This window comes from Nocardioides sp. (assembly GCF_029937575.1).
Taxonomy (GTDB): Bacteria; Actinomycetota; Actinomycetes; order Propionibacteriales; family Nocardioidaceae; genus Nocardioides.
On record NZ_JAPYPS010000026.1, the window covers coordinates 1 to 52,657 of the forward strand.

Here is a 52,657-nt window from a genome sequence, read left to right on the forward strand (position 1 = left end):
AGCCTCGACACCACCTACACCGGCCGCTACCGCCTGGCCGGTGGGCCCTGGACCGTGATCCCCGAGACCCTCACCGTCGGGGGAGCCCCGGAGCAGCTCGAGGCTGTCGAGGCAAGCCCCACCCTGGTTGACTACTGATCGTGCAGCTCGAACTCAGCGGTCCGGTCTTCGAGTGGCGCGGCCCGGCGCCTTTCTACTTCGTGGCGGTGCCCGACGACGGCTGTGCGGCCATCGACGACGCCAGGTCGGTGGTCACCTACGGCTGGGGGATGGTCCCGGTGACCGTGACCCTGGGTGCCACGACGTGGACCACGTCGCTGTGGCCCAAGGACGATGCGTACGTCGTGCCGCTGAAGGCGGCGGTCCGGCGGGCCGAGCAGATCGAGGAGGGAGACGTCGTCACCGTCACCCTCGCCGTCACGCTCTGAACTCAGGAGTAGCGGTGACTCTTCGCCGCGTGACCCTGCTCGCGGGTGCACGTGCGCCCGCTCATGTTGCGGTGCCCGCACAGCGCCTCGCCGCTCGGTGCAGCGTCAGGTGCCGCAGCCGGGGCCGCCTTCGCCGGGGCGGCCTTGGTGGCCGGTTTGACGGCCGGTTTCGCGGCACCGCCCTTGGCCAGTTTCTGCGCCGCCTCGTAGCGCGCCTCGCGCATCGCGCGCAGGTTGTCCATCTTGCTCATCGTCGACTCACCTGCGCAGCCTAGGGCGTGGCACCGACAGCGGTGAGCACCGCGCGGTAGGTGGCGTCGAGGTCGCCGTCCACGCTGGTCACCTCGACGGCGTCCGGGCGCACCGCGAGCACCTCGCGCAGACGCCGGTGGTAGTGCCTCAGGACTCCGTCACCGCCCGCCCCCGCGAAGTCGTCCTCCCAGCCACCGATGAGCGTGCGCAGCACGTCGATGTCGCAGTTGAGGACGCCAGGATGTTCGGCGGCGTAGCGACGCGCCAGCGTCGACTTCCCGATGCCGGGCGGTCCGTTGAGGTGGAGCAGGCGCGCCACCAGCGCTACCCGACGACGCCGCGCGCCACCGCGCGACCGGCCTTCATCCCCGAGAGGATGCACCCGCCGAGGAACGTCCCCTCGAGCGCGTTGTAGCCGTGCATCCCACCCCCACCGAACCCGGCGACCTCGCCGGCGGCGTACAACCCGGGGACCGGTTCACCGGTGGGCGACAGCGCACGTGAGTCGAGGTCCGTGGCGATGCCGCCGAGCGTCTTGCGCGTCAGGATGTTGAGCCGTACGGCGACCAGGGGGCCGTGCTCGGGATCGAGCAGCTTGTGGGGCTTGGCGACGCGGACCAGCTTGTCGGTGCGCGAGCGGCGGGCGTTGTGGACCAGCATCAGCTGGGCGTCCTTGGAGAAGTCGTTGTCGACCTCGCGGTCGCGCGCGGCGATCATCGCCTCCATCTCCTCCAGATCGAGCTGTGGTCCGCGCCCGAGCTTGTTCATGCCGGCGACCAGGTCGGCCAGGTTGTCGGCCACGACGAAGTCCTCGCCGTGCTCCTTGAACGCCTCGACCGGGCTCGGCGCGCCCTTGGAGAGCCGCTCGCGCAGCAGGACCCGGAAGTCCTTCCCCGTGATGTCCGGGTTCTGCTCCGAGCCCGAGAGGGCGAACTCCTTCTCGATGATCGACTGGGTCAGCACGAACCAGGAGTAGTCGTGGCCGGTCGCGAGGATCGCGCGCATCGTGCCGAGGTTGTCGCACCCCGGGAAGTTCGGCGCCGGGAAGCGGCGCCCGTGGGCGTCGAGCCACAGCGACGACGGGCCCGGGATGATCCGGATCGCGTGCGCCGGCCAGATCGGGTCCCAGTTGTGGATGCCCTCGGGGTAGTGCCACATCCGGTCCCGGTTGGCGAGTCGCGCACCGGCAGCCTCGGAGATCGCCAGCATCCGCCCGTCGACGTGCGCCGGGACTCCCGAGATCAGGTGCTCGGGCACCGCGCCCATCCGCTCGGTCGGCCACGTCTCGCGGACCAGGTCGTGATTGCCGCCGATCCCGCCCGAGGTGACGATCACCGCGGGGGCGCGGAGCTCGAAGGTGTCGATCACCTCGCGCGACGAGGCGACACCTCGCTCGGCGGTGCTCATCTCCAGGACCGACCCGCGCACGCCCACGACCGAGCCCTCCTCGACGACCAGCTCGTCGACCCGGTGCCGGAACGAGAAGCTCACCAGCCCGGCCGACTCCCCGGCCAGCACCGGCTCCTCGAAGATCCGCACCACCTCGGGGCCGGTGCCCCACGTCAGGTGGAAGCGCGGCACCGAGTTGCCGTGGCCCTGAGGATCGGCGGCCCCACGCTCGGCCCAGCCGACCATCGGCACCGACTTCAGCCCGAGCTCGTGCAGGTAGTCCCGCTTCTCGCCGGCGGCGAAGTCGACGTACGCCTCGGCCCACCGCCTCGCCCACACGTCCTCGCCCGGCACCCCGTCGGGGCCGTCCTCGAGCCGGTCGAAGCCGGCCGAGCCCTGCCAGTCCTGCCACGCGAGCTCGCGGGAGTCCTTGATGCCCATGCGGCGCTGCTCGGGCGAGTCCACGAGGAAGAGCCCACCCAGGGACCAGAACGCCTGGCCGCCCAGGTTGGCGCGGTTCTCCTGGTCGAGCACCAGCACCCGCTTGCCGGCCTTGACCAGCTCGTGGGTGGCGACGAGGCCCGCCAGACCGGCGCCGACGACGATGGCATCAGGTGATCCGTCTCTCATGCCCACGACCCTAGGCCCCGGCGCCCGTACTTTCCGGCACACTCCTCGCGTGAGGCTCACGATCAACGGCCGGTTCCTGACCCAGCCGGTCACCGGGGTGCAGCGCTACGCGCGCGAGCTCTGCGCGACCCTCGACGAGGCGCTCACCGAGGGGGAGGGCGTGCCCGACGTCGAGGTCGAGATGCTCACTCCTCCGCTGGCCGCCCGGCTGGCGGTGAGCCTTCCGTCGTACGACGCCATCTCGCTGCGCGAGGTGGGCCGCGGCGGCGGGCACCGGTGGGAGCAGACGGTCCTGCCGCGCCACCTGTCCGGCACCGACGTGCTCTTCTGCCCCGGCAACACGGCGCCGTTGCTGTCCTTGGTCCGCAAGCGCCCGGCCGTCGTGGTCACGGTCCACGACCTTGCCTTCCGCGACTTCCCGGAGACGGTCAGCGGCTCGTTCCGCCGCGCCTACGAGGTGATCGTCCCGTCGGTGATGCGGCGCGCCGATCGTGTCATCACGGTCTCCGAGGCCGAGCGTTCCCGGATGCTGGCGCACTTCCCGGCGGCCGCAGAGCGGCTCACGGCCGTTGCGAACGGCGGCATCCCGCGCGTGCGGCCGGTGCCGGCCGAGGATGATCCCGTCCCGCCGGACGGCCCGTTCGTGCTGTACGTCGGGGCGCTCAACCCGCGCAAGAACGTCGCCGGCGTCATCGCCGCCTGCCGCTCGCTCCTCGCGGATCGGCCCGACCTGCGGGCGGTCTTCGTCGGGGACCCGGTCGGGATCTACCAGGCCGTCGACCTCGGCCCGGCCGACGAGCGGATGATCTTCGCCGGCAAGCTCGGTGACGCAGCGCTCGAGGCGCACTACGCGGCAGCGTCCCTGCTGCTCTTCCCGTCCTTCCACGAGGCCTCCGGCCTCCCGCCGGTCGAGGCGATGGCGCAGGGCTGTCCGGTTGTCGTCTCCGACATCGCGGCACTGCGCGAGCGCTGCGGCGAGGCGGCTCTCTACTGCGACCCCCACGACGTCGAGTCCATCGCCGCCCAGGCCGGTCGGGTCCTGGACGACGCCGCACTGGCCGCGGACCTGGCCGCTCGCGGTCGTGCCCGGGCGGCCACCTACACCTGGGAGAACTGCCTCGAGCGGACCCTCGAGGTCGTCCGGGATGCAGGGGCCCACGTAGCATCCGCACGATGAGCACGCCACCGACGGGACGCACCTGGATCACCGCCGAGTGGCTCTCCGAGACGGGCGGATCGGAGCGGGTCGTCGAGCGGCTGGCCGCCGCGATGCCACGGGCCGAGGTCTTCACCCCGGTCGCCTTCGCCCAGGGTGCGCCCTCCATCGCGCGCGAGCGGATCCACGCAGCCTTCCGACGCCCGGAGGCGCTGATGAGGCGCCGCGAGGCAGCGGCGGCGATGAACGCGGCAAGCTGGTCCACCTGGGGACGCACCCTCGACCGCAAGGCCGACCTGGTCGTGGCGAGCCACCACATGTCGAGCCACTGGACCGCGGCGTACTCCGACGTACCTCATGTCTCCTACGTGCACACGCCGGCGCGCTACGCCTGGTTTCCCGAGCTCGACGGACGCGCCTCGAGCCTGCCGGCGCGGGCGCTGTGCGCCCACATCCGGCGGATGGACCGCAAGGCGGCGCCGCGAGTCCGGGCCTATGCCGCCAACTCCGAGGCCACCCGGCAGCGCATCCAGCAGGTGTGGGACCGCGACGCCACCGTGATCCACCCCCCGATCGACCTCGGTCGGTTCGCCGGGCTGGAGCCCGCCGGTGGAGAGCCCTTCGTGCTCGGGTTGAGCCGCTTCATCACCTACAAGCGGCTCGACTTCGTCATCGAGGTGGCGCAGGCCGCCGGCGTCCCCGCCAAGATCGTCGGCGGGGGAGCGCTGGAGGAGGAGCTGCGGGCCAAGGCTGCCAGCGCCAGAGTGCCGGTCGAGATCGTCACCGGCACCACCGACGCCGAGGTCGCCCAGCTGATGGCCGATGCGGCGGTGCTGGTCTACCCGGCCGTGGAGGACTTCGGGCTGGTGCCGGTGGAGGCGATGGCCGCCGGTACGCCGGTGCTGGCGCTCGACGAGGCGGGGACCCGCGAGACTGTGGTGGACGGCGTCACCGGCTACTTGCTCGGCGGTCTCGACGCGTCCGCGTGGGCCGACAAGGTCGGAGCCGCCATGGCACTCGACGCGGCTGCCTGCCGAACGCGCGCCGACGAGTTCTCGGAGGAGTCGTTCGAGGAGTCGATCCTGGAGTGGATCAGCGCTGCGGTGGACTCGTAGTCCTCAGCAGTCCGGCCTCGAGCACCGCCAGGTAGAGACCACCGGCGAGGAGTGCCCAGAAGGCGGCTCCGACGCCGGCGATGCTCAGTCCCGAGGCCGCGACGACGAAGGTGATCGCGGCGGCCTCACGACGTCGTTCGTCGCCCAGCGCCGAGGCGGCCGCCGCCCCGAAGGTGCCGAGGAGGGCCACGCCCGCCACCGCCGCGATGACGCCGGCGGGGGCTGCGACGGCGACGGTCGAGACCAGCGCCGCGAGCGGGCCGAGGACGACGTACGTCACGCCCGTGGAGACTCCCGCGACCCAACGGCGTGCCGGGTCGGGGTGCGCGGCAGGCCCCGCGGCCAGCGCCGCCGAGATCGCGGCCAGGTTGATCGCGAAGCCTCCCAGGCCGGCGGTCGCGACGGTGGCGCCACCGGTGTAGACGAGGGCGGGCCGCAGCGGTGCGCGGTAGCCGAAGGACGCGAGCACGGCGGTGCCGGGGATGTTCTGGCTGGTCATCGTGACGAGGTAGAGCGGCACCCCGATCGCGACGATCGTCAGGAGGTCCACGTGCGGGGCGGTCCAGGTGAGGACGGGCGCGAGGTCGGCGCCGTCGACGTCGCTGAGCGAGCCGGAGGCGATGATCACCACGACCGCAGCCCCGAAGGCTCCCGGCACCGCCCAACGACGCGCGACGCGCAGCAGCACCAGCCAGGTGGCCAGGACGGGCGCGATCGCTCCGGGCGAGTCGGTCAGGGCGAGGAAGGGCTGCACGCACAGTCCGAGCAGCACGCCGGCGAGCATCGCGTTGGCGAGGGAGGTCGGGATGCGTGCCACCCAGTCGCCCAGTGGACGGACGACGCCGGTGAGCGCCAGCAGGAGCCCGGCGACCGCGAAGGCGCCGACCGCGTCGGCGTACCCGCCATCGGGGATGGTGGCGCCGGCCAACAGCGCAGCGCCGGGTGTCGACCAGGCCATCGTCACGGGCAGGCGGGTGCGCCACGAGAACGCGATCGTGCCGAGGCCCATGGTCAGGGACAGCACGAGCAGACCCGAGGCGGCCTCGCCCGCCGAGGCCCCGACCGAGGTGAGCCCGGTGAGGACGACCGCGAAGGAGGAGGTGAAGCCGACGACCGCGGTGATGATGCCGGCGAGGACGAGCCCGGTCAGGTCGGCCCGATCAGTCGACTCCCGCACAGACGAATCCTAGGGAAGCGGGAAGGGGTTCCCTAGTCGGCGCCGGGTGCGGGGTGGTGGCGACCCCGTGTTGCCGGCCCGTGCCACGATGGCTCCCTCCGAATCGGTCGAGGCAAGGAGCGTTCACCGGTGCCGTCACCACCGCCTGCTGCGTCCTCACGTTCGCGGTCCCCCCGGCAGCGGGTGCGGCTCCTGGGCTTCGCCTTGGCCCTGAGCCTGGTGCTGGTCGCGGTCGCGGTGGTGGTCGCGGTGGTGCTCGAGCGCTCCTTGAGTCCCGACCCTGACGCCGGGGCCCAGGGCGACGACTCGGTCAGCAGTGAGCTGCAGGACCTGCCGAAGCCGCCGCCGCAGGTGGACGATCCGCGCGAGGCGCTGCCGGTTGCCCTGCGCCGGCGGGCGATCGACTACGTCGCTCTCGGCGACTCCTACAGTGCCGGGCCCGGGCTGGAGCCACAACGTCCCGATCCCGTCGCCTGCCAGCGCACCGGCTACAACTGGCCGGCCTACCTCGCCGACTGGCTCGACGTCGCCACCTACCGAGACGTGACGTGCACGGGTGCGACCACGGGGGCGCTGCTGGGTGGACAACGGCGTCCGGACGGGACAGTGGTGCCGCCACAGATCGAAGCACTCACCGAGGAGACCGATCTGGTCACGGTGAGCCTCGGGGGGAACGACAACGCCCTGTTCGCGACCCTGGTGGGTGTCTGCTCCGACCTGGCGGATCAAGACCCGGGCGGTGACCCGTGCCGCGCCGAGTTCGGGGGCGCCGGGGGAGCCGACCGGGCGCTGGCGGAGCTCCCGGTCCAGCTCGCGCTCGTCATCCGGCGGATCCGGCTGGCTGTCCCCAGTGCCCAGGTGGTCGTCGTGGGTTACCCCCAGATTTTCCCGCGCACCGGGACGTGCACGGAGATCTCCCTGGCCACCGGCGACGTCGCCTGGGCGGCAGGCCTCGTCGACAGGGTCGACGAGGCGATGTTGGAGGCGGCTGACACGGAGGGTGTGCGGTTCGTCGACGTGGCAGTCTCGGGTGAGGACCACGACGTCTGCGCGGCGGAGCCGTGGGTCACCGGGGCGCAGAGCGAGCCGGAGGCCAGCACCCCGTGGCACCCGTATCCCCTGGGGATGCGAGAGGTGGCCCGCCTGGTCACCACCCAGCTGACGGGTGAGGTGGTGACGCCGAGCGGCGGTCCGCCGCAGCTCGCCTCGGGCGTGGCCGAGGCCAACGCCGTCCGGTAGGTCGCGGTGGGGACCGCATGGTCTAGACCGCGCATCCCCCTGGGAGTAACCAATGCCGGGTCGCCTCGTTTGCGTGACTAACCGGCAAAATGAGTGTGACTCCACTCACCCCCACAGATGAACGCAAGACAGACTCCCCCCGAGTGCCCCCAACACTGCCGGTCGCGAAGGATGAGGATGAGGATCTCGCCCGGCCCCCCAGACCACCGGGTCCACGCCTCGACGGCTGAGACCCCGAGTCACGCGAGTGACGCGGCGTTGCTGGCAGGGGTCCGCGACGGCGACGACGCCTGCGCTGCAGAGCTCAGGCAGCGGCACGGAGCGGCAGTGAGCCTGCTCGCCGACGACATCGGGGTGGGCTCGATCGCCGCCGCGTGGGACCGCCTTCTCGACGATGTCCGCGACGGCAGGAGCGTCCTCGCCCCGGTCCGCGTGCGCTGGCTCGCGGACAGCCTGGCGACGCCTGCAGCGGCGCTCGTCGAGGGTCGGGACGGCGACGCCGTCTGGACCGCCTTCGTGCACCAGTCGCCCGCCTGGCAGACCGCCCTGTGGCATGCCCTGGTGGAGCACGACGACGCCTCGACCGTGGCCACCCTCCTGGGGACCGACTCCGACGATGCTCGTCGCAGCGTCACCTCGGCCGTCGTGGGTCTGCGCCGAGGAGTGGCGCTTCGTCACGAGGCCGGCGCGACAGCCGAGTGCGCGTGGCTCTCCGACGAGCTCCGTGGCGCCGACGAGGCAGCGCTGGGGTGGAAGGTGGTGCGCCACGCACGGGAGCACGGTCGCCACTGCGACGCCTGTCTGCCCATGATCCGAGCGGTCTTCCGCGTCGAGCACAGCTTGCGCGACATCCTGGCGGCCCGGGTCCTGGGCGCCCACGCCGCCGAGTACCTCCGCACCAGACCTGCGGCTCGGGCGCTCACCCTGGCTCCCCGTCATAGTGCAGGAGCGGCTCTGCTGGTACGCCGCGCCGGCCGCCCGGCGCTCGGGGCGCTGGCCAGCGGAGTGGCTGCTGCTGCGGTGATCAGTGCCTTCGTCGTCTCCACCCCGGACCTTGGCTCCGGCTCGACTCCCGACACCGCGGCACCCTCGCAGACCCAGGACTTGGCCGAGGAGCCGGGTGTGGTCGTCCCCGGAGGGGTCAAGCGGACCTTCGGCGCGCGCGAGGACGAGCGGATCTCCCTGGTGGCCGGCACCGACGACCCGGAGGCTGGCTCGGAAGTGGAGGCCAAGGGATCGCGCGACAACGCAGCGACCGACGGGGTCGCCACGCCCGTTGCGGCCCCAGCCCCCGAGACGGTCCCGGAAGCGGACCCCGGGCCTGTCGAGCCGCCGGCGCCGGTCACGCCGCCGGTGGCGCAGCCGGACCCGGAGCCGACCGTGCCGTTGCCCGACCCCGGCACGTCCAACAACGCCCAGCCCGAACGAAACCCGGTTCTGGGCGTCGACGTCGAGGCGGACGAGGACACCGGCAGCATCGGCGTGACCGTCGACCTGCCGATGGCCGGCCTCCCCCCGATCGTCGTCGTGACGCCCCCGATCCTGCCCGGAAGTGCCGGGGGTCTGCTGCCGTGAGCTTCACGACGCCCGCCAGCCACCTCGTCGTACGACGCCCGCTGCTCGGTGCTCTGCTCGTGATCCTCGAGCGTTCAGCGGCCCTGGTGGCGTTGGTCCTCCTGATCCCGGTGCTGGTCCTGCTCGTGATCACGGTGCGCCTGACGAGCCCGGGGCCGGCGATCTTCAGGCAGGTGCGGGTGGGCCAGTACGGGCGCCACTTCACGATCTACAAGTTCCGGACGATGACGGTGGGCGCCGACGCGGAGCTCGAGGACCTCGTGCGTGCCCAGCAACGTGAGATCGGGGCCTACGTCAAGCTGGACCGCGATCCTCGGATCACCCGTGTCGGTGCCTTCCTGAGGGCGTGCTCCCTCGACGAGCTGCCGCAGTTCTTCAACGTGCTGCGTGGTGACATGAGTCTGGTCGGGCCGCGTCCCCAGACCCCGGCCGAGTGCGACACCTACGACGTCGCCACCTGGCGACGGCTCCTGGTCCGGCCCGGCATCACGGGCTTGTGGCAGGTCAGTGGCCGCAGCGACCTCGAGCCCGAGGATGCGCTCCAGCTCGACGTGACCTATGTCCAGCAGTGGTCTCCGTTGCTCGACGTGCGGGTGCTCCTGCGGACGGTCCTCGTCGTCGCTCGTCGCGAGGGTGCCCGCTGAGCGACTGACCGGTCCCCGGTCGGTCAGCCTCGTCCGTTGATGGACGTACGCACGTGCTGCCAGCTGGCCGCCGCCGGGTCGGAGGTCGACGTGTGCAGCAACGCGCGGCTCCGCGAGCGACGTTCGGCCCCGGACGTGGGGTGCTCGAGTGCGAGTGCGAGCTCTGCCAGGAGCTCGGCGCGGCTTCTGGTCACCGGGCCGGGGAACCACTCCTCGTGGGGCTCCAGCGCGAGGCCGCGATCGTCTCGGTAGCGATCGAGGTCGGGGCAGAAGGCCACGAGGGGTCGGTCGCACAGCACGAAGTCGACCCAGAGCGAGGAGTAGTCGGTGATGAAGCAGTCCGCCTCGGCGAGCAGCTCGTAGAAGGTGATGCCGAGGTCCTCCAGGTCGGTGTTCGCGGCGCTGCGCGCGAGCGGTGCGACCAGGCGCCCGGTCTTCTGGGACGCCGTGGGGTGGGCTCGGTACCACAGAGTGGCCCCGTGCCGGTCGAGGAGGTCGAGCAGCTCGGGGTCGTCGAGGGGCAACGTGTGCTCCAGGGCGTCCGGGTCGCCGTCGCTGCGGATCATCCCCGAGACCGACGTGCGGTACGTGGGTGCCCACACCACGATGCGTCGCGGCTGCTCCCCACGAACGAGGGCCCGCTGTCGACCGCCTGCGATCAGGAGCCGCTGGCGAGGGCTGCCCACGACGTGGATCCGCTGCGGGTCCAGCGCGAACTCGGCACTGCGCACGCTGCGGGAGAGCGGGCTCGAGACCGGTACCCAGTCGAAGTAGCGAGGTGCCTCCCCCGCGAAGGTGCCGATCAGCTTGCCGAACTCACCGTGCCACAGACCCACCACCTCCTTGCTCCCTCCACGTGGTCGACAGCCGAACATGCCGTGGGTCGAGACCAGCACCTGGGAGCGGAGGTAGGCCCACGTGCCGCGCGGCGAGCGTCGGGGCACCAGCCGGACGCCGTCCAGGCCCAGAGCGGCCATCCGGACAGCCGCCGAAGCGGGGTCCTCGGCGAGCACGACGACGTCGAGATCGTCGGGACGCGAGGCCAGGAGGGCAACGATCGAGTCGTCGAGGTCGGGGGAGGAGTGGATCGCGGCGTAGCTCCCAGCCGGGACCAGGGCGTCGAGGAACCCCACCGCGCGGTCGAGGATCCGCCGAGCGAGCGGTCGGGTGGTGGCCATGAGCCTCCGTTCTTCTGGTCTGACAGGCGATGTGCGGCCCTGCGAGGCCGCCGAACGTTACCATCGGGCCCGTGACGTCGCCCCCCACTCCGACGCGTTCGGGCTCGCGCATCGGTCGCGGCCTCGGTGTCGTGCTCGTCCAAGCGCTCAACTCGGCCACCACCGTGGCGCAGATGGCGATGTTCGCCGTCGTGCTGCCGCGCGGGGACTTCGACGACTACGCGGTCTGGATCACCAGCAACATGTTCCTCGTCGGCCTGGGCCAGGCGATCGGCACCGACCGGGTCATCATCGGACGGCGGACCGAGGCGGACGGCGTCCGCTCGGCCCAGGTCATCGCCCTGGCCGTGATGCTGGCGCAGCTCGGGGTCGCCGTGGCCCTCGACAACCCAGCGTTGATGGTCTGCTCGGTCGCCGTGTTCTGCTACACCACCTACGACTTCCAACGCTTCGTGCGGTGCTTCGACGAGGCGTCGCGCTTCCTGCGCTACGACCTGGCGGTTCTGGGGGCGCAGGTCGTGGTCACGGTCGGGGTCTGGGTCCTCGTCGGCGACTCCGCCTGGCTCGTGCTCGGCTGGTGGGTGGTGGGCGCCCCGGCGTGGCTCGTGCTCAGTGGTCGCGAGAGCGGCGGGGTCCGCGCCGGCCTGCAGGTCCTGCGGGCCGATCTGCGCGAGTGCCTCCCGCTGCTGGGCGACGCAGCCCTGGCGGGCGTGCCACTCGTTGTCGCGCTGGCGCTGGTTCGTGCTCAGGGCGCCGAGGGTGACGCGTCGGCGGCTCGGATGGCGTTCACGATCCTGGGACCGATCACGGTCCTCGGCATCTCGGCGCGCCGGATGGTCTACCAGCGCACGGCCTCGGGACCGTTGAGCGCCGGCTTCGCGCTGAAGTGGGCCGTCGTGGTCGTCGTGACCTTCATCGGCTGTGCGGCCCTCCTCAGCCTCACCCGGACCCCTCTCTACCCATGGGCCTTTCCCGGGTTTCTCGGCCTGACGTGGTGGGCGATCCTGGGTTTCTCGACCAACCACGCCGCCATGTTCTCGACCCTGCTGCCCGCGGCGAGCCTACGAGCCGAGCAGCGCTCGCTGCAGGTGGGGATCGCCCGCGTGCTGGCGACGTTGAGCGCTGCCGGGGTGGGCGTGTTCCTGCTGCCCTTCGACGCCGCCTCCGACGTCGCCTGGTGCGTGGCCGCCGGCTCGATCGCCTACGCCGGCTCGCTCTACGTCGCGCGCAGCCTCACCCCGCGCGTCGCCGTCGAGCCGGCCCCCGGACCCTAGGGTCAGGCGCTCGAGGCCTCGTCCTCGGCGGCAGCGTCTGCTTCGACCGTTCCCCACCGCAGCGTGGGCTGGTGGTAGCCCTCGGGCCAGGCGAGGACGGCAGGCTCCTGCGCGGTGATCAGATGGCCGAGGAGCGCGTCCGGCGCCGCGAAGTCAGTCGGCTCGATCGGGTCGCTGAGCTCCAGCCACAGGGTGCCGTCGCTCTCGCACCGAGCGAAGAGCATCACGATCGGGCTGTTGGCACCCATCGCCAGCCGCGCCGCACCCGAGGACCCGAGTCGCTCCCGGCCGAGGAAGGGCAGACGCGTCGTACCCGGCACGTCGGTGGCGATGCCGAGCACGTCGCCGCGCTGCAGCATGCCCACCATGGCCTTGGCGCCGACTCCGGCGTCCACCGGGTTCGCCCCGGTTGCACTGCCCGTGATGACGTGCTGGCGCAGGAAGGACGGCGCATCGGGCGCCAGCATGTCGGGTGACACGACGATCGAGAAGGGCGGAGCGACCTTGCAGACCGAAGCCGTCGCACCCTCGTAGTGACCGTGGTGCAGAAAGCTCAGCACGACACCGCGGCCCAGCGACCGGGCACGCTCCAGAGCAGCGACGTTCTCCACGGGCATGCTGGTGATCAGCTTCGGGTGGTAGCGCAGCTCCGAGCGCCAGACGTCGCGCTCGAGGTAGGCCTGGGTCGCGCGCTCGACGTCCTCGGGGCGTGCTGCCCCCAGGAGGAACTCCATCTCTCGGCGCGCGCGCGCAGCGGCGGTGGCCTTGCGCTGCTTGGCGCGGATCCTGGCCTTGACGACCAGTGGGACGAGCGCATCGGGGACAGCGCTGCGCATCCGCATGCTGGGCGTGGCGGTCTGAAGAGGCATCGTGGGCTCCTGGGGGTGAGTCCGGCGGGGGGGGAGGGGGTGAGTCCAGTCGGGGAGAGTGCGCACCGGGGTGGTGACGCCGGTGCCGCAGCGTAGCGTCCGCCCGTGCTGCGAGTGCTGATTCAGGCCAGCTCACCGACGCGTCGTTCGACCGAGCCCCGCACCTCTGCGGTGATCCGTCGTACGGCGTCCTCCTCGACCGGCTCCAGGACACGGTGCCAGTAGGCATTGGCCTGGGTGACGTTGCGGGCTCGGTCGTGGGTCTTGCTCGACGGCTCCGCGCTGCCCTCGTCGCGGTAGTCCCGGGCGATGGCGTCTCGGACCTGGGGCGAGAGCTCCAGGTCCAGGGCGTCGAAGAAGCCCGCGTAGGTCTCGAGAGGCTCGGCCAGCAGGCGCCGCGAGTTGGACCAGAGCACGGGAGCGGCGCCGGCCACGGGCGGGCCGTCGGAGCGGGGCAGGACGGTGTCGAGGTAGCCGTAGACCATCCGCCACAGCAGCGCCCCGATCATCGGCGGGTCCTTGACCCACGCCGCCCACTCGGGCTCCTGCACCAGGTAGGCGGCGCCCGGGGTCAGTCGCGAGAGGTGTGCGTGCACCCGGTCGAGGTCGAAGGTCCACCCCAGCCGCTTGAAGCTGGCCGCGGCGGCCTCGGGCGGTCGGACCGTCACCACCGAGCTGATCCCGCGGTAGGTGCTCAGGTAGGGCACCAGGAAGGAGGCGAAGGGGTCCTTCCAGATCACCGTGTCCACCCGAGGATCGAGGCGGATCTTCACCGCCGAGACCCGCGTCGTGTTGCCGGTGACCTGTTTGACGGCCTTCTTCCAGGCGGGGTCCTCGGGCCAGATACCGCGCCGCATCCGCAGGCTGACGCGGAAGACCTCACGAAGCTGGCGGTCCAGCTCGGGTCCCGGATCGCGACCCGTGCTCTGGGGGAAGACGAAGTAGTCGTGCACTGATCGCAACCCCGACTCGGGGTTCAGCGGTTCGTACAGCTTGGCTGCTCCAGAGGCATGGCTGAGCGCAGCTCCCACCCCGGTCGTCCCGGACCGGGGCATCCCCGTCACCAGGATCCAGCGTCGCCGACCGGGAGGCGTGACGGGGGCGACGGAGGAAGGCATGCGGCGGAGGGTACCGCCGCGCCGCCCTCGCCTCCCGCCGAATCGCGATATTGACGGTGCGAGGGACCTAGTCTGTGCTGGTGCTCCCGGAGGTGTCCCCCCAGTCCCATCCACCCCCGCCGACATCGTCGGCGCTCGCGCGCGGTCTCAGGTCCGACGTGCAGGGCCTGCGTGCCCTGGCCGTGCTCCTGGTCATCGCCGACCATGTCCTCGGTGGACCGGTGGGCGGGTTCATCGGCGTCGACGTCTTCTTCGTCATCTCGGGGTTCCTGATCACGTCCCTGCTCGTCAGGGGACACGCACGCCACGGTCGGATGGACTACGCCGACTTCTACCGGCGACGGATCCGCCGGTTGGTGCCCGTGGCCGTGCTGGTGCTCGTGGTCACCGTCGTGGCCACCTACCTGCTCTACAGCCGCGCCCGGGGCGAGGACGTCCTCGTGGACGGCGCCTGGGCGCTCGGCTTCCTCGCCAACTGGCACTTCCTGGCCATCGACACCGACTACTTCCTCTCTGCCGGACCTGTGTCGCCGCTGCAGCACTATTGGTCCCTCTCGGTCGAGGAGCAGTTCTACGTCGCCTGGCCCGCACTGCTGGCGCTCGGGCTGTTGGTCGCCCGGCGGCGTGGTGCCGCCTGGGCACTCCCCGCGCTGGTGGGAGTCCTGTTCGCGGGGTCGCTGGGATATTCGGTTCTGCACTCGCAGGCCTCTCCCGTGGCGGCCTACTTCTCGACCCTGGACCGCGCGTGGGAGCTGCTCGCCGGCGCCGCGCTGGCGCTCGCAATCCCGCGCCTGAGCCGGATCGCAGACAGGTGGAGGCCAGTCCTGGGCTGGGGAGGCCTCGCGGCCATCGTGACAGGGGCGTTCCTGATCGAGCCGGGCTCCGCGTTCCCGGCTCCCTGGGCGCTCTTGCCGGTGGCCGGCACGGCCGCGGTCATCGCGTCGGGGACCGGGTCGGACCGTGCGCGTGTGATGCCCCTGACCAACCCGGTGGCTGGGTACATCGGCGACATCTCCTACTCGCTGTATCTCTGGCACTTCCCGGTGGTCATCCTGCTGCCTGCCTACCTGCCCCAGCGCGGGGTCACGTTCGACGTGATCGCACTGCTGGTCATCGCGATCCTCTCGGTCACCACCTTCCACCTGGTCGAGCAGCCCGTGCGCTCGTCGCAGTGGCTCGAGCCGGCCTGGCGCAGGGAGACGATGACGTACTCCCCGGCCCGGCGCGCGAGCCTGGCCAACGGGTGGCTGGCCGTCGGCCTGCTCGTGACGGTCCCGCTCTCGGCTGCGGCACTGCGCGCGCCGAGCTCCGACGACGGCCAGCAGATCCTCGCGGCCCAGCCGGTCTCCGATCCCTCGCGCGAGAATGGCGCCGTCACAGGTGCCGAGAGGGACGGTCCCTCGACGGCTCCGGACGACTCGGATCCGTCGGAGTTCGAGCCGTCGACCGAACAGGTGGACTACCTGCAGCAACGCATCGAGCAGTCGCTCTCCCTGACCTCCTACCCCGAGCTCGACCCCTCGGTCGACGAGCTGGGCATCGAGACGTGGTACGACGACATCCAGTCCGACGGGTGCCTCAGCGTGGCACCCTCCCGAGTCGCCGAGTGCCAGTTCGGACCCGCCAAGGCGCCCCGGACGGCCGTGGTGCTCGGCGACTCCTTCGCGATCGCCTACATGCCGGCGATCCGTGAGGCCCTGGGCAAGGACTTTCTGATCCAGCAGCTCACCCTGCAGGAGTGTCCGGTGTGGGATGCCCCGACCAGCAAGACCAACGGGTCTCCCTACCCCGAGTGTGGTGAGTACCGCGCTTGGACCTGGGAGCAGGTTGCCGACAGGCAGCCCGACCTGCTGATTCTCGCGACATCCTTCAACGAGGTCGTCCTCCTGGAGTCCGGAGCCACGGGTCAGGAGGCTCTCGACGAGCTCAGCGAAGGCTACGAGCGCACGCTCGAGCAGGTGGTGCCCAGTGCGACGTACACCGTCGTGGTTCAGCCGCCCCCGGGGGCTCCCGACCTGCAGACCTGTGTCACGACGGTGGGCGAGCCGCAGGACTGCCTGGGGACGATCTCAGGTCCGTTCGCAGCCATCTCGGAGGCGGAGCGCACGGCGGCGCAGGATGCCGGCACGAGCTACATCGAGTCCGAGTCCTGGTTCTGTCGAGGTGACCGGTGTCCCGGCTTCGTCGGCACCACCCCGGTCTACGCCGAGGGCAATCACCTGACCGTGGCCTACGCGACCGAGCTGGGCCCGGTGCTGCGCGAGGCTCTCGACAACGCGGCCGAGGTGGCCCAGCGCACGAGATGACCCGCGGTCGCCCTACTGGTCCTTGACCTCGCAGATCACTGCACCGCTGGTCACCGTGGCACCGATCTCGGCCACCAGGCCGGTTACGGTGCCGGCCTTGTGCGCCTTCAGGGGCTGCTCCATCTTCATCGCCTCGATGACGACCACGGTGTCGCCCTCGGCGACCTCCTGGCCCTCCTCGACGGTGACCTTCACGATGGTGCCCTGCATCGGGCTGGTCACGGAGTCGCCGGACGCGGCGGCGCCGGCCTTCTTGCCCGCAGCACGCTTGGGCTTCTTGGCAGCACCGCCTCCTCCGGAGGACAGCCCTCCGAGACCCGCGGGGATGACGACCTCGACCCGCTTGCCACCCACCTCGACGACGACGGTCTGGCGCTCACCAGGCTCCTCACCCTCCGCAGGCGCGCCGGCGAAGGGCTCGATCTGGTTGTCGAAGTCGGTCTCGATCCAGGTCGTGTAGACGGTGAAGTCGCCCTCACCGCTGGGGTTGGAGGCGCCGACGTACGCCGGGTCGCTGACGACTGTGCGGTGGAACGGGATCACGGTCGGCATGCCGTCGACGACGAACTCGTCCAGGGCGCGCCGGGAGCGCTCCAGCGCCTGGGTGCGGTCGCGGCCGGTGACGATCAGCTTGGCGATCAGCGAGTCGAACGAGCCCGGGATGGTCTCGCCGTTCTCGTAGCCACCGTCGAGGCGAACGCCGGGGCCGCTGGGCGGGCTCCAGGCCGACAGCGTGCCGGGGGCGGGCATGAAGTTGGCGCCGCCGTCCTCGGCGTTGATCCGGAACTCGATCGAGTGGCCGCGGATCTCCGGGTCGTCGTACCCGAGCTCCTCGCCGGCGGCGATGCGGAACATCTCGCGCACCAGGTCGATCCCGGTGACCTCCTCGGAGACGCAGTGCTCCACCTGGAGGCGGGTGTTGACCTCGAGGAACGAGATGGTCCCGTCCTTGGCGACCAGGAACTCGCACGTGCCGGCGCCGACGTACTCCGCCTCGCGCAGGATCGCCTTCGAGGACTCGTAGAGCCGGGTCAGCTGCTCCTCGCTCAGGAACGGCGCAGGCGCCTCCTCGACGAGCTTCTGGTGGCGGCGCTGCAGCGAGCAGTCGCGGGTCGAGACGACCACGACGTTGCCGTGCTGGTCGGCCAGGCACTGGGTCTCGACGTGACGCGGCTTCTCCAGGAACTTCTCGACGAGACACTCGCCGCGACCGAATGCGGAGACGGCCTCGCGGACCGCCGACTCGTAGGCGTCCGGGATCTCCTCGAGCGTGCTGGCAACCTTCAGGCCGCGACCGCCACCACCGAACACCGCCTTGATCGCGACGGGAAGGCCGTTCTCCTTGGCGAAGGCCACGACCTCGTCGGCGTCCTTGACCGGGTCCTTGGTGCCGGGTGCGAGCGGCGCGTCGGCGCGCTGCGCGATGTGCTTGGCCTTGGCTTTGTCGCCGAGGTTCTCGATCGCTGCCGGCGGCGGTCCGATCCAGATCAGCCCGGCGTCGAGCACGGCCTGGGCGAAGTCGGCGTTCTCTGCGAGGAAGCCGTAGCCGGGGTGCACGGAGTCAGCGCCGGTGTCCTGGGCGACCTTGATGATCTTGGCGATGTCGAGGTAGGAGTCGGCAGGCGTGGAGCCACCGAGCGCATGGGCCTCGTCGGCCAGCCGCACGAACTGCGCGTCGCGGTCGGGCTCGGCGTACACAGCGATGCTGCCGATGCCGGCATCCTTGCAGGCGCGGATCACGCGGACCGCGATCTCACCGCGATTGGCGATGAGGACCTTCTTCAGCGGCTTGACCTCGGGCACCTGGCAACTCCTGATTGTCTGGCAGACGGGTTGATTCGCACGGAAGGCTACCGCTTCGCAGGAGCGCGTCAGGGCGTGGCCCGCCCAGTGATCTCGAATGCCCGGCAGGCACCTGACACGCGCGGTGCGCGGTGACACACTGCACCGGTGACTGAGTCGGGACCGACGCAGGAGTCGTCGGAGGAGTCGTCGGAGACGACCTCCCGGCCTCCTCGGAACGCCGCGCACCGCTTGGCGCACGTCGACGCCCTGCGGGCGGCGGCGGTGATGCTCGTGGTCGTCATGCACGCCGGGCTCACGGTCGTGCCCGGCGACGGCGGAGTGGTGGTCTTCTTCGTCATCTCGGGGTTCATCATCACCTCCGTGCTGATCCGGGAGCTCGAGGTCAGTGGCAGCTTCCGCCCGCGGCGGTTCTACGTCCGACGAGGTCTCAAGCTGGGTCCGCCGCTCGCGGTGCTGGTCGTCGTCCCGACCCTCGTCTACGCCGCGTTCCGACCAGTCAGCTGGGCGGCTGCTCTGTCCCAGGTGGGCTTCTCCTACAACTGGTACGCCGTCGCCGAGCCCGAGTCCGCCGAGCTGGTCCTGCCCGGCTCGGACGTCGTGTGGAGCCTGGCGATCGAGGAGCAGTTCTACATCGTCTTCGCAGTCCTGTGGATCGGACTCGTACGCACGCGGCGGTGGCGCGCGCTGACCGCGGTGGTGGCCGGAACGGTGATGGTGTGCTCCTTCGCGACCCGCTGGAGCCTGGTCGCGGGGCTGGACGGGCCGGCGCGCACCCTTGACCCCTCCGTCTTCAACCACGTCTACCGGGGGACCGACACCCGAGTCGAGGCCATTGCTCTCGGAGTCCTCCTGGCGCTGGCTCTTGACGCCCACGCGCGAGGCCGCTTGCCCGCGCTCGGGTGGCTGCGCCGAGATGCGGTGCTGGTGGGCTCGGGGCTGGTGTTCGCGGCCGCCTCGGTCGTCTTCCGCAATGACTGGACCGAGGTGGTGATGCGACCCACGGCGCAGGGACTGTGCGCCGCGCTGGTGATCGGGTACGGACTGATGCCCACGGGGAGCGCGGTGCAGCGCGGGTTCTATCGGGTGGCCGGGGTCAGGTGGGTCCAGCTGGTCGGGCTGGCGTCCTACAGCATCTACCTCGTGCACTTCCCACTCATCGAGATGGTCGGCGCGCTGGCTCCCGGGGCGCCGCCGGGGCTGCAGTTCGCGCTCAACATCACGCTGGGAGTCGGGGTGGGCGCGCTGTGCTACCGCTTCGTGGAGGTGCCGGTCCTTCAGTGGCGTCAACGTCGCGGTCTGTGACGGCGGCGGGGCGCGCACGGGTGATCGCATTGGCTGCCAGCGCGATCCCGAGCATCAGCAGCGGCTCGGAGAGAAAAGAGCCGGCGACCGACTTCGTCACGACCAGCGAGATCACGACGGTGGCGGGGCCCAGTCCGTGCGGGGTGACCACAGACCGGAGGACGACGGTGGCGACGAAGGCGACGAAGAGCAGCGTTCCGATCACGCCGACGCAACTGAGCAGCATCGGCACCAGGCTCGAGGGCTGGTTGCTACCCAGCCCCACACCCAGCCCTCGGGTCTCCAGGAAGAGCGACAGTGCGAACCGGTCTCCGAAGCTGCGCTGGTCGTAGCTGTTGCTGTCGACCTTGGTCAGGAACACGTCCTTGCCGTAAGCCAGGATCGGCGACGAGAAGACGAGCCCGACGACGGCCGCAACGCACCCGGAGATCACCACGGCGGTCATGCCCCGGTCACTGCGCAGGGCGCGTCCGATGATGAGGACGACGACCACGACCAGGACCAGTCCGCCACCGATCACCCCGGTCCCCGAGCGCGAGAACACGATGTTGACTGCGGCCAGTGCCCCGAGCAGCAGGTAGAGCCCCCGCAACTGACGCCCGCGGGAGTGGGCGACGAGCATGACCGCGCAGAAGGCGAGCGTGGCAATGGAGTAGTGGGCCAGGGTCGAGGGCTCGGTGAAGACGCCGCGCAGGCGGTAGTTCCCCGGCTCGTCGATGTAGGCCCGGGTCGAGTTGTCGACGATCTCGCTCGGGAAGGGGAGCCCGACCTTCTCGCTGAGCAGTCGCCAGGTGCTGATCCCCATGCAGGCATAGAGTCCCGGCAGCAGTAGGTGGGGGGAGAGCCTCTCGCGGTTCGCGAACCAGATGACCACCAGCGCGGAGATCACGAAGTAGGCCACCTGAGCGACGTTCGACCCCGAGTAGCCGAGCGGGTTGGGAGCGACGAGTCCACCGCCGCCCGAGGTGTTGAGCACGGTGATACCGCTGAAGAGAGCCGGCCCCGCGAGGGTGATGAGCGTGGCCCAGCCGATGAAGCTGAGCAGCAGTGCGGAGCCGGGCCAGCCGGTGAGGGGGAGCGCGCCGCGCATCCACTCGTAGGTCACCAGGACGCCGATCACGAGAGCGACGAGCAGGTAGGGGGTCAGCGGCAGGGCGGCCACCGGGACGGCGCCCGACGCCGGGAGGGCCAGGCTCAGCGACAGGAGCCAGGGCAGTCGCCGCCGCCAGTCGGGCAGGCAGGCCACGACGCCGACGAGGGTGAGGGCACCCAGGACGGTCTGTGTCATCGCACGTCGGCCATGTCGGTCATGTCGGTCTCAGCCCTGCGCAGAGGAACGACGAGCGCGCTTCCTGTCGGTCCTGGCGGGACGGGTGGAGGTGTACTGGTAGTAGCTGCCCGAGGCGCCGGAGACGCGGTTGAGGACCACCCCGGCCACGTTCGCGTCGACGGCACGAAGTCCGTAGAGCGCCTTGAGCAGCTCGGGCTTCTTGGTGCGCCGGGCCTGGGTGACGAGGATGACGGCGTCGGCGGCCACGGCGGCTACGGCGGCGTCGGTCACGGCCAGGAGCGGCGGGGTGTCGATGACGACGTTGTCGTAGGTCTCGCGGAGCTGCTGCACGATCTGGCGGAAGGCCTGTGAACCCAGGAGCTCACTCGGGTTGGGTGGGATGGACCCACTCGTGATGACGTCGAAGTCGCCGAAGCGTTGCGTCACCTCGGCAGCCTCGGCGCGCCCTGCCACGACAGTGGTGACTCCCACATCCGGAACCAGGCCCAGCAGCTTGCTCAGGGTCGGCCGCCGGAGGTCCGCCTCGACGAGGATGGTGCGGCGACCGCTCTGCGCCAGCGAGGCCGCCAGGTTGGCCGCGGTGATGGACTTGCCGTCTCCCGCCAGCGCGCTGGTGACCAGCAGGGTGCGCGGGGGGTTGTCCGGGTCGAGGTAGCTGATGTTGGTCCGCAGCTTTCGATAGGACTCCGACCACACGGGTGCTGCCGTTGCCGGCGTCAGGACCGGAGTCTGGCCCACGTCCGGGTTGATCGGCACTGCGGCGAGCGTCGGTAGGCCCGTCGCCGACTCGATGTCGTTCTCGTCCTTGATGGTGGTGTCCAACGCCTCGCGCACCGCGGCCGCGGCGAGCCCCAGGCCGAGACCGGCGAACAGGCCCACCGCGATGTTGAGCGCGGGGATGGGGGTGCGCGGCGAGCCCGGGGCGGTGGCGGGCCGGGTGATGGACACCCGCACCGGGGACGGGTCGCTCGATCGAATCCGGTCGAGGTCCTCGACGACGGTGATGAAGTTCGCCGCCACGGCGTTGGCGATCTCGGAGGCTCGCGCGGAGGACGAGTCGTCGGCACGGACCTCGATCAGGACCGTGTTGGGCGGGACCTCTGCCGAGACCCGCCCGGCGAGCTCCTCCGTGGTGACGTCCAGGCCGAGCTCGGCGATGACAGGATCGAGGACGAGCGGACTGTTGACCAGGTCCGGGTAGGACTTGACGCGGTTGGCGGTGAAGAGGCTGCCCTGCGACAACGATGCTGCATTGTCGTCCGAGGAGGCGAAGGCGACGAAGAGCTGTGCCTGGGCCCGATAGGACGGCTGCACCTGGTTGGTCAGCACCGCGGCTGCCGCGATCCCGAGGATCACGAACGCCGTCACCACCCGCCAGCGTCGCGACAGGAGGGTGAGGAACTCAAGCATGCGGTGGCCTCTCGGTGCTGCGGGGGGTGTCACCTAGACGGTGGGGAGTGCGCCGGTCGCGTGACGGCCGTCGCAGGGGATCACTGTAGTGCCGGGAGGGTAGTGGCTCGGGTACCCGCCGCGCTTCGTGGGCGTCGCCGCGCAGGCGTGCCCGGACGGTCTTCACCCAGGGTCTATGGTCGAGACGTGTCCGAGTACCAGCAGGAGCGCAAGGGGTTCTGGTACGAACCCGACGGCACTGGCACCTCCGAGGCGATCGCCCTCGAGACGTGGGCCAAGGCGACGCACACGATCCTCGAGGAGACCGCGGCGACGTACCACGCCACGATCACCGAAGGCGCCCTGGCGCACCGGCTGATGACCGAGACCGGCATCGCGACCGCGCGGCCCCACCCCAAGTGGCTTCCCAAGCTGATCCTGCCGCTGGCGGCCCTGCACCACCGCGACGACTACCCGGCGCTGACCGCGCTGGTGGTCGACGGGCGCGGATGGGTCGGCGAGCGCTACGACGACGTACGGCGTGCCGCCGAGCAGCTGCCGATCACCGACCCGGCCGAGCGCGAGCGACATGCCGCTCGTGCTCGCCTCGAGTGCTACCAGTGGGCGGGCTCGGCGCCGGAGGACGGCGGCTTCCCCGCGAGCGTCGAGATGACCCGCCCCCGGGCTGCTCGGGCGCCCCGGGAGCCGCGCGAACCACGCGCCTCTCGAGCGTCCCGCGCCGACGGGTCGGCGACGCCACGGGGTGCTGGAGCACCACGCGAGGCGGCCGCGCCGCGTCGTACGGCCGCCTCCGACAAGCCGGTCAACGTCTGCCCCCGCTGCTTCATGGCCATCCCGGCCACCGGTCTGTGCGACAACTGCGACTGACCAACCGCCCCAGACCGTTTCGAAACGGAGCATGCCCGTGTCGCTCTTCCGTCATCGCTCCACCTCTTCCGACGACCCGGTGGCCGGGGTCGAGGCCTTCTGGCGCTGGTGGGTCGACGAGGGTTCTGCAGCGTGCGCCGGCGCGATCGCGCAGCAGACGCCCGATGCCATCGTGGACGTGCTGACCGAGCGGGTCGGCGCGGTGGCCGAGGGGCTCGCCTGGGAGCTGGCGCCAGGCTCCGAGGCGACGTACCTGCTGGTCGTCACCGCCGAGGGCAACCCGGACCTTCGGGCCGCCGCCCGCAGGTGGCTGCTGGCCGGACGCCAGGTGCGCGTGACCGATGACGGGGGTGGGTTGCTGTGGGAGTACGCCGACACCCGTCGCCCCGGTGACCTCGACGGGGTGCTGCGCCTCGGCACGGCCTCCGACGACCTCGAGATCCACCTCGAGGAGGTCTCGGTGCTGATCCACCCCGGCGCGCACAGCCTCGACGTCGTCGTGCAGCACCCGCTCCTGGGGCAGCTGCCGGAGAAGGAGGGTCGGCAGGTCGCCTTCCTCGCCCTGGACGAGGCCGTGGGGGAGGAGGGTGTGGAGACCTGGCTGGGCTCGGTGGAGATCGCCGCGACCCGCGATCCGGCTGCGGTCCCGCTGGGTGAGCTGCCGCGACGGGTGGCCGAGCTCGCCGCTGCCAACGTGGACGCGGACGGGAACCCCACGTGGGCGTTGTTGCGGGGAGAGGGCCCGCGCGGGCCGGTGGTCGTGGCGACCGTCGTACCGCTGCGGGTGACCCTGGCGCCGCACCTCGACCAGCACCTGGCCGTCACGGCACCGTTCAGCGACCAGACCGCCGAGGGCATGCCGACCGAGTCGTCGTTGCTGGCTCTGCGCGAGCTCGAGGGTCACGTCACCGATCGGATCGGTGGCGCGGGACGGCTCGTCGCGCACGAGACCTCGGCCGGCAGGCGCACCTTGCACTACTACGTATCGGGCACCAGCCCCGCGGGTGCCGTGGCGGAGGCCGCGGTCACGGGCTGGCCCGACGGTCGGGTCGCCGTGGAGGTGCAGCCGGACCCCGGCTGGGAAGCGGTGGCTGCCTTCCGGACGTGAATTCAGGACTGGTTAACGAACGCTAACCGGCCTAGCATGTCGCCATGACTTTCGAGCTGTCCCGTGAGCACGAGGAGTTCCGCCGTAGCGTCCGCGAGTTCGCGGAGGCCGAGATCGCGCCGTACGCCGCGCAGTGGAACCGCGACCACCACTTCCCGGTCGACGTCGTGCAGCAGATGGGCAAGCTGGGGCTCTTCGGCCTCACCGCTCCCGAGGAGTACGGCGGGGCCGGCGACGAGGGTGACTTCACGAGTCTCTGCGTAGCGATCGAGGAGCTCGGACGCGTCGACCAGTCCATGGGCATCACGCTGCAGGCCGGTGTCGGCCTGGGCATCAACCCGCTGGTCAACTTCGGGACCAAGGAGCAGCAGGAGACCTGGCTGCCCGCCCTCGTGGCCGGCGAGAAGCTGGCCGGCTTCGGGCTCACCGAGCCGGGCGCGGGCTCGGACGCCGGAGCGACGCGGACGAAGGCCGAGCTGGTCGGTGACGAGTGGGTGGTCAACGGGTCCAAGCAGTTCATCACCAACTCCGGCTCCGACATCACCAGCCTCGTCACGGTCACGGCCCGCACCGGCACGCGCGAGGACGGGCGCCCGGAGATCAGCGCCATCATGCTGCCCAGCGGCACTCCCGGCTTCGTGGCGGAGAAGGCCTACGACAAGCTCGGCTGGCACGCCTCGGACACGCACCCGCTGAGCTTCGAGGACGTCCACGTCCCGGCCGACCACCTGCTCGGCGAGCAGGGGCGTGGCTACGCGCAGTTCCTGGCGACGCTCGACGACGGCCGAGTCGCCATCTCGGCGCTGAGCGTCGGCTGCATCCAGGCGTGCCTGGAGATGTCGGTGGCCTACGCCGGCGAGCGGCAGACCTTCGGCGGCCCGATCGGGCGCAAGCAGGGCGTCGCCTTCCAGATCGCCGACCTCCAGGTGATGCTCGAGGCGAGCCGGATGCTCACCTACAAGGCGGCCGCGCTCAAGGACGCCGGCGCGCCCTACCAGGCCTTCAAGCAGGCCGCCTCGATCGCCAAGGTCTACTCGACCGAGTCGGCGGTCAGCGCGACGCGGATCGCGACCCAGGTCTTCGGCGGCTACGGCTTCATGGAGGAGTACCCCGTCGCCCGGTTCTACCGCGACGCGAAGGTGCTCGAGGTCGGGGAGGGCACCTCCGAGGTGCAGCGGATGCTCATCGCTCGTGGCCTCGGGCTCCCGGTCGAGTAGGGGGACCAGGCCGCCGTCTCAGGGGGCTTCTCCCACGTCCGGCCGGGCCTCACCCCTAGGGTTGGCCTCGTGAGCGACCGCTGGCGAAGCCTCCTGGGTGAGGTGTGGCGCTTCTTCGCCGTCGCCCAGGCCGCCACGTGGGTCTCGTTCCTGCTGTTCAACATCGCGCTGCACGGGTGGCTCATCGGCGACCCGCTCTTCCCGAACCAGGCGATCCCGGTCTACGTCGTCGCCAACTCGATCGGGATGATCATCAGCTACCACGGTGCCCGGGGGTGGGTGTTCCCCGACCGTCCGCCGCAGCAGGCCGACGGCGGCTGGACGGCGTACGTCGTGATCAACCTGGCCGCGATGGCGCTACCCGTCGGGTGCCTGGCGATCAGCAGGCATGTGTTCGGTCTCGACGATGCCCTCTCGGACAACCTGTCGGCCAACGGCGTCGGGCTCGTGCTGGCCTTCGGTGCGCGGTTCTACCTGTTCCGCCGCTTCGTCTTCCGGCGGCCCCAGGAGCCGGTCTCCTCAGCTGTCTGAACTGCTCGATCCGCCGCCGGTCGGGCTCCAGAGGTCGACCCAGCGGTGGCCGAGGTCGGCGACCATGGTGCGGACCAGCGGCAGGCTGACGCCGACGACGTTGTGGAAGTCGCCCTCGATCCCGGTGACGAACGCCCCTCCGAGGCCATCGACGGTGAACGCGCCTGCGACGTGCAGCGGCTCGCCCGTGGCGACGTACGCCGCGATCTCGTCGTCGGAGACGTCGGCGAAGTGGACGGTGGTCGACGCCGTGGCCGAGACGTGTCGACCGGTAGTGGTGTCGTGGAGGCTGTGCCCGCTCCGCAGCACCCCGCTGCGCCCGCGCATCGCCTGCCAGCGCTTGGTCGCGGTCTCGGCGTCACCAGGTTTGCCGAGCGCCTCGCCGTCGAGCTCGAGGACGGAGTCGCAGCCGAGGACCAGGGCGCCGCGTGGCAGGTCGTCGCGGGCAGCCACCGCCGAGCCCTTGAGCTCGGCGAGGCCGCGGGCCAGGTCGACGGGCGTCAGGCCGGTGAGCTGGGCCTCGTCGACTCCGGAGACGATCACGGTCGGCTCGATGCCGGCGCTGCGCAGGGTCGCGAGGCGGGCGGGGGAGGCGGAGGCGAGGACGAGGTGGGTCACGGCACCAGTGTGACGGCAGGTCCTCAGGCAGCTGCGACGTAGTGGATGTCGAAGGCTGGTCGGTAGTAGGCGACCGCGGGTCTGGTCGCGGGTCTGGTGGCCGGTGTAGGTGGTCGTGCCGGCGTGGGTGGTGTGGGTGCTCGGGAGCGGTGGTGGTGGCCGGTGGGGGTGGTGGTCTCGACGGTGTGTCGACCTGAGTCGTCGTGGACGGTGGTCTGGGTCCAGCCGTCGGCCTGTTTGGCGTGGTTGCAGGCCTGGCAGAGGCCTTGGGTGTTGTCGTCGGTCGTCTGCCCGTCGGCTGCGTGGGGGTCGATGTGGTCGATGTGGCGGATGGGGGCGTCGCACCAGGGGGTGCGGCAGATGCCTTGGTCGCGGATGGCGAGGAAGTCGGCGAGTCCGTCGGGGGCGAACCTCTGCCGGCTGGTCATCGCGACCAGGCGCCCGGTGGAGTCGGCGTAGAGGTTGCGGATGAAGGAGATGGTCTCGGCGCGCAGGGCGTGGGCGATGAGCTCACGGGCGATCTGGGCCGGGATCACGCACCCGGGCACGTCGGGGACGCATGCGGGCTCGTGGCCCGCACCCAGCAGCGCTTCATCGGAGATGACGATGTCGACGGTGACGCCGACATCATGGGCGTGGGTTTGGCCGGTGAGGCGTTCGACGAGGAGGTCGGCCATGATCTGGCCCTTGGTCCGCTCGTCGCCGTCGGAGACGAGCCGGTCGGCTTCTTTGGTCAGGCACGCGAACGCCTTCACACCCTGAGCCACGGGGAGGAGTCCGGTGAGGTAGACCATCGTGTCAGGGGTCGGGCGGATGTTGACCCGGCGGGCTTCCTCGGCCTTGGCGTTGCGACGGGCCACAGCCGACGGATCGGCTGCCTGGACTCGCTTGCGGATCTCTCCGGCCAACGCACCGGTCCCGAGGCCGTCGATGACGTCGGTGCCGCACACCTCTTCGTCGATGACTGCCCGGTCGTCGCGTCCCAGGCACCCGGACTCGCGGGCCACGACCTGGGCGCGGAACTCGTTGAGGCGGCCCTCACGTAGAGCCTGGTGCGTGCAGCCGAGGTCGGTGGCGAGGTCCTTGGCCAGCCCGAGCAGCATGCTCGCGCGGTGGGGTGACTCCTGGCGAGCCATGGCGACCTGGGCGGCGACGCCGCGGCCTTGCCGCTCGGGTGCGACGCCCTGGCGGGCGTCGCGGGAGCGGACCGAGGCGTCCAGGTCGACGGTCAGCTCGGCCTGCAATGCGCAGGCCGCGGACTTCAGCTTCTCGAGCTCGGAGAGTAGGTCAACCCTGGCTGCGTCGGTCATGACCTCGTCACCCGCTGGTCGCACGGCTGCGAGGGCGTCGTCGCGGAAGCGACGGACGTCCTGAGCGTCGAGCAGACCAACTGACATGATCACACTATATCGAACATATGTTCGAAAGGCAAGATGGTCATGGGTTGAAGCTGCCTGTGCAGCCAATTCGCGTCGGTATGACGCGGCTGGCCGCGGGCGTCAGCAGCCCGGCGCTGGCCTCGAACATCGCGCAGAGCGTGCCACGGCGAGATCAGGTCGGGGCCTACGGCAGGGTCGTGTGCCTGAGACCGGTCCATGCGCCGGGCTGGGGCACACGACCCGATGCCGTGGCGAGGAGGTGCGTGTCCACGTATCCGATGCCTGCTGCTTGTGCGGGGACCGATTGCGAGACCTTGACCGGCGACGGCCCACGCAAGACCACGACCGAGGGGCCCGCCCGCCAGGGTGCGTCTCGATGGGCCGCTTGACGCGCGTACTCCTGCGCGCATTCACCCCGTCGCCCCACTGACGTGGCAGCTGGCCGAGCATCAGGGCAGCCAACATGGCCTACGGGCCAGATTCCGAGGACCTCTCCGCACGACGCCTCGCGAGCATGACCCGCACAGTTCGCGCGGTGAGCCACACTGCGCCGACGACCCCCATCGTGAGCCCGAGGGGGCGGGCCCACGGTCGGGCCCAGTCGAGCACGCTGAGGATCACGAGGGGCGCTCCTGCCCAGAGCAGGACGTCCGGGGCCCAGCGGCGCCACCACTCGCGACTCATGACCCGATCGCTCAACGCGGCAGCGCGCTCGCGCGCCAACCTCCGGGGCCAGCGGCGACGGGAGGCCGCGCCATCCGGTGCGGGGCGTTCCACTCGGGACGCCGCTTCGGCGCCGGAGCGTCACCGCCACCCAGCGCGGAGAAGACCGCCACGATCGCGGCGACCTCCTCCGGCGTGGTCGAGGGGGTGACGATCTTCAGCAGGGGGGCTGCCGGCGCGGGCGTTGCGCCGTCGGCCGGGGTCTCGTCGGCCGGGGTCTCTTCGCCTTGAGTCCTGTCGGTCACCGTGGGCACCTCGTCTCGCCGGTCGAACATGGAGCGCCGGCGGATGTCCCCTGTGAGGGGGCGCTCCGCTGCCCCCTCACAGGGGGATGTTCCCGTGCTTCTTGGGCGGGAGCGTCGCGCGCTTGGTGCGCAGCAGGCGCAGCGCCCGGACGACCTCGACGCGGGTCTCGTGAGGGGAGATGACCGCGTCGATGTAGCCGCGCTCGGCCGCGATGTAGGGGTTGGCCAGCGTGGTCTCGTACTCGTCGACCAGCTCGGCGCGACGGGCCTCGACGTCACCACCCTCGGCCTCGACCTGGGCCAGGGTCTTGCGGTGCACGATGTTGGCCGCACCCTGGGCGCCCATGACGGCGATCTGGGCCGTGGGCCAGGCGACGTTGATGTCGGCACCGAGGTGCTTGGAGCCCATCACGTCGTACGCGCCGCCGTAGGCCTTGCGGGTGATCACGGTGACGAGCGGGACGGTGGCCTCGGAGTAGGCGTAGATCAGCTTGGCGCCGCGCCGGATGATGCCGTTCCACTCCTGGTCGGTGCCGGGCAGGAAGCCGGGGACGTCGACGAACGTGAGGACCGGGATGTTGAACGCGTCGCAGGTGCGCACGAACCGTGCGGCCTTCTCGGAGGCGTCGATGTCGAGGGTGCCCGCGAACTGCATCGGCTGGTTGGCCACGACTCCGACGGGACGACCCTCGACGCGGCCGTAGCCGATGATCAGGTTGGGAGCGAAGAGCTCCATCACCTCGACGAACTCCTCGTCGTCGACGACGGCGCTGATCACGTCGTGCATGTCGTACGGCTGGTTCGGCGAGTCCGGGATGATCGTGTCGAGTGAGCGGTCCAGGTCGGAGAAGTCCAGGTCCGCCTCGTCGTCGTAGACGACCGGCTCGTCGAGGTTGTTCTGCGGCAGGAACGAGAGCAGCGCCTTGACGTACTCGATCGCGTCCTCCTCGTCGGAGGCCATGTAGTGGGCGTTGCCCGACTTGGTGTTGTGGGTGCGCGCGCCGCCGAGGTCCTCCATCGAGACGTCCTCACCGGTGACGGTCTTGATGACGTCGGGTCCGGTGATGAACATCGCCGAGGTCTGGTCGACCATGATCGTGAAGTCGGTGACGGCGGGGGAGTAGACGTGGCCGCCGGCGCAGTTGCCCATGATCATCGAGATCTGCGGGATGACGCCGGAGGCGTGCACGTTGCGGCGGAAGATCTCGCCGTACAGGCCGAGCGAGACGACGCCCTCCTGGATGCGCGCGCCGGCACCCTCGTTGATGCCGATGATCGGGCACCCGGTCTTGATCGCCAGGTCCATGACCTTGACGATCTTTTCGCCGTACACCTCGCCGAGCGAACCGCCGAAGACGGAGAAGTCCTGGGAGAACACGCACGTCTGGCGGCCGTCGATCGTGCCGTAGCCGGTGATGACGCCGTCGCCGTACGGCCGGTTCTTCTCGAGGCCGAACGCCGTGGAGCGGTGCCGCGCGAGCTCGTCGAGCTCGACGAAGGAGCCCTCGTCGAAGAGCATCTCGATCCGCTCCCGGGCCGTCTGGCGACCCTTCGCGTGCTGCTTCTCGACAGCCTTCGCCGATCCCGCGTGCACGGCCTCGTCGAGGCGGCGGTCGAGGTCGGCCAGCTTGCCGGCCGTCGTGTGGATGTCGAGATCGGCGGGTACGTCGGTCCCCTCGCCTGGGGTCGTTGCCTGGGCGCTCACGGTTCTCCTGCTCGGTGTGATGCTTGGTCTTCTCGGTCCGGTAGGACAGGCTAGTGCTCGTGACCTCGGACTCGGGCGCGCGCCCACCCCTCGACAAGGCCCGGCTCGCCGGTACCAACCCGGAGCTGCTCCCCGACCTCACCATCGAGGTCGTCGACGAACTGCCCTCGACCAACGCCGCCGCTGCCCAGCGCGCGCTGGAGGGAGGCCCCGACGGCCTGGTGGTCGTGGCCGAGCACCAGAGCGCCGGGCGGGGGCGACTGGACCGCACCTGGGAGACGCCTCCGGGCACCGCGGTGACGTTCTCGCTGCTCCTGCGTCCCACCACGCCCACCCGAGCCTGGCCCTGGCTGCCGCTGCTCACCGGCTACGCCGTCGACAAGGCGTTGACGTCGGTCGGGCTGGAAGCCGGGGTGAAGTGGCCCAACGACGTCCTCATCGGCGAGAAGAAGGTCGCCGGGATCCTCGTGGAGCGGATCGAGACGCCCGACGGACCCGCGGCCGTCGTGGGCGTCGGGATCAACGTGGGGCTCCGCAGCGACGAGCTGCCGGTGCCCCACGCCACCTCCCTGGAGATCGAGCTCGGGCGGCCTGTCGATCGCACCGACGTGCTGGTCGCGGCGCTCAACGCGATCCGGGAGGCCTTCGACGCCTGGGAGGCCGGCGGGGACCTCAACGGGATGCGCCTCGCCGACTCCTACGCGGCCGCCTGCGTGACCGTGGGACGCGACGTCCAGGTCGACCTCCCCGACGGCTCGGTCCTGGCCGGGACCGCCACCGGCATCGACCCGGCCGGTCAGTTGATCGTCGAGTCCGACGGCGTACGGCGTGCCGTCAGCGCCGGCGACGTGGTGCACGTCCGCGCCGCGGAGTGACATGATCCTCCGGTGGTGATCTCCCAGAAGCTGCTCAACCCCGGCGAGAAGATCGTCGTCAGCACCCGCACGCACCCCAAGGCGCTGATCCTGCCGATCCTGACCCTCGTGGTGCTGCTCGCCGCCGGCGTCGCCTTCTCGGTCTTCGTCGACAACGGCACCGCGCGCCTGGTCGCGTGGCTCCTGGTGCTCGTGCTCGTGCTGTGGCGCGTGCTGTGGCCCCTCCTCGACTGGATGACGTCGTCCTACACGATCACCGACCGGCGGCTCATCACCCGCAACGGGATCATCACCCGGCGCGGGCACGACATCCCGCTCGGACGGATCAGCGACGTCGCCTACGAGCTCGACCTGATCGACCGGGTGCTCGGGTGCGGGACGCTGGTGATCAGCGACGCCAGCACGCACGGACAGGTGCTGATCTACGACATCCCTCAGGTCGAGGCCACCCAGCGCAAGCTCAACGAGCTCCTCCACGGTCTGCACGGAGGAGAGACCCGCGCGCACGAGGGGCACTGATGCGTCCGTGACCGACGACGAGAGCGAGCTCACCGCGTCGCTGCTCGGCGACGTACCTCGCTTCACCGCCCAGGAGGTCGCCGAGCAGGCCGGCGTGACCCTCGAGCAGGCCCAGCGCCTGTGGCGCACCCTCGGGTTTCCGGAGGGGGACGGCAGTCGGCTCTACACCGGCGCCGACACGGAGGCCATGCAGTCGCTGATGGGTGCGGTCGACAGCGGCCTGGTCGACTACGAGCTCGCGCTCAACCTCACGCGGGCGCTGGGACAGACCATGGCTCGGCTCGCCGACTGGGAGGTCGGTGCCCTCGCCCACCGCGTGGAGGAGCTCACCGACGAGAGTCCCGAGTCGTCGCGGGCAGAGACAGCGCTGGAGATGTTCAACCAGCTGGGCGACTCGTTCGAGGACCTGATGCTCTACGTCTGGCGACGCCACCTCAACGCGGCGGTCTCGCGGATCTTCGCCCTCGGCGAGGCCGACCTCGACACCACCCGCCTGAGCATCGGCTTCGCCGACATCGTGAGCTTCACCGCGCTCAGCAACCAGATCTCTCGTGGCCGGATCGGCGACCTCGTCGAGCTCTTCGAGTCCCGGTGCGCCGACGTCGTGGCCAGCAAGCACGGCCGGGTGATCAAGAGCATCGGGGACTCGGTGCTCTTCGTGAACGACGACCCGATCCGCGCCTACGACACGGCCGAGGGCATCATCAACGTGATCGGGCGCGACTCCCGGATGCCCGACGTGCGCGTCGGCCTGGCCAGCGGTGACGTGGTGATGCGGCTCGGCGACGTCTTCGGACCTCCGGTCAACATGGCCGCCCGACTCACCGCGGTGGCGCGGCGCAACCGGATCATCATCGATGCCGCGACGGCGGCCCTGCTGCCGGCAGACCAGTTCGAGACCCGTCGCCTGCCCGCCCGTCCGGTGCGCGGGTTCGGCGTCATCGAGCCGGTCGCCGTACGACGCCACTGACCCGGTCCCGTACGGCCAGCTGGTCTAGAGCACTAGCCCCAAAGGCTGAGCCTTTTGTGCATCCGAGCCCACGGAGGGCGCGGACTTCCCTACCGTGGATCGATGCTCGAGGCACAGGACGTCCGCGTGGACCCTCGGCAGCGCCGGGCGTGGCGTGGCGATGTCGAGCTGTCGCTGTCCCGCAAGGAGTTCGACCTGCTGCATGCCCTGATCGTGCGAGCAGGGGAGCTGGTCTCGCGCGACGAGCTGATGCGCGAGGTCTGGCACACGACGTTCTGGACCTCGTCCAAGACGATCGACGTCCACCTGGGGTGGGTCCGTCGCAAGCTGGGGGACGACAGTCGACGGCCCCAGCTGATCACGACCGTGCGGGGCAAGGGTCTGCGCTTCGAGGTCGTCGCACCGACGCGCCCGCCGGCGGCGTCGGCCGCCCCGTAGGGGGGGACCAGGTACCGCCACGGCGCCGGCGGCAGGCAAGTAGGGTTGCCACGTGCCTGAACTCGCTCCCGTCATCGCGGTGATCGGCGGAGGACAGCTGGCCCGGATGATGGCCGAGCCCGCCGCGGCGCTGGGGATCCCGCTGCGGCTCCTCGCCGAGGCCGAGGGAGTCTCTGCGGCTCAGGTGATCCCCGACCAGCAGGTCGGGGACCACACCGACCTCGCCGACCTGCGTCGGGTGACCGCCGGGGCAGCCGTGGTGACCTTCGACCACGAGCACGTGCCCGCCGAGCACCTGCGCGCCCTCGCTGCCGACGGGCTCGCCGTACGACCCGGGCCCGCTGCCCTCGCCCACGCCCAGGACAAGGCGGTGATGCGCGAGCGGCTGACCCGGCTCGGGCTCCCGTGCCCGCGCCACGCGGTCGTGGCGAGCGTCGAGGACGTCGTCGCGTTCGGACTCCCGTGCGTGCTCAAGACCACCCGCGGCGGGTACGACGGCAAGGGCGTCTGGTTCGTCGACGACGCGGCTGACTGCGACCCCGCGTTCGCCGCCGCAGCAGAGTCCGACGTACGCATCCTCGCCGAAGAGCGGGTCGACTTCCGGCGCGAGCTCTCCGCGCTCGTCGCGCGCTCGCCCAGCGGACAGGCGGCGGCCTACCCCGTCGTCGCGTCGACCCAGCGCGACGGCATCTGCCACGAGGTGATCGCCCCCGCGCCCGACCTCGACCCTGCGCTCGCCGTGGCTGCCCAGGAGATCGCTCTGCGCATCGCCGGCGAGCTGGACGTCACCGGCGTCCTGGCCGTCGAGCTCTTCGAGACCCGCGACGGACGGGTGCTGGTCAACGAGCTGGCGATGCGGCCGCACAACACCGGCCACTGGTCGCAGGACGGCGCGGTCACCTCGCAGTTCGAGAACCACCTGCGCGCGGTGCTCGACCTCCCGCTCGGGTCGCCTGCTGCGCGCGCGCCCTGGACCGTGATGGTCAACATCCTCGGCGGCCCCGACCAGCCGGGTGCCCCGGTCGGTCGCCTCTACGACGGCTACCCGCACGCGATGGCGCGCGACCCGCGGCTGCGCGTGCACCTGTACGGCAAGTCCCTGCGCCCCGGACGCAAGGTCGGGCACGTCAACGCCTACGGTGACGACCTCGACGACTGCCTCGAGCGCGCCCGGCACGCGGCCGCGTGGTTCCGGGGCGACCTGGGCAACGAGAGTGAGTGACATGACAGCAGGCACGGCAGGCATGAGGAGCGCGGCACGCGTCGGCATCGTGATGGGGTCGGACTCCGACTGGCCGGTGATGAAGGCGGCGGCCGAGGCCCTCGGCGAGTTCGACGTCGCCCACGAGGCCGACGTCGTCTCGGCCCACCGGATGCCCGAGGAGATGCTGGCCTACGGCCGGGAGGCCGCCGACCGGGGCCTCGAGGTGATCATCGCCGGCGCCGGCGGCGCCGCCCACCTGCCCGGCATGCTGGCCGCGGTCACGCCCCTGCCCGTCATCGGCGTCCCGGTGCCGCTGAAGTACCTCGACGGCATGGACTCGCTGCTCTCGATCGTGCAGATGCCGGCCGGCGTCCCCGTGGCCACGGTCGCCGTCGGCGGCGCACGCAACGCCGGGCTGCTCGCCGTACGCATCCTGGCGGCGGGCGATTTCGCCCTGCGGGCGCGGATGGTCGACTTCCAGGCCGAGCTCAGGACGGCCGCCCAGCAGAAGGGCGCCGTGGTGCGCGGCGACTCCGGTGCGCGCCGCCTCGGCTTCTGACCGAACCCGCCTCGTCGGGGTGGACGTCGCCCGCTGCCTCGCGCTGCTGGGCATGATCGCGACCCACGTGGTCGACCCACGAGAACCCGACGGCGCCCTCACCTCGCTCCAGTGGCTCGCCGGAGGGCGGGCATCGGCGCTCTTCGCCGTGCTCGCCGGAGTCTCGCTCGCGCTGGTCGCTGGACGCCGTACGCCGTTGCGCGGCGCGGCCCGGGGCCGACTCAGCGCAGCGATCGCCGTCCGTGCCCTGTCGGTGGCCCTCATCGGTCTCCTCCTCGGCCAGCTCGAGACCGGGATCGCGGTCATCCTCACCTACTACGGCGTGCTCTTCCTGCTCGGACTGCCCTTCCTCGGCCTGCGCGCCCGGTCGCTGCTCCTGCTCGCGGTCGGGTGGGCGATCGCCGCCCCGGTGATCTCGCACCTGGTCCGCCCCGAGCTGCCCGACCGTCGGTTCGCCAGCCCGCGCCTCGACCAGCTCGCCGACCCGGGCCGGCTCCTCGCCGAGCTGCTGCTGACCGGCTACTACCCGGCGTTCGGCTGGCTGGCCTATCTCCTGCTCGGCCTGGGGATCGGACGTCTCGACCTGAGGCGTGTCGCCGTCCAGCGACTGCTGGCCGCCGGGGGACTGGTGGTCGCCGTCGTGTCGACGTTCGCGTCCGGGGTCGCCACGCGCGCCGCCGGCTTCACCGACGCCGAGCTCCTCGACCACGCCGGTGGGAAGTTCGGCCAGACCCCCACCGACCGGTGGGACTGGCTGCTCCTGGTGGCTCCGCACAGCACGACGCCGTTCGACCTGCTGCAGACCGGAGGCAGCGCTGCCCTCGTGCTGGGGACGTGCCTGCTGGTGGTCGGGTGGCTGGCAGGAATCGCTCCCGCAGCAGAACGGGCGGCCGCGATCGTGTTCGGCGCGGGCACGATGACGATGACGCTCTACTCGTTACACGTGGTGATGCGCACCGAGCAGGTCTGGCCGGCCGAGGAGCCGGGCACCTTCGTGCTGCACGTCCTGGTCGTGCTCTGGATCGGCAGCGTGTACGTCGCGCTGCGGCGCCGCGGGCCCCTGGAGACGGCCGTCGGCCTCGTGCCGGACCTGATCAGGAAGGGCCGGCGCCGGGCCCGGGCGTGAGGGCGTGCGCGTGGGCGTAGACCACGATCTGCACCCGGTCGCGCAGCTCGAGCTTGCGCAGGATCGAACCCACGTGCGTCTTCACCGTGGACTCGGAGGCGAAGATCGTCCCGGCGATCTCGGTGTTCGACAGACCCCGCGCCACCGAGGCGAAGACCTCCCGCTCCTTGTCGGTCAGCCCGGCGTACGCCGGCGGCGTCGGCATGGGGGCGCGGAAGTGTCCCGCGAGCAGCGCGGTGAGGTCCTGGGGCGCCAGCACCGCGTTGCCGGCGTGGACGGTGCGGATCGCGTCGCGCAGCATGGCGGGGGTGGTGTCCTTGAGCAGGAAGCCACTGGCTCCGTGCTGGATCGCCGTGGCGGCCCGGTCGTCGAGGTTGAACGTCGTCAGGACGACCACCCGCACCGGTGGCCGGCCCTGGTCACGGCGCCGGGAGACCCGGTCCGGCGCACAGATCTGGCGGGTGGCCTCGACGCCGTCCATCTCGGGCATCCGGATGTCCATCAGCACCACGTCAGGGGAGAGCTCGTCGACCTGGCGCACGGCTTCGAGGCCGTCGCCGGCGGTGCCGACGACCTCCATCCCCTCCTGGGCGTCGACGATCACCCGGACCCCCTCACGGAAGAGGTCCTGGTCGTCGACCAGCATCACCCGGATCGGTGTCGTAGCGGGGGAGCGGGGGGAGCCGGGGGCGCCGGGGGAGGCGGTCACGGCGACACGGTACGCACGGGCACCCACGCGGTGGTGGTGAAGGTGGCCGGCTCGTCGGCGCCCGTGCCCTCACGACGACGTACGTCGAGCCTGCCGCCACACGCCTCGAGGCGCCGGCGCATCCCCTCGAGGCCTCGGCCCTCGTCGGTCGGTGACGATGCGGCGGAGGTGCCGAGTGCCGTCAGTGGCTGGGTCTCGTCGGTGGTCGCCTGCTCGGTGCCCCGGGTGCTCAGGCTGTTGCGGACCTCGATCCGCAGCTCCCCGGCCCACGACCCGTCGGGCCAGTGCCGCTCGACGAAGACCGGCTCGTCGCGGCTTCCGTGCCGGATGGCGTTGGTGAGCATCTCCTGCAGGACGCGGTAGGCCACGACCTCCAGGTCCGGAGGCATCGGCTGTGGTGTGCCGAGCTCGCGCGAGACGACCTCGTGCCCGCTGGCCCGGATGCCCTCCACGAGGGTGTCGAGCGGGCGCGGCGCCACGTCCGTCGGCTGCTCGCCCGAGGCCGTGGTCAGCACGTGGCGCACGTCCTGCAGGGAGGCGCGCGCCGAGGTGGCGATCGTGGCCAGGGTGGCCTTGAGCTTCTCGGTGTCACCGTCCGCGGCGTACTGCGCCGACTCGGCCTGCGCCAGGATCACCGCCAGGGAGTGACCGACCACGTCGTGGACGTCACGCGCCAGCCGGGCCTGGTCGTCGCGCAGCCGGGCGATCTCGCGGGCCTGCTCCGACTCGCGCTGAGCCTGGGCGGCGACCTCCTCGGCCGCTACCTGCCCGGCCTGCGAGGCGGTGGCGCGGTCGCTGAAGCGCAGCGCGATCCCGACGAGCCAGGGGATGCCCAGGAGGGCGGCGCCGCCGAGCGGGATCACCACGTAGGCGCTGTTGCCCAGCCGGTCCTGGACGCCGAGCAGGGTGTCGTAGAAGCTTCGAGGGCCGAGGCCGATGAGGTCGAATCGGTTGTAGACGCGGTAGGCGACCGTCGCGAGGAACGCGAGCACCCCCGCGCCCAGGATCGACAGCCCGCCGAGGGTGGCGACCAGCGAGCTGCCCCACCGCGCGGTGGTGAACGCGACGGCGGCGAACGCGACCTCGACGTAGGAGATGGACGTGCCGGTGAGGACATGCATCACCGCCATCAGCCAGACCAGGGTCAGTGCCAGCCCCGGGAGGATCCGGCTGATGGTGACGATGCCGCCCGTCGCGAGCGCCACGACGACGCCGGCCAGGACGGTATCGAGGGCGTAGTAGCCGAAGGGACCTCCGGGGTCGAGCGCCAGCAGGATGCCGAGCGTGGCCACCACGGCGCCGGCGACGATCTCGGGGCCGCCCGGCCGGGTGCTGGTCATGGTCGGCATTGGATCACGCACGGGGGCCCATCGCGTCGCGCACGAGCAGGTCGAGCAGCTCGGGGTAGGCCAGGCCCGCGGCGGCGAACATCTTCGGCACCTGCGACTGCTCGGTGAAGCCGGGCATCGTGTTGACCTCGTTGAGCACGGGGCCGTCGTCGGTGAGGAAGAAGTCGATCCGTGCCACGCCCGCGCAGCCGAGGGCGTCGTACACGGCGACCGCGGCGTCGTGCAGGGCCTTCTGCTCGGCCTCCTCGAGACTCGGCGGGATGCGGAAGTCGGCGGTGCCGCCGTACTTGTCGTCGAAGCCGAAGAGTCCGTCGACCACGATCTCGGGCATCGGGGCGACGATCCGTGACCCGTCGGGACGACCGAGCACGGCCACGTCGACCTCGCGACCGGCCACGACGTCCTCCACCAGCACGCGGTCGTCGATCGCGAGGGCACGGTCGAGGGCGTCGAGGAGGTCGTCGGCGCACTCGACGAGCGAGACGCCGTGACTGGACCCCGCGGCGACCGGCTTGACCACCACGGGGTGGGTCCATCGCTGGACGGCAGCCGTGGCGGGGGTCAGCAGGTCCCCCGGGGCGGTGGCCACGCCGACGGCCTCGGCGACCAGCTTGGTCGCCCACTTGTCCATCGCCAACGCCCCGGCACGCACGCCCGAGCCGACGTAGGGGAGGCCGGCGAGCTCGCACAGCGCGGCCAGGGTGCCGTCCTCGCCTCGGGGGCCGTGCACGACCGGGAGGACGACGTCGCAGCTGCGCAGCAGGCAGGCCGCACCGGTCAGGCCGACGGGTCGCCCGCCCGGGTCCAGCCAGGTGCCGTGCGGGTCGATGGTCAGCGGCACCACGTCGTACGACATGGGGTCCAAGGCCGCGGCGACCGAGGCGGCCGAGGCGAGGGAGACGGCGTGCTCGCAGCTGGCGCCACCACCGATGACCGCGACCCGGGTCCGACCCTGTGCGCGGGCGGCGCTCATCGGATGCCTCCGGCGGGGGTCGTACGGCGTGCCACGCGCGCGCCGATGCCGGTGACGATCTCGTGCTCGATGGTCTCCGACCAGCTCGCCCACTCGCTGACCAGCGGCTCGCCTTGGCCCCCGGGGCCGAAGACGACGGCGACCTCGCCGGGTGCTACGTCGTCGTCGCCCAGGTCGATGACGGCCTGGTCCATCGAGATGGTCCCGACGACCCGTCGACGGCGTCCTCGCAGGAGGACCTCGGCCCGCGCAGAGGCAGCCCGGGGGAGACCGTCGGCGTAGCCGAGGGGCAGCAGCGCGAGCGTGGTCGGTCGCTCGGCCACCCAGGTGTGCCCGTAGCCGACCGACGTGCCGGTCGGCACGCGCCGGGTCGCGACGACGGGGGCGGTCAGGGTGAGGGCGGGGGTCAGCGTCGTGGACCGGCTGGGGTCGATGCCCACCAGCCCGGCCCCGACCCGGCTCATCGTGTGGTGCGAGGCCGGATCTGTCAGCGTCGCTGCCGTCGCGGCCAGGTGACGCAGGGGCGGCCGCAGTCCGGCAGCGCGCGCCTGTGCCAGCCCCCAGGCGAAGACGGTGCGACCACGGGAGTTGGCGGGGTCGGCCGGGACGTCGGCGCACCCGAGGTGACCCATCATCCCCACGACGCGGAGCACGCCCTGGACCTCGAGTCGACGGGCCGCCCGACACAGGGCCGCCCAGGCATCGGGCGCGCACCCGTCACGGGCCATGCCGGTGTCGAGGTGCAGGTGCACGCGGGCACCGATGCCGGCTCGGCTGACGGCCTCCAGGTGGTCGAGGTCCGGGACCGCCAGGTCGAGGCGGCGTCCGATGGCAGCCGCGTAGTCGGCCTCGACCGGGTTGAGCCAGCTGAGCACGGGTGCGTGCAGACCGGCATCCCGCAGGGCGAGGCCCTCGCCGATCGACGTCACCCCGAGCCAGGAGGCGCCGTGCGCCAGGGCCGTCGCGGCGGCCGCCGGGGCGCCGTGGCCGAACCCGTCGGCCTTGACCACTGCCATCACCGCCCCCGGGGTCCGCGTGGCGAAGGTCCTGGTGTTCGCGGCGACGGCGGCGAGGTCGACGTGCAGCATCGGGCCGGTGGCCGGGGTCGCGGGCGGCGCCGGACGGGCGGCCCGAGCCGGGTCCGGGAGCAGGAGGGTCATGCCGATGACGCTAGGAGCGGGGCCGGGTCCGCGGCATCGTTCTCTGGTGCCGATCCCCTGGCCGCGAGGACGAGAGATCTCAGTCGTCGCGAACGCGACCGCGCAGCGACTTCGTCTGCCCGCGCTGCTTCTTTGCCTCCAGGCGCCGGCGCTGGGAGCCCCGCGTCGGCTTGGTCGCGCGGCGCGGCGGTGCCGGGGGAGCCAGGGCGGTTCGGAGCCGCTCGGCGAGCCGCTCGCGGGCGGCGACGCGGTTGCGGTGCTGGGAACGGTGCTCCGAGGCCACGACCACGACCGGTGAGCCGAGCGTGCCGACGGCGCGGGCGCGCTGGGAGTCGGTGAGGACGGCGCTGGTCGAGACGTCGTACTCGAGCTCGACGCGGCTGTCGCTGGTGTTGACCGACTGCCCGCCTGGCCCGCTCGAGCGGGAGAAGCGCTCGACCAGCTCGGCCGAGGGGATCACCAGTCCGCCAGGGAGGCCGGGACCCGGCGCGACAGGGAGGTCCCCCACGCCACCCACGCGACCGGGCGTGCTCATCCGCGCTTGCGCCACTCGATCGCGGGGCAGGTGTCCATCACCATGGGCACGCCCGCGGCCGTGGTGCGCTCGAAGGCGTCCTCGTCGATGACACCCAGCTGGAACCACACGCCGCGGGCGCCGATCGCCACGGCCTGATCGGCGAACTCGCCGGCCGCCTCCGAGCGTCGGAACACGTCGACGACGTCGATGTCGAAGGGAACGTCGGCCAGCGTCGCGTAGCCCGGCTCCCCCAGGACCGTCGGCGCCGACGGGTGGATGGGCACGATGCGCTTGCCGCGCTCCTGCAGGAGCGCGGCGATGGAGTACGCCGTGCGACTGGTGTCGGTGGACAGTCCGACGATCGCCCAGGTCCGGGCATCGTCGAGCATCTGCCGCACTGCCTCGGGGTCCTGCCACGTGGTGCTCATGCCTCCACGGTAGCCAGGGCGGCCGCCTGCAGGCAGGCGGGAAAAACATTCCGAGGAAAACCGCATACGGCCCGAGGGCCCGGGTACGGACCGGTTGTCACGAGCCGCCGAGATCCCCCCACCCGGCGGCTCGAGACGATTTCTGAGGGGTTTCTGGTGGGTTGTGAGGGATTCTGAGGTGCGTCCGGGGGCGATCCCCCTCGAGGGTGATGTGCTCTCTGGCATCAGTTGTCACACGATTTTGTGGCGCCCCTAGGGAGAACGTGTCAGTATGACTATGTCCTGACATCCGACTCGGCGGTTGTCTGCCTGCCCCCTTCGGAGGTTCCCGCATGGCACCGAGCCAGACCCTGAGCGATGCGCGTCGCCGGGTCGAGACCGCGCGGCTGCTGTCGCGCGCTCGAGCGAGCAGGGGGGATGCGCGTGCCCGCTACGAGGACGACGTCATCCGACTGAACATGTCGGTCGCGGCTGACGTGGCCCGGCGCTACCACGGCCGCGGGATCCCGGCCGACGACATCAACCAGGTCGCCTTCCTCGGTCTCGTCAAGGCCGTGCGCGGTTTCGACCCGACCGTCGGCGACGACTTCCTCAGCTACGCCGTGCCGACGCTGCGCGGCGAGATTCGCCGCTACTTCCGCGACTCCGGCTGGACGATCCGTCCGCCGCGCTCGGTGCAGGAGATCCAGGCCCGCGTCGTCAGCGCCGAGGCCGAGCTGACCCAGCGCCTGGGTCGCGGCCCGCGCCCGGCCGAGATCGCCGCACACCTCGACGTCTCCCTGCCGCTCGTGGTGGACGCCATGGCGGCCAGCGGCTGCTTCACGCCGATGTCGCTCGATGCCTCCCGCAACGACGACGAGGCCAGCGAGTCGCCGGCCGACAAGATGGGCGACCTCGACCCGGCCTTCGCCAGCGCCGAGGCTCGCGTGGCGCTCGCTCCGTTGATGGCCACGCTCGACGAGCGCGACCGTCGCGTCATCGAGCTGCGCTACTTCGAGAACCGCACCCAGGCCCAGATCGGCGTCGAGGTCGGCGTCTCGCAGGAGCAGGTCTCGCGGCTGCTGAGCAGCATCCTGCTCAAGCTGCGCCGTCAGCTCGCTGCATAAGCCCGCCGACCGCCGACCGTTACGGGAAGATCCGCGGCAGCTCGCTGGCCTTCCCGGTGAAGTGCGGCGTGCGCTTCTCCTTGAACGCCGCCACGCCCTCCTTGCCGTCGCCCACGGACGTGTGCCACATCGCGAGGGAGTCCGACAGGTGCGCCTCGAGCGGGTGGTCGGCGGCGCCGTTGGCGTAGATCATCTGCTTGGCCAGGCCCAGCGCGACGGGGGAGCGGTCCACCACGAAGGAGCGGGCCAGCTCGAGTGCCGCGGGTAGCAGCTCCTCCGGCTCGTGCACCGAGCGCACGAGGCGTCCCGCCAAGGCGTCCTCGGCGGTGAGGATGTCGGCGGAGTAGACCCACTCCAGCGCCTGCTGCACGCCGACGATGCGTGGCAGGAACCACGACGAGGCGGCTTCGGGCACGATGCCGAGACGGCCGAAGACGAAGCCGATCCGCGCCTTGGTGGAGGCCAGACGGAGGTCCATGGCCAGGGTCATCGTCGCCCCGATACCGACCGCGGCGCCGTTGATCGCGGCGATCACGGGCTTGGGCAGGGCGTGGATGGCGAGCGTGACCTTGCCGCCGGTGTCGCGCACCCCGTCGGCGTACGCCGGGTCCTCGAAGTGCTCGCGCAGCGACTCCGGGGTGGGGTCGAGGCTCTCGTCGAGGCCGAAGACGTTGCCCTGGGCGGAGAGGTCCATCCCGGCACAGAACGCCCGGCCGGAGCCGGTGACCACGACAGCACGGACCGCGTCGTCGCGGGCATCGGTGGTGAAGACCTGCAACAGCTCGCGCGCCATCACCAGGTCGAAGGCGTTCAGGGCGTCCGGGCGCGAGAGGGTCAGCGTCGCGACGCCGTCGGCGTCCACGCTCCAGTCGAGGGTCTCGTAGGTCACGATGTCTGCTTTCTGCTCAGGCCCGTTCAGGACCGTCGGGTGTTGTCGGTCAGCGGGCGATGCCGTTGCCGGTGCACTGGTTCTTGGTGATGTCGTCGGTGCGGTCCTCGATGATGGCCTCGAAGAGCGGTCCGGCCCGGTCGAGGTCCCAGAAGTTGGCCGAGGTGTCGGTGACGGGCATCGTGCAGGTCAGTTGCACCCGACTCATGCTGAGCGCCCAACGGCTGGCGTCGACCTTGCTGGTGCCCTCCCCGAAGACGAAGAACCGGGGCACGGCCTTGTTCAGCTTCCACCAGCGGACGGGGTTGAGCACCGTCCACGGCGAGAGCACCTTGTCGCCGATGGCGGCCACGACCTCGCGCTGGCGGCGGACCCGCTCCAGGTCGCCGAACTGGGAGAACTTCCGAGAGCGGGAGTAGCCGAGGGCCTGGGCTCCGTCGAGGGTCTGACGACCCTTCTTGATGTTGATCCCCGCGAACTTGTCGTTGAGTCGCTCCTTGGCGTTGACCTCGATGCCGCCGACCGCGTCGACGACGTCAGCAACGCCGCCGAGCCCGATCTCGACATACTTGTCCACGCGGATGCCGGTCTCGTCCTCGATGATCTGAGTCAGCAGGGGGACGCCACCCCGGGCGTAGGCGGCGTTGATCTTGGTGACGCCGTACGCCCCGGAGTCGGTCACCGTGTCGCGAGGGATCGACAGCAGGACGTTGGGCCCGTCGCCGGTGTGCAGCAGCATGATCGTGTCGGTGAGCTCGCTGGCGGGGTTGCCGGTGGTCAGCCGCCTGCGCTCCTCGGCGCTCAGGTCGGCCCGGGAGTCGCTGCCGACCAGGAGGTACGTCGTGCCGTCCTGCTCGGCCGGGCGGGAGCCGTCGGGCTCGAAGGCGACCTGGTCGGAGCTGCTCCACGTCACGAAGGGGACGGCCACGGTGTAGACCACGAACAGCAGGATCACGAGCAGGACGGTGCGGATGTAGAACCGCGGGCGGCGAAGCCGACGGGACCAGAAGCCGTCGCCAGAGCGGCCCGGGGGCGGCCCGGGCGCCGGCGTGGGCGCGGGTGTCGGCGCGGGAGCCGGGGGTCGCGGGGGAGTGACTGCCGGTCGTACGGCGGTCGGTTCCGGTGGCCGGTAGCCGTCGGGACGCGGCTGCACCGGGATCCGCTCGGTGACCTCGGCGCCGTCCTGCGGCTGCTCGTCGTCGGAGCGACCCTTGCCGTAGAGCCAGCCGAAGGGCGTCCCCTCCCCGGGGCCGCCGTTCGCGGGTCGGTCGCCTGCCATGACCCAGACGCTACCGTGCCCCGCCGCACGGGGACCGGCCAGGACGCGTCCACGTGGACCCGGAGGGCCTGCCCGGCGCGTCGGGACGGCTGTGACGGGTGTGACTGGTGATACTGAACCGCGAGGCCACCGACCGGTTCCTCGACGTTCTGCTTCCTTCCCCCAGCAGAAAGTGATCCACCGATGTCTCCCGTTTCGGAGCGAGCCGCCCAGGTGCGGTTCCGCCGAGCCCTCTCGCTGATGGCGATGACCCTGATCGCCCCGGGCTCGGCCCAGCTGGTCGCCGGCAACCGTCGCATCGGCACGGTGGCCTTCCGGATCTGGCTCGGCCTGCTCGCCGTCGGGCTGGCCACGGTGGTCGCTCTCGTGGCCGACCGCGGCCTTGCGCTCACCCTGGCCTTCAACACCTCGCTCCTCCTGCTCGTCAAGCTGGTGCTCTTCGCCCTGGCCATCGGCTGGGCAGCGCTCTTCGTCGACGCCTGGCGCATCGGAGCGCCGCTCAGCTACGGGCTGCGCCACCGACGCGCGTCGGTGGCGGTCAACGGGCTGTTGTGCTTCGGGGTCGCCGGGACACTGCTCTTCGGCGCGCACCTGGTCGGTGTCCAGCGCGACCTGACGCTCGCCCTGTCCGGCAGCGGTGGCTCGAGCTCTGCCCACGACGGCCGGATCAACGTGCTGCTCATGGGCGGTGACTCCGGCGACGGTCGGTGGGGCCTGCGCCCGGACTCGATGAACATCGCCTCCATCGACGTCGAGACCGGACGCACCGTCCTGGTCGCCCTGCCGCGCAACATGGCCCAGTTCCCCTTCAAGGAGGGGTCCGTGATGGCCGAGCAGTTCCCGCAGGGCTTCGACTGCGACGGGTGCTACCTCAACGGGGTCAGCACCTGGGCCCAGGACCACACCGACCTCTTCCCGGACTCGGACAACCCGGGCGTCGACGCCACGATCATGGGTATCGAGGGGATCACCGGGCTGAGCATCAACTACTGGGCGATGGTCAACCTCCAGGGCTTCAAGGACCTCGTCAACGCCGTCGGCGGCGTCACCCTCACGGTGCGTCAGCCCATCCCGGTCGGCGGGCTGGGCAGCGACGTCACCGGCTACATCGACCCTGGCACGCGCAAGCTCGACGGGTTCGAGACCCTCTGGTACGCCCGGGCCCGTGAGGGATCCGACGACTACTCCAGGATGGCGCGGCAGAAGTGCGTGATGAGCGCGATGCTCTCGCAGGTCAGCCCCCAGAAGGTCGTCACCAACTTCGCCTCGCTGGCCAAGGCCTCGGCCGCGATGATCTCGACCAACATCCCCGCCGGCGACTTCGACACCCTGGCCGAGCTGGCGCTCAAGGCTCGGGGTCAGAAGATCTCCACGCTCTCGCTGGTCCCGCCGATGATCAACACCGGGGACCCCGACATCGACCTGGTCCAGAGCAAGGTCGCCGAGGCGATCGACCGCGCGGAGGGCAACGCCCCCGCGGCGCCTGCGCCCTCGACGAAGAAGGCCAAGAAGAAGCAGGCGCCGAGCACCGGCGATGCTGTCACGGGCGGCTCCATCGGCAGCCTCAGCGAGGGCTACGCGGCCAACCAGGCCGACGACCTCAGCGCCTCCTGCTGAGCCTGTGGAGAGGAGCCGCAGCCGAGGTGCGGTCTGAAGCATCCTGGTCGACGTGACCGACAGGAGGCATCATGGGGCAGGTGACGACACTTCCGCGGGGACGGGACTTCACCCCGGCGGACCTCGCGGCGATGCCGGATGACGGCAACCGCTACGAGCTCATCGACGGAGCGCTCATCGTGACACCGTCGCCGCGCCTCCCGCACCAGAGCGTCGTGGGGGAGTTGTACGTCGTGCTCCGTGCGGGTTGCCCGGACGACCTCCGGGTCTACCTCGCTCCGCTGGACGTCACGCTCTCCAGCGACACCGTCACCCAGCCCGACCTGCTCGTGACCACCGCAGGGCAGGCGACTGGCGAGGTGCACGTGGGCGTGCCGGTGCTGGCCGTCGAGGTGCTGTCGCCGAGCACGCGCCACATCGACCTCGGACTCAAGCGCAGCCGGTACGAGGTGGCGGGCTGCCGCTCGTACTGGGTGATCGACCCCGATGGGCCGACCCTGCGTGCGTGGGAGCTCGAGGACGGCGCCTACCGCGAGGTGGCGTCGGCGACCGGGGGCGATGCGGTGGCGCTCCGACTTCCGTTCCCGGTGCGGATCGTGCCGAGCGACCTGGTCCGGTGACGTCGTGACAAGGCCCGAGTGGTTGCCGGACAAAGCAGTACGCCGTCCCCGACCCGGCAGTGGGATCCTGATCCTGATCGGTGTCCTGGTCGCCACCGTCGTCGGGGGCGCGGCGCTCTGGGCGGCGACGGGTCGTCCGCCCGCGACCGGTGGCCTCGCGCCACCGGCGACGGCGACGGCGTACGACGGTCCACTCGCAGCGCCCGGCCGTCTCGGCGCGGCCGGACGTGCCGTCGAGTGTCTGCATCCACCGAGCGGCAGCAACCGATCCGCGGACGTCTACGCCGGTGGTGCGACGAGCAGCACGGCGCAGGGTGCGGTCGACACCGCGTTCTCCGAGGGCCTGTTCCTGGACATGCCGCGCGTGGACCTGGCTGTGGCCGCGACCGAGCCCGACCGTGAGCTGTTCACCTACGAGGTCGACGGAAGTGTGCTCCTCGCCGTCGTCGTCCGCAACGGTCCGGCCTCTCCGGGAGCCGGAGGCGACGGCTGGTACGTCGAGACCGTCGCCCGGTGCGACTTCTCGGAGTTCCCCGAGGCGGACGCTCAGCTGGACGGCCTCGTCGACTACGGCGTGTGGGCGGACGACGAGGGCACCACGGTTCCGGTCAGCCGGATCTACTCCACCCCGGGTCCGGAGCACTGCGACTGGCAGGACATGACGTTCCTCGTCGTCGGCGAGGGGGAGCGGCGCGGAGCGCAGGTCTACGTCGAGGCGCCGATCGTCGAGCTGCGCGACTACATGTCGGGGACCTTCCTCACCGACATCAGGCTCCCGAACGATGCGATCGACACCGGTTGGCAGCGGGACGGTCGTCACCTCTGGCTCTCACCCGACGACCGGTACGCCTATGTGGGATCGAGCTCGTCCGTCGACGGGTGGCCGCGGTTCGACGCCGGCTGTGCCTGACCTGGGTCCGGCCTACTAGAAGCTCGCCCAGCCCGCCTGCGCGGCGTCGTACGTCGTGGCGTCGACCGCCGCGACCATCCCGTCGCGGCTCTCGTGCCGGGGGTCGTAGGCCTCGCCGTGCAGGGTGCCGACCGTGCCTCCGGCCTCGCCGACGAGCAGCGCTCCGGGGGCGTGGTCCCAGGGCTTCGTGCCGGCGTAGAGCAGGTACTCGACGTCGCCCTCGACCAGGTGCGGGAAGTCGATGCCGCAGCTGGCCCAGGTCAGGGTGAGCTCCGGGTGGTCGCCGACGCGTCGTCCCACCCACGTGCGCCGTGACGTGCGACCGCGGGGGGAGCCCGACACCGGGCCGACCGAGAGCCGGGTGCCGTTGCACCACGCGCCGGCACCGAGCTCGGCGACGTAGGCCCGCTGGTGCTGCGGCTGCCAGATCCACGACCGGACCACGAGGCCGTCGCGCAGCTCGGCGGCCATCACCGCGTGGTCGGGCGAGCCGTGGACGAAGTTCTTGGTGCCGTCGACGGGGTCGACGGTGAAGCCGTGCGGTGCCACGGCGAAGCGGTCGAGCAGGGTGGGATCGGCGGCGGTCGCCTCCTCCCCGAGGACGACGGTCTCGGGGTAGGCGGCCTGCAGAGCCTCGGTGATCAGCACCTCGGCCTCGTGGTCGGCCACGGTCACGAGGTCGCCGGGATTCTTCTCGTGCACCTCGCCCTCGTCGAGGGACCGGAATCGCGGGGTGATCACCTCGGCCGCCACGTCCTGCAACAGGGTGGTGATCGCGTCGGTGTCCACGGGACCACCGTAGGGTGTGGTCCGTGCACGTGGCGGCGGTGGTGGTGACCTACAACCGCCTGAGCCTCCTGCAACGCTTGGTGGAGCGCCTCCGCGAGGTCGACCCGGCCACCGGGTTGACCGAGATCCTCGTCGTCGACAACGCCTCGACCGACGGGACCGGTGCCTGGCTCGCGGCCCAGAGCGACCTCGTCTCGCAGACGCTGGCGACCAACAGCGGCGGTGCGGGGGGCTTCGACGTCGGGCTCGCCTGGGCGATGGAGCGCGGAGCCGACCTCGCCTGGATGATGGACGACGACGGCGTGCCGGCTCCGGACTGCCTCACGAGGCTCCTCGAGCACGAGGACCTCGACTTCTGGGGCCCGGCCGTGCTGGCCGAGGGCGACCCCGGACGGCTCTGCTTCCCCATCCGGCTCCCGGGCGGGACCCGCGTGGTGCACGCGATGAGCGAGGTCGAGGCCGCGGCCCGCGACGTCGATGGCCCGGGCCTGATCCCCGGGGTCGTGATCCCGTTCAACGGAGTGCTGGTCACCCGCGCCCTGGTCGAGCGGATCGGGACCCCCCGGGCGGAGTTCTTCATCTGGGGTGACGACGTCGAGTACCTCTGGCGCGCCGAGCGGGCCGGGGCCAGGATCGCGACCGTGGTCGACGCCCACTTCGCGCACCCGGCGACCGACGACCTCGGCACCCCGATGATGTTCGGGCGCACGACGTACAACCACACGCCGAGCGACCTCAAGCACTACTGCATGGCCCGCAACAACACCCTCAACCTGCGCGACTACCGGGGCTGGCTCTTCGTGCTGATGTTCTGGGTCAAGACCCTCTGGTTCTACCTCGTCACCCACCGGGAGCCCCGGCGCGTGGCCCTGAGTGCTCGGGCGGCGTACGCCGGGTTGCGCGGCGACTTCAGCGGTCACCGCAGGTACCTCCGATGAGCGGCGGTCCCCACGTCCGTCAGGGCCCGGAGCCGGAGACCGAGCCCGAGGTCGAGACGGTCGCGATCGTGGTGGTCACCTACAACCGCGCGGACCTGCTCGAGCCCATGCTGGCCGGACTCGGCGCGCTGGATCACCCGGCCGACCTCGTGCTCGTCATCGACAACGCCAGCACCGACCACACCCCGGACGTGCTGGCACGCTGCGACCTGCCCGGCCTGGAGGTGGTGCGCACGCTCGAGAACGTCGGCGGCGCGGGGGGCTTCCACCTGGGGATGCGCACGGCCTACGAACGGGGCGTCGACCGGATCTGGGTGATGGACGACGACGTCATCCCCGCGCCCGAGTGCCTCACGGTGCTGCTGGCGCAGGACGAGGCCTGTCTGACGAGCGTCCGCGAGGAGCGCGACGGCGGACTCGTCGAGAAGGCCGCGACCCGCTTCGACCTGCGCAATCCGCTGGCCATCAAGCCGAAGACCTCGATGGTCGAGACCGACTTCGGGACCCGCGAGGCGATGCCCGAGCGCGTGGAGGTCGAGAACGTCGCCTTCGAGGGACTGATGGTGCGCCGCGAGGTGGTCGCCGCGATCGGGCTGCCCGACCCCGCCTTCTTCATCTTCTACGACGACGTCGACTTCGCCCTGCGAGCCAGGCGCGTCGGCTACCGGATCTGGGCGGTGCGCGACGCCGTCCTCGTGCGCCAGCTCTCCTTCGACCAGCAGCACGACTTGGCCGGGTGGAAGGGCTACTACATGTACCGCAACCTGTTCGTGGTGCACTTCCGCTACGGCGAGAACACCCTCGTGCGTCTCAAGCCGTGGCTGATCGCGCTCATGGTCGTGCTGCTCAGCCCGCTGCGCGGCGGTCGCGCGGAGGCCCGCAACGTCGTCCGTGCCGTGCGCGACGCGCGGGACCTGCGCGCCTTGTCGGCCGAGGCGGGGCCGGGGGCACCGGCCCGGGCCGGCGACGTCAGCGACCCTGCGCGTCGGCCTCCTGGCTGACGGCCGCCGCGGGCTCGTCCTCGGCGGGGCGTCGGAGCTGGGGTCGCAGACCGACCCGGTTGCCGGTCACCATGGCGGCTGCCCACACGGTGAACGAGCCGAGGGCCGCTCCGGCGAGGACGTCGATGAAGAAGTGCCAGCCCAGGTAGATCGTGGCCAGCACGGTCAGGCCGAGGAAGACCCACGCCGTGATCCGAATCCAGCGGGAGAGGCCGATGTAGGAGACGACCAGGCAGATCGTCACCATGATCCCGACGTGCAGGGACGGGAAGGCCGCGATCGTCTGCAGGGTGCCTGAGGCGAAGCGGTCGCCGAGCACAGCGACACGGTCGTCCCACATGCTGTCGGCCAGCCGGGTGTTGTAGGTCTCCGGAAGCCCGTCGAACATGCCTCGCTGCTGGGCGTTGTAGACCGGGCCCACCGAGGGGAAGAGGATGTAGAACAGCGCCCCGAGCGCCCAGTCGAAGGCGACCGCCGTGACGTACCAGGAGCCCGCGCGGGTGCTGCGCGTGAAGACCAGCGCGATCGCGATGCTGACGGGCACCAGCGCGATCCAGATGAAGTAGACGGTGGAGAAGAAGTGCGCGGCGATGCCGGTGCCGAAGAGGTCGTGCAGGACCGTGGCGGGCTCCTTGCCGAACCACAGCTCGCGGTCGATCCGGGCGAACTCGACGTCCCACGACTTCTCGTTGATGAACGGCGCCATGGACTTCAGGTTGCGGAACGCGGCGTAGCAGAGGTACCAGGCGGTGACGCCACCCACGGCGTAGCGCCAGTGCGAGGCGGGCCAGCGCTCACGCAGCACGTCGCGCCAGTGCCGGCCCACGGTCCTCGGGGCCCGGCGAGCACGCCACGCGACGCGGGGCACGATATCCAGGGCGATCGCGCCGAGCACGATCGCTGGGAAGCGGATGTAGCCTGGGATCAGGCTGTCGGGGTCCCGGATCGGGAGCTCGCCGATGGCGGCGAAGACAATGGTGGCCACGACCATGGCGATGCCGGTCAGCCACGCCGCTCCGAAGTTGCGCTCGACAACCGTGCGCAACGAACCAGTCTCGTGCATGGGGCCACTCTAGGACGTCCGGTGTCCACCTGTCTCATCCCGAGCGGTCGCCGTGCCGTCGACTAGGAGTCGGTTGGGAGTCGGCTCAGGGTCGACTGGGAGTCGACGTGACGAGATAGGCGGGCCCGCCCGCGTGCGTCGAGTGTGCCCGGACTGCGCGGATCCGTAGACTCAGCCAACGTGTCCGACGCTACCTCTGAACCCATCCCCGCAGCCGCCCCCGCAACGGGCGGCCCGCAGCAGCGACGCATCGAGCGCCCCGACATCGTCGTGGTCGGCTCGGGCTTCTTCGGGCTCACGATCGCCGAGCGGTGCGCGAGCGAGCTCGGGCTCCAGGTGCTCGTCGTCGAGCGCCGGTACCACCTCGGAGGCAATGCCTACTCCGAGAAGGACCCCGAGACGGGGATCGAGGTGCACAAGTACGGCACCCACCTCTTCCACACCTCCAACAAGAAGGTCTGGGACTACGTCACCCGCTTCACCGACTTCACCGGCTACCAGCACCGCGTCTTCGCCAAGGTGAAGGACCAGGTCTACTCCTTCCCGATGAATCTCGGTCTGATCAACCAGTTCTTCGGCCGCTCGCACACCCCGGACGAGGCCCGGGCGCTGATCGCCGAGCAGTCCAGCGAGATCGCCACCGCGGACGCCACCAACCTCGAGGAGAAGGCGGTGAGCCTCATCGGGCGGCCGCTCTACGAGGCCTTCGTCAAGGGCTACACCGCCAAGCAGTGGCAGACCGACCCCACCGAGCTGAGCGCCGACATCATCACCCGACTCCCGGTGCGCTACACCTTCGACAACCGCTACTTCAACGACACCTACGAAGGGCTCCCGGTCGACGGCTACACCGCCTGGCTCGAGCGGATGGCAGACCACCCCAACATCGAGGTCCTGGTGGACACCGACTACCTGGACCCTGCCGCCGGGCTGGTCGAGGAGTTCAAGGGCAAGGTCCCGGTCATCTACACCGGTCCCATCGACGAGTACTTCGACAACAGCGAGGGTCGCCTGTCGTGGCGCACCGTCGACCTCGAGGCCGAGACCCTCGACGTCGACGACTTCC

51 protein-coding genes are annotated in these 52,657 nt (G+C 71.1%); 27 read left to right on the plus strand and 24 right to left on the minus strand.

Going from position 1 to position 52,657, the window contains the following annotated elements; all coding sequences use genetic code 11:
* Window positions 1–140: 140 nt before the first annotated feature.
* The gene (locus Q1K33_RS10915; protein ID WP_300403787.1) at window positions 141–428 is read left to right on the plus strand and encodes a DUF1905 domain-containing protein; all 288 of its coding nucleotides are present in this window, start codon (window positions 141–143) and stop codon (window positions 426–428) included.
* 2 nt (window positions 429–430) lie between these two features.
* Here the strand turns inward: Q1K33_RS10915 and Q1K33_RS10920 are convergent, their stop codons facing one another.
* Genes Q1K33_RS10920 through Q1K33_RS10930 form a run of 3 tightly spaced genes read right to left on the minus strand, consistent with a single transcriptional unit; the run spans window position 431 to window position 2,699 of the window.
* On the minus strand, window positions 431–679 hold the full coding sequence (locus tag Q1K33_RS10920) for a hypothetical protein (RefSeq protein ID WP_300403788.1): 249 nt from the start codon (window positions 677–679) through the stop codon (window positions 431–433).
* Window positions 680–699: 20 nt separating this feature from the next.
* Complete coding sequence (locus Q1K33_RS10925; protein ID WP_300403789.1) at window positions 700–999, minus strand: hypothetical protein; 300 nt, start codon at window positions 997–999, stop codon at window positions 700–702.
* 5 nt (window positions 1,000–1,004) lie between these two features.
* Complete coding sequence (locus tag Q1K33_RS10930) at window positions 1,005–2,699, minus strand: FAD-binding dehydrogenase (RefSeq protein WP_300403790.1); 1,695 nt, start codon at window positions 2,697–2,699, stop codon at window positions 1,005–1,007.
* Window positions 2,700–2,748: 49 nt separating this feature from the next.
* Here Q1K33_RS10930 and Q1K33_RS10935 point away from each other — a divergent pair, with 49 nt between their 5' ends.
* Together Q1K33_RS10935 and Q1K33_RS10940 are read left to right on the plus strand one after the other, a co-directional pair.
* Window positions 2,749–3,876, plus strand: a complete 1,128-nt coding sequence (locus tag Q1K33_RS10935) for a glycosyltransferase family 1 protein (protein ID WP_300403791.1) — start codon at window positions 2,749–2,751, stop codon at window positions 3,874–3,876.
* Window positions 3,873–4,970 carry a glycosyltransferase gene (locus Q1K33_RS10940; RefSeq protein ID WP_300403792.1) on the plus strand — a complete coding sequence of 366 codons (1,098 nt, stop codon included), beginning with the start codon at window positions 3,873–3,875 and terminating at the stop codon, window positions 4,968–4,970. Before Q1K33_RS10935 ends, Q1K33_RS10940 begins: the two co-directional genes overlap by 4 nt.
* Here the strand turns inward: Q1K33_RS10940 and Q1K33_RS10945 are convergent.
* On the minus strand, window positions 4,948–6,147 hold the full coding sequence (locus Q1K33_RS10945; RefSeq protein ID WP_300403793.1) for a benzoate/H(+) symporter BenE family transporter: 1,200 nt from the start codon (window positions 6,145–6,147) through the stop codon (window positions 4,948–4,950). The genes Q1K33_RS10940 and Q1K33_RS10945 overlap by 23 nt on opposite strands.
* 129 nt (window positions 6,148–6,276) lie before the next feature.
* Here Q1K33_RS10945 and Q1K33_RS10950 point away from each other — a divergent pair, with 129 nt between their 5' ends.
* From Q1K33_RS10950 to Q1K33_RS10960, 3 genes are all read left to right on the plus strand, one after another.
* Window positions 6,277–7,386: an SGNH/GDSL hydrolase family protein gene (locus tag Q1K33_RS10950; protein ID WP_300403795.1), complete on the plus strand. Its 1,110-nt coding sequence runs from the start codon at window positions 6,277–6,279 to the stop codon at window positions 7,384–7,386.
* A gap of 177 nt (window positions 7,387–7,563) precedes the next feature.
* A complete protein-coding gene (locus Q1K33_RS10955; protein WP_300403797.1) occupies window positions 7,564–8,961 on the plus strand; it encodes a hypothetical protein in 1,398 nt (465 codons plus the stop codon).
* The gene (locus tag Q1K33_RS10960) at window positions 8,958–9,605 is read left to right on the plus strand and encodes a sugar transferase (RefSeq protein ID WP_300403799.1); all 648 of its coding nucleotides are present in this window, start codon (window positions 8,958–8,960) and stop codon (window positions 9,603–9,605) included. The genes Q1K33_RS10955 and Q1K33_RS10960 overlap by 4 nt, the downstream gene beginning before the upstream one ends.
* Before the next feature lie 23 nt (window positions 9,606–9,628).
* Here Q1K33_RS10960 and Q1K33_RS10965 read toward each other — a convergent pair whose 3' ends face one another.
* Complete coding sequence (locus Q1K33_RS10965) at window positions 9,629–10,783, minus strand: CDP-glycerol glycerophosphotransferase family protein (protein WP_300403801.1); 1,155 nt, start codon at window positions 10,781–10,783, stop codon at window positions 9,629–9,631.
* Between the two features lie 71 nt (window positions 10,784–10,854).
* On the opposite strand from Q1K33_RS10965, the gene Q1K33_RS10970 reads away from it, so the two are divergent.
* Window positions 10,855–12,057 carry a hypothetical protein gene (locus Q1K33_RS10970; RefSeq protein WP_300403803.1) on the plus strand — a complete coding sequence of 401 codons (1,203 nt, stop codon included), beginning with the start codon at window positions 10,855–10,857 and terminating at the stop codon, window positions 12,055–12,057.
* 2 nt (window positions 12,058–12,059) lie between these two features.
* Here Q1K33_RS10970 and Q1K33_RS10975 read toward each other — a convergent pair whose 3' ends face one another.
* On the minus strand, window positions 12,060–12,926 hold the full coding sequence (locus Q1K33_RS10975) for a hypothetical protein (protein WP_300403805.1): 867 nt from the start codon (window positions 12,924–12,926) through the stop codon (window positions 12,060–12,062).
* Between the two features lie 122 nt (window positions 12,927–13,048).
* Window positions 13,049–14,044: a hypothetical protein gene (locus tag Q1K33_RS10980; RefSeq protein ID WP_300403807.1), complete on the minus strand. Its 996-nt coding sequence runs from the start codon at window positions 14,042–14,044 to the stop codon at window positions 13,049–13,051.
* Between the two features lie 80 nt (window positions 14,045–14,124).
* Between Q1K33_RS10980 and Q1K33_RS10985 the strand changes: the two genes are divergently transcribed.
* Window positions 14,125–16,350, plus strand: coding sequence for an acyltransferase family protein (locus Q1K33_RS10985; protein ID WP_300403809.1), 2,226 nt, complete (start codon window positions 14,125–14,127; stop codon window positions 16,348–16,350).
* A 12-nt stretch (window positions 16,351–16,362) separates the two neighbouring features.
* Here Q1K33_RS10985 and Q1K33_RS10990 read toward each other — a convergent pair whose 3' ends face one another.
* The gene (locus tag Q1K33_RS10990; protein ID WP_300403811.1) at window positions 16,363–18,153 is read right to left on the minus strand and encodes a biotin carboxylase N-terminal domain-containing protein; all 1,791 of its coding nucleotides are present in this window, start codon (window positions 18,151–18,153) and stop codon (window positions 16,363–16,365) included.
* Between the two features lie 147 nt (window positions 18,154–18,300).
* On the opposite strand from Q1K33_RS10990, the gene Q1K33_RS10995 reads away from it, so the two are divergent.
* Complete coding sequence (locus Q1K33_RS10995; protein WP_300403813.1) at window positions 18,301–19,458, plus strand: acyltransferase; 1,158 nt, start codon at window positions 18,301–18,303, stop codon at window positions 19,456–19,458.
* Here the strand turns inward: Q1K33_RS10995 and Q1K33_RS11000 are convergent.
* Together Q1K33_RS11000 and Q1K33_RS11005 are read right to left on the minus strand one after the other, a co-directional pair.
* Window positions 19,373–20,746 carry a hypothetical protein gene (locus Q1K33_RS11000; RefSeq protein WP_300403815.1) on the minus strand — a complete coding sequence of 458 codons (1,374 nt, stop codon included), beginning with the start codon at window positions 20,744–20,746 and terminating at the stop codon, window positions 19,373–19,375. The genes Q1K33_RS10995 and Q1K33_RS11000 overlap by 86 nt on opposite strands.
* A 30-nt stretch (window positions 20,747–20,776) precedes the next feature.
* On the minus strand, window positions 20,777–22,159 hold the full coding sequence (locus tag Q1K33_RS11005) for a polysaccharide biosynthesis tyrosine autokinase (RefSeq protein ID WP_300403817.1): 1,383 nt from the start codon (window positions 22,157–22,159) through the stop codon (window positions 20,777–20,779).
* A gap of 186 nt (window positions 22,160–22,345) precedes the next feature.
* Here Q1K33_RS11005 and Q1K33_RS11010 point away from each other — a divergent pair, with 186 nt between their 5' ends.
* The 4 genes from Q1K33_RS11010 to Q1K33_RS11025 all read left to right on the plus strand — a co-directional run bounded on the left by Q1K33_RS11010 (window position 22,346) and on the right by Q1K33_RS11025 (window position 25,882).
* Window positions 22,346–23,026: a hypothetical protein gene (locus tag Q1K33_RS11010; protein WP_300403819.1), complete on the plus strand. Its 681-nt coding sequence runs from the start codon at window positions 22,346–22,348 to the stop codon at window positions 23,024–23,026.
* A gap of 31 nt (window positions 23,027–23,057) precedes the next feature.
* Window positions 23,058–24,134: a DUF695 domain-containing protein gene (locus Q1K33_RS11015; RefSeq protein ID WP_300403820.1), complete on the plus strand. Its 1,077-nt coding sequence runs from the start codon at window positions 23,058–23,060 to the stop codon at window positions 24,132–24,134.
* Window positions 24,135–24,178: 44 nt separating this feature from the next.
* Window positions 24,179–25,351 (plus strand): acyl-CoA dehydrogenase family protein, encoded by a 1,173-nt coding sequence (locus Q1K33_RS11020; protein ID WP_300403822.1) that lies wholly within the window; start codon window positions 24,179–24,181, stop codon window positions 25,349–25,351.
* A 69-nt stretch (window positions 25,352–25,420) separates the two neighbouring features.
* On the plus strand, window positions 25,421–25,882 hold the full coding sequence (locus tag Q1K33_RS11025) for a GtrA family protein (RefSeq protein WP_300403824.1): 462 nt from the start codon (window positions 25,421–25,423) through the stop codon (window positions 25,880–25,882).
* On the opposite strand, the gene Q1K33_RS11030 is transcribed toward Q1K33_RS11025, so the two are convergent.
* The 4 genes from Q1K33_RS11030 to Q1K33_RS11045 form a co-directional block, all read right to left on the minus strand.
* Window positions 25,871–26,500 carry a nucleoside triphosphate pyrophosphatase gene (locus Q1K33_RS11030; RefSeq protein WP_300403826.1) on the minus strand — a complete coding sequence of 210 codons (630 nt, stop codon included), beginning with the start codon at window positions 26,498–26,500 and terminating at the stop codon, window positions 25,871–25,873. The two genes, Q1K33_RS11025 and Q1K33_RS11030, sit on opposite strands and share 12 nt — an antisense overlap.
* A gap of 23 nt (window positions 26,501–26,523) precedes the next feature.
* Window positions 26,524–27,897, minus strand: coding sequence for a DUF222 domain-containing protein (locus tag Q1K33_RS11035; RefSeq protein WP_300403828.1), 1,374 nt, complete (start codon window positions 27,895–27,897; stop codon window positions 26,524–26,526).
* Between the two features lie 677 nt (window positions 27,898–28,574).
* On the minus strand, window positions 28,575–28,847 hold the full coding sequence (locus Q1K33_RS11040; protein ID WP_300403830.1) for an acyl-CoA carboxylase subunit epsilon: 273 nt from the start codon (window positions 28,845–28,847) through the stop codon (window positions 28,575–28,577).
* A 76-nt stretch (window positions 28,848–28,923) separates the two neighbouring features.
* Entirely contained in the window at window positions 28,924–30,552 is a 1,629-nt protein-coding gene (locus tag Q1K33_RS11045) for an acyl-CoA carboxylase subunit beta (protein WP_300403832.1), read from the minus strand.
* Between the two features lie 59 nt (window positions 30,553–30,611).
* Here Q1K33_RS11045 and Q1K33_RS11050 point away from each other — a divergent pair, with 59 nt between their 5' ends.
* From Q1K33_RS11050 to Q1K33_RS11080, 7 genes are all read left to right on the plus strand, one after another.
* Window positions 30,612–31,427: a biotin--[acetyl-CoA-carboxylase] ligase gene (locus tag Q1K33_RS11050; RefSeq protein WP_300403834.1), complete on the plus strand. Its 816-nt coding sequence runs from the start codon at window positions 30,612–30,614 to the stop codon at window positions 31,425–31,427.
* Window positions 31,428–31,439: 12 nt separating this feature from the next.
* Window positions 31,440–31,946, plus strand: a complete 507-nt coding sequence (locus tag Q1K33_RS11055) for a PH domain-containing protein (RefSeq protein ID WP_300403836.1) — start codon at window positions 31,440–31,442, stop codon at window positions 31,944–31,946.
* A 7-nt stretch (window positions 31,947–31,953) separates the two neighbouring features.
* Window positions 31,954–32,916, plus strand: a complete 963-nt coding sequence (locus Q1K33_RS11060) for an adenylate/guanylate cyclase domain-containing protein (RefSeq protein ID WP_300403838.1) — start codon at window positions 31,954–31,956, stop codon at window positions 32,914–32,916.
* A gap of 102 nt (window positions 32,917–33,018) precedes the next feature.
* Window positions 33,019–33,354, plus strand: coding sequence for a winged helix-turn-helix domain-containing protein (locus Q1K33_RS11065; RefSeq protein ID WP_300403840.1), 336 nt, complete (start codon window positions 33,019–33,021; stop codon window positions 33,352–33,354).
* 52 nt (window positions 33,355–33,406) lie between these two features.
* The gene (locus Q1K33_RS11070) at window positions 33,407–34,576 is read left to right on the plus strand and encodes a 5-(carboxyamino)imidazole ribonucleotide synthase (RefSeq protein WP_300403842.1); all 1,170 of its coding nucleotides are present in this window, start codon (window positions 33,407–33,409) and stop codon (window positions 34,574–34,576) included.
* A 1-nt stretch (window position 34,577) separates the two neighbouring features.
* Window positions 34,578–35,117, plus strand: a complete 540-nt coding sequence (gene purE / locus Q1K33_RS11075) for a 5-(carboxyamino)imidazole ribonucleotide mutase (protein WP_300403844.1) — start codon at window positions 34,578–34,580, stop codon at window positions 35,115–35,117.
* A 19-nt stretch (window positions 35,118–35,136) separates the two neighbouring features.
* Window positions 35,137–36,243 (plus strand): heparan-alpha-glucosaminide N-acetyltransferase domain-containing protein, encoded by a 1,107-nt coding sequence (locus tag Q1K33_RS11080; protein ID WP_300403846.1) that lies wholly within the window; start codon window positions 35,137–35,139, stop codon window positions 36,241–36,243.
* Here Q1K33_RS11080 and Q1K33_RS11085 read toward each other — a convergent pair.
* The 6 genes from Q1K33_RS11085 to Q1K33_RS11110 form a co-directional block, all read right to left on the minus strand.
* Entirely contained in the window at window positions 36,212–36,952 is a 741-nt protein-coding gene (locus Q1K33_RS11085) for a response regulator transcription factor (RefSeq protein ID WP_363319690.1), read from the minus strand. The two genes, Q1K33_RS11080 and Q1K33_RS11085, sit on opposite strands and share 32 nt — an antisense overlap.
* Window positions 36,949–38,292 (minus strand): histidine kinase, encoded by a 1,344-nt coding sequence (locus tag Q1K33_RS11090; RefSeq protein WP_300403848.1) that lies wholly within the window; start codon window positions 38,290–38,292, stop codon window positions 36,949–36,951. The genes Q1K33_RS11085 and Q1K33_RS11090 overlap by 4 nt, the downstream gene beginning before the upstream one ends.
* A 13-nt stretch (window positions 38,293–38,305) precedes the next feature.
* Window positions 38,306–39,274, minus strand: coding sequence for a D-alanine--D-alanine ligase (locus tag Q1K33_RS11095; RefSeq protein ID WP_300403850.1), 969 nt, complete (start codon window positions 39,272–39,274; stop codon window positions 38,306–38,308).
* A complete protein-coding gene (gene alr, locus Q1K33_RS11100; RefSeq protein WP_300403852.1) occupies window positions 39,271–40,434 on the minus strand; it encodes an alanine racemase in 1,164 nt (387 codons plus the stop codon). Before alr ends, Q1K33_RS11095 begins: the two co-directional genes overlap by 4 nt.
* A gap of 79 nt (window positions 40,435–40,513) precedes the next feature.
* Window positions 40,514–40,942 carry an alternative ribosome rescue aminoacyl-tRNA hydrolase ArfB gene (gene arfB / locus Q1K33_RS11105; protein WP_300403854.1) on the minus strand — a complete coding sequence of 143 codons (429 nt, stop codon included), beginning with the start codon at window positions 40,940–40,942 and terminating at the stop codon, window positions 40,514–40,516.
* 23 nt (window positions 40,943–40,965) lie between these two features.
* A complete protein-coding gene (locus Q1K33_RS11110; RefSeq protein WP_300403856.1) occupies window positions 40,966–41,379 on the minus strand; it encodes a CoA-binding protein in 414 nt (137 codons plus the stop codon).
* 332 nt (window positions 41,380–41,711) lie between these two features.
* Here Q1K33_RS11110 and Q1K33_RS11115 point away from each other — a divergent pair, with 332 nt between their 5' ends.
* Complete coding sequence (locus Q1K33_RS11115) at window positions 41,712–42,485, plus strand: SigB/SigF/SigG family RNA polymerase sigma factor (RefSeq protein ID WP_300403858.1); 774 nt, start codon at window positions 41,712–41,714, stop codon at window positions 42,483–42,485.
* Window positions 42,486–42,504: 19 nt separating this feature from the next.
* Here Q1K33_RS11115 and Q1K33_RS11120 read toward each other — a convergent pair whose 3' ends face one another.
* Both Q1K33_RS11120 and Q1K33_RS11125 read right to left on the minus strand, forming a co-directional pair.
* Window positions 42,505–43,374 carry a crotonase/enoyl-CoA hydratase family protein gene (locus Q1K33_RS11120; protein ID WP_300403860.1) on the minus strand — a complete coding sequence of 290 codons (870 nt, stop codon included), beginning with the start codon at window positions 43,372–43,374 and terminating at the stop codon, window positions 42,505–42,507.
* A 49-nt stretch (window positions 43,375–43,423) separates the two neighbouring features.
* Window positions 43,424–44,653 carry an LCP family protein gene (locus tag Q1K33_RS11125; protein ID WP_300403862.1) on the minus strand — a complete coding sequence of 410 codons (1,230 nt, stop codon included), beginning with the start codon at window positions 44,651–44,653 and terminating at the stop codon, window positions 43,424–43,426.
* 183 nt (window positions 44,654–44,836) lie between these two features.
* On the opposite strand from Q1K33_RS11125, the gene Q1K33_RS11130 reads away from it, so the two are divergent.
* The 3 genes from Q1K33_RS11130 to Q1K33_RS11140 all read left to right on the plus strand — a co-directional run bounded on the left by Q1K33_RS11130 (window position 44,837) and on the right by Q1K33_RS11140 (window position 47,800).
* Entirely contained in the window at window positions 44,837–46,270 is a 1,434-nt protein-coding gene (locus Q1K33_RS11130) for an LCP family protein (protein ID WP_300403864.1), read from the plus strand.
* A gap of 71 nt (window positions 46,271–46,341) precedes the next feature.
* Window positions 46,342–46,890 carry a Uma2 family endonuclease gene (locus Q1K33_RS11135; protein WP_300403866.1) on the plus strand — a complete coding sequence of 183 codons (549 nt, stop codon included), beginning with the start codon at window positions 46,342–46,344 and terminating at the stop codon, window positions 46,888–46,890.
* Window positions 46,891–46,912: 22 nt separating this feature from the next.
* On the plus strand, window positions 46,913–47,800 hold the full coding sequence (locus Q1K33_RS11140) for a hypothetical protein (RefSeq protein WP_300403868.1): 888 nt from the start codon (window positions 46,913–46,915) through the stop codon (window positions 47,798–47,800).
* Between the two features lie 15 nt (window positions 47,801–47,815).
* Here Q1K33_RS11140 and Q1K33_RS11145 read toward each other — a convergent pair whose 3' ends face one another.
* Window positions 47,816–48,589, minus strand: a complete 774-nt coding sequence (locus Q1K33_RS11145) for an inositol monophosphatase (RefSeq protein WP_300403869.1) — start codon at window positions 48,587–48,589, stop codon at window positions 47,816–47,818.
* A gap of 23 nt (window positions 48,590–48,612) precedes the next feature.
* Between Q1K33_RS11145 and Q1K33_RS11150 the strand changes: the two genes are divergently transcribed.
* Window positions 48,613–49,527, plus strand: a complete 915-nt coding sequence (locus Q1K33_RS11150) for a glycosyltransferase family 2 protein (protein WP_300403871.1) — start codon at window positions 48,613–48,615, stop codon at window positions 49,525–49,527.
* Window positions 49,524–50,528 (plus strand): glycosyltransferase family 2 protein, encoded by a 1,005-nt coding sequence (locus tag Q1K33_RS11155; protein ID WP_300403873.1) that lies wholly within the window; start codon window positions 49,524–49,526, stop codon window positions 50,526–50,528. The genes Q1K33_RS11150 and Q1K33_RS11155 overlap by 4 nt, the downstream gene beginning before the upstream one ends.
* Here Q1K33_RS11155 and Q1K33_RS11160 read toward each other — a convergent pair.
* Window positions 50,497–51,591 carry a phosphatase PAP2 family protein gene (locus tag Q1K33_RS11160; RefSeq protein WP_300403875.1) on the minus strand — a complete coding sequence of 365 codons (1,095 nt, stop codon included), beginning with the start codon at window positions 51,589–51,591 and terminating at the stop codon, window positions 50,497–50,499. The two genes, Q1K33_RS11155 and Q1K33_RS11160, sit on opposite strands and share 32 nt — an antisense overlap.
* A gap of 249 nt (window positions 51,592–51,840) precedes the next feature.
* On the opposite strand from Q1K33_RS11160, the gene Q1K33_RS11165 reads away from it, so the two are divergent.
* On the plus strand, window positions 51,841–52,657 hold an 817-nt coding region (locus tag Q1K33_RS11165; RefSeq protein ID WP_300403879.1), incomplete at its 3' end, for a UDP-galactopyranose mutase.

Excerpts from the sequence above, each read along its gene's own strand:
- Q1K33_RS11160 (WP_300403875.1), bottom strand. The coding sequence starts at position 51,591 with ATGCACGAGACTGGTTCGTTGCGCACGGTTGTCGAGCGCAACTTCGGA.
- Q1K33_RS10965 (WP_300403801.1), bottom strand. The coding sequence starts at position 10,783 with ATGGCCACCACCCGACCGCTCGCTCGGCGGATCCTCGACCGCGCGGTG.
- Q1K33_RS11110 (WP_300403856.1), bottom strand. The coding sequence starts at position 41,379 with ATGAGCACCACGTGGCAGGACCCCGAGGCAGTGCGGCAGATGCTCGAC.
- Q1K33_RS11020 (WP_300403822.1), top strand. The coding sequence starts at position 24,179 with ATGACTTTCGAGCTGTCCCGTGAGCACGAGGAGTTCCGCCGTAGCGTC.
- Q1K33_RS11065 (WP_300403840.1), top strand. The coding sequence starts at position 33,019 with ATGCTCGAGGCACAGGACGTCCGCGTGGACCCTCGGCAGCGCCGGGCG.
- Q1K33_RS11000 (WP_300403815.1), bottom strand. The coding sequence starts at position 20,746 with ATGACACAGACCGTCCTGGGTGCCCTCACCCTCGTCGGCGTCGTGGCC.
- Q1K33_RS11005 (WP_300403817.1), bottom strand. The coding sequence starts at position 22,159 with ATGCTTGAGTTCCTCACCCTCCTGTCGCGACGCTGGCGGGTGGTGACG.
- Q1K33_RS10930 (WP_300403790.1), bottom strand. The coding sequence starts at position 2,699 with ATGAGAGACGGATCACCTGATGCCATCGTCGTCGGCGCCGGTCTGGCG.
- Q1K33_RS11015 (WP_300403820.1), top strand. The coding sequence starts at position 23,058 with ATGCCCGTGTCGCTCTTCCGTCATCGCTCCACCTCTTCCGACGACCCG.
- Q1K33_RS11035 (WP_300403828.1), bottom strand. The coding sequence starts at position 27,897 with ATGTCAGTTGGTCTGCTCGACGCTCAGGACGTCCGTCGCTTCCGCGAC.
- Q1K33_RS11130 (WP_300403864.1), top strand. The coding sequence starts at position 44,837 with ATGTCTCCCGTTTCGGAGCGAGCCGCCCAGGTGCGGTTCCGCCGAGCC.
- Q1K33_RS10920 (WP_300403788.1), bottom strand. The coding sequence starts at position 679 with ATGAGCAAGATGGACAACCTGCGCGCGATGCGCGAGGCGCGCTACGAG.
- Q1K33_RS11135 (WP_300403866.1), top strand. The coding sequence starts at position 46,342 with ATGGGGCAGGTGACGACACTTCCGCGGGGACGGGACTTCACCCCGGCG.
- Q1K33_RS10980 (WP_300403807.1), bottom strand. The coding sequence starts at position 14,044 with ATGCCTTCCTCCGTCGCCCCCGTCACGCCTCCCGGTCGGCGACGCTGG.
- Q1K33_RS10955 (WP_300403797.1), top strand. The coding sequence starts at position 7,564 with ATGAGGATCTCGCCCGGCCCCCCAGACCACCGGGTCCACGCCTCGACG.
- Q1K33_RS11155 (WP_300403873.1), top strand. The coding sequence starts at position 49,524 with ATGAGCGGCGGTCCCCACGTCCGTCAGGGCCCGGAGCCGGAGACCGAG.
- Q1K33_RS10975 (WP_300403805.1), bottom strand. The coding sequence starts at position 12,926 with ATGCCTCTTCAGACCGCCACGCCCAGCATGCGGATGCGCAGCGCTGTC.
- Q1K33_RS11125 (WP_300403862.1), bottom strand. The coding sequence starts at position 44,653 with ATGGCAGGCGACCGACCCGCGAACGGCGGCCCCGGGGAGGGGACGCCC.
- purE (WP_300403844.1), top strand. The coding sequence starts at position 34,578 with ATGACAGCAGGCACGGCAGGCATGAGGAGCGCGGCACGCGTCGGCATC.
- alr (WP_300403852.1), bottom strand. The coding sequence starts at position 40,434 with ATGACCCTCCTGCTCCCGGACCCGGCTCGGGCCGCCCGTCCGGCGCCG.
- Q1K33_RS11115 (WP_300403858.1), top strand. The coding sequence starts at position 41,712 with ATGGCACCGAGCCAGACCCTGAGCGATGCGCGTCGCCGGGTCGAGACC.
- Q1K33_RS11095 (WP_300403850.1), bottom strand. The coding sequence starts at position 39,274 with ATGAGCGCCGCCCGCGCACAGGGTCGGACCCGGGTCGCGGTCATCGGT.
- Q1K33_RS11090 (WP_300403848.1), bottom strand. The coding sequence starts at position 38,292 with ATGACCAGCACCCGGCCGGGCGGCCCCGAGATCGTCGCCGGCGCCGTG.
- Q1K33_RS10940 (WP_300403792.1), top strand. The coding sequence starts at position 3,873 with ATGAGCACGCCACCGACGGGACGCACCTGGATCACCGCCGAGTGGCTC.